The following is a 57,671-nucleotide window of genomic DNA, read 5'->3' on the forward strand; positions in this document are numbered from 1 at the left end:
CGCTGCGCACCATGTCCGGGTATCAACGCGTCGGGCTGCACGGCGACTTCGGCCCCGACGAGATCCACGCCTCGCTCGACCCGCGGCACCTGCGCGAGCTGCGCCTGCGCAACACCCTCCAGCTGGAGGATCTCGGGCTGCTCTCCGCCTATCCCGAGCTGGAGACACTCGCCCTCCAGGGCTGCCGGAACGTCAAGGACCCGGCGCCGCTGACCCGGCTGCCGCGGCTGCGGCGGCTGGAGCTGCGGGACCTCCCCCAGCTGGAGACCCTGCTGAAGCTCGCGGACTGCCCCCGTCTCGAGGGCCTCCTCGTCGGACCGGAGGTGCCCTGGCGCGGCCTGTCCGACCTCCCGCGCGCCGCCGAGCTGCGGGTGCTGGCGCTGCCGTCGGCGGCGGCCCAGCTCGCGGGCATCGTCGCGTGCCGGGGGCTTGAGGAGCTGCGTCTGCAGGACGCGAGCGAGCGGCTGACGCCGGACGAGTGGGGCTCCCTGCTCGCCGAGTTGCCTCAGCTGCGCAAGCTGACGCTCTCCCCGCAGCAGCTGAGCATGCTGCTGTTCGCCCCCCGCACCGAAATCCCCCAGGTCACCCATCTGGAGGTGTGGGCCAGGGCAGGCGCCGCGGTTCCGCTGCGGCGGATCGCCCGGCGGCTTCCGGGGCTCGAGGAGATCCATCTGTCGCAGGTCGCGGAGCTCGACCTCGCCTCCCTCGCCGGACTGCGCCGGCTGCGCCGGGTACGGCTCGTCTACCCCGGCGATATCCGCGGGGCGGACTCCCTCCCCGAAAACGTCGAACTGGATGTCTATCCCCACCCCTGATACCCGGCATCGACCCGCACCCGTGTTCGACACCGGGGCCCCGCTGGTCACTACCTCGTACCGATCCCGCCTTCACCTGGTGTGACGCCCTTGTGTCCGGGTAAATTCTCTGCTTACAGGCGTAGTTGGTACGGATGTCAGCGGCTGATGTCTCGGGGGAGCGGTGCCGCCCGCCTCCAGAGTCGTGGCCGCGGGCAGCGTTGAGCGACGGAGGCGGGACGCAGCCAGATGCGCGTATCGGAAGGGTCACCGCTCTACGGACGGGACCCCCTGCTGCGCTCGCTCGTCCCCCGGCTCACGGGCCTGGCCCTCGACGAGCGGTCCCGTACGGCCCGGGAACACCAGGGTGACCTGCCCGTCGTGCTGGTGACGGGCTACCACGGCATCGGGCGCAGCGCCGTCCTCGCCGAGCTGGCCGCGCGCTACCGGGAGCGGCTGCCGCTCGCCCACGTCCGGGTGGTCGCCGCCGAAGCCGCCGCGTTCCCGGCCGCCCCGGCCGACGGCGGGATTCCGGTCGCCTCCACCCTGGTCGAGATCCTGGCGGAGCTGGTGCGCGGGCTGGCCCCCGGGCTGCGCCGCCACTTCCCCGTTCTGGTGCCGGGGCTGTTCGCCGTGTCCGGCTGGCACCACGGCAACGCCGAGCAGCGGGACGCGGCGTGCCTCCGGTTCGCGCGGCTGCTGCTCGCCTGCCGCCTCACCGGCGGGGACGAGAACACGCTGCGGCACGCCTGGGCCACCGCCGTCGAAGGCCGTCTGGAGGCCCGCGACGCGGAGCGCGCGGAGCGGGGACGGTCGCACCAGTCGGGCCGGGACGCGGTCATCGCCGCCGTGGTGGCCGAGTACGCCGAACTCCACCAGCCGACCGCCGCCCAGGAGTGGTACCGGCGGCGCTTTCCCCGGGGCGCGGAGGGCCAGAATCCGCTGGTGCTGCTGGGGCAGTGGTTCCAGCAGGGCGGCGACTACCGGCACGCTGCCGAGCAGACCCTGATGGCCGCCTTCCTGCACGACGTGGCGGCCTCGTACGGCAGGCTGCGGCGGTGGAACCGGGAGCCGTGGCCGCTCATCCTGCTCGACGACACCCACCACCCGCCGGGGCAGGGCTTCCTCGGCCTGCTGCTGGAGCACCGGGCGATGCCCGAACGCCCCGACCACGAGGAGCTGGTCGTGGTGGCCACCCGGCTCGGCGGCCTGCCGGAGGACGCGTCCGACGCGGTCCGCCGCGGTCTCCCCGACCTGGTGACGTCCTCCGGTTGGGAACGCAAGGGCCTCAGCCCCTCCGCCGGGCTGCTCGCCGTGCCCCTCACCCCGCTGAGCCGGGACGACATCCTGCCCCTCCTGGTGCCGGACCGGCCCGCCCGGCCGCTCCACCCCTTCCTGGCCTCCGCCGTGCACTCCCTCACCGGCGGGCACCCCGCGGTGACCACCGTGCTGTGCGCGGCGGTGCTGGACGCCACCGGGAAGGGCGACAGCGTGGGCCCGCGGGACCTTCTCCAGCTGCACGCCGAGGACGGACGCCCGGTCACCGAGGCTCTCCTCGAACAGCTCCTCCCGGACCGGCGCCAGCGCGACCGGCTGACCCTCCTCTCGCTCGCCCGCGACAGCACCGCGGCCGAGGCGCTGGCCGAGCATCTGCGGCTCCAGGGGCCCGATCAGCTGCCCGCCAACTCCGCCACCGACTACCTCGAAGAGCAGCAGTGGCAGCAGCTCACCCCGCCGGACGAGCCGCTGGTCACCGACCCCCTGCTGCGGACGCTGCTCCTGCACGAGGCGCGCCGCACCTCGCGGGCGGCCGACGACGGCCGTAGCTGGCAGGACATCCACCGCTTTCTGCGGATGCACCACGCCCAGCGCGGCGAGAGCGGCGAGGCGGACGCCCTGCGGCACACCCTCGCCGCCGGGAACGCCGAGGCCGTGGTGGCCATGCTGGCGGAGGAGTTCCAGTCGGAGCAGGACGAACAGGCCGCCGCACACTGGCTGCTGTGCCTGCGGTACGCCGCCACCGCGCCCACCCCGCCCGCCGGGGAGTGGACCGACGACCGCATGCAGGTCGCCCTCGGCGAGCACGACGGCCGGCACGCGGGACTGCACGAGATCGAGCGCTGCGTCAACCGGCTGCTGCACGCCCTGTGGCATGTGTCCGAACCGCATGCCCAGCCGGACCCCGACATGTGCAAGGCCGTCGGCGATGAGCTGGCCTACCTCTCCCCGCGGCACCCGTCCTGGCACGCCGTCCTGGGCCAGGCCGCCCGCAGCTGGCCTGCGGCGGCGCGGAAGAAGCGCCCCTTCCCCATCACCGGTCAGTGAGGAAGCATGCTGCTGCGACTGTTCCGTCGTCATCCCCGCGAGTGGGGTCCGGTCGAATGGCTGGCCGTCCTCGGACTCAGCGCGCTGGCCGCCGCCGCGATCGTCCTCCTCGTCAGCATGGCGCGGGGCCCCGGCAAGTGCGGTGACGATCTGCGGGACATCGACGGAGACTGCGTGGGCGTCACCGCGAACGCCTTCGACGCCGACCCCGGCATCCAGAGCCTCATCGAGGCGGTGGCGGACGAGAACGCCCGGGTGCGGCAGAACGCGGACTCCCCGTCGAGCGGGCCCAAGATCCCGTACGTGCGCATCGCGCTGATGATGCCCTTCACCGCGGACGAACACAGCGCCATGACCACGGACATGATCCGCCGCGGACTCGCCGGTGCCCTCGCCGCGCAGCAGCAGGCCAACCGTTTCGGCGGCCCGCACTACCAGCTGCTGCTCGCCCCCGACGGCCGCAACCTCGACCAGTGGGAGCCCGTCGTCGCGCGCCTCGCCGAACTGGCCAAGGACACCCGCGCGCCACTGGTCGGCGTGACCGGCATCCCCAGCAGCACACCGGAGACACGCAGGGCCATCGCCGCGCTCAGCGGGCACAAGATCCCCACGGTCGGCCCCGTCATCACCGCGGCCACCATGAACGCCCCGTACTTCTTCAAGACCTCGGCCAACAACGACCAGTTCGCCCGCGCCCTGGCGGGCTACCTGGCCGAGCGGCCGGGGAAGCACCGGGGCTTCCTGGTCTGGGACAACCGCGGCGAGGACGTCTACTCGAAGAACCTGCGCAGCGTCTTCGACACCCACTTCGGCGACGCGTACGGCCTGACCCGCCACAACTCGAACTTCATCGGCACCTCCGGAACCGACATGGGCATCCCCCAGCGGTTCACCGACGCCGTGCAGAAGATCTGCAACGAGAAGTCCGACACCGTCTTCTTCGCCGGCCGCGACCAGGACCTGCCCGCGTTCGTCGAGCGCCTGGCCCAGGAGGGCGACTGCGGCCGCACCACGAAGCTGCGCATCCTCAAGGTGGGCATAGGGATGGAGCCCACCCTCACCACCGACGCGCTCACCCAGCGGCTGGACGACGCCCGGGCGACGATAGTGGACGCGTCCTGCGTCGACCCCGCCTGGTGGAGCGGGAAGAACAAGCCCGAGAAGGCGCTCGGCAGCTTCCTCGACCAGTTCGACCAGCTGGAGAAGCGGCACAAGCTCGGCCCCAAGCCGCTCGACGACGGCTACGCCGTGATGTACCACGACGCCTTCACACTCCTCGCCAACGCCGTGGACCGCACCTACACGGAGATCAACGAGGGCGGCGGGCAGGCCCCGAAGGCGCCGAGAATCCCCATGAAGGACGACGTCTACAACACCCTTATCTTCCCCAGCATCTCGGGCGACATCTGCGACTCCTGTCTGATCGGCGCGGGCGGAACCTACGGCTTCGAGGGCCCGGGCAAGAACGACCAATGGGCCGTCTGCAAGCCCGTCCCCGTCGTGGAGTACCCGCCCGCCACCGGCTCCGGCAAACAGCGCGCCACCAGCCTCTACCGCACCTACCGCGGCACCTCCAAGACCTGCCCCTCCTGACATCACTCCTGACACCACCGCACCAGCAGCCGGAGGCGCCTCTCCCTCACCGTCGATTTTCGGCCATGATTGCCCGATGAGGCGGAAGACCGGTTAGGGAAAGGCGTCCGCAAGGGGCCTGACTTACCCGAAGAGAACGGGCCGGGAGAGGGCTCTCCATTCACCGCTCAAATCCTCTGAGACATTTGACAGAAGTGACGAGAGAGCCGTACGGTCTAACACGAACCACAGCATCAGCGCCGCAGCAACCTCTCTCGACGTCACCTTGTCCAGATGTGCCTCATCAGGCCGACACACCTGCCCGCGCGAGTGAATTCAATATGCCACGGACTCCCGCTGAACGTGCGCGCTATCCCTTGCCAGTTATGGAGATTCTGAACGTATGAAGGGCATAGTCCTGGCCGGGGGCAGTGGCACCCGCCTTCATCCGCTGACGCATGCGGTATCGAAGCAGATGCTTCCCGTTTACAACAAGCCCATGATTTATTACCCGCTCTCCGCGCTCATGCTGGGCGGTATTCGTGACATCCTGGTCATCTCATCGCCCTCGCATGTGAGCATGTTCCAGGACCTCCTGGGAGACGGCAGTCGGCTCGGCCTGAACATCGAGTACGCCGAGCAGCCGCTTGCGAATGGTATCGCGGAAGCCTTCCTCATCGGAGCCGAATACATCGGGAACGATTCGGTGGCGCTGGTATTGGGCGACAACATCTTCCATGGGCCGGGATTCGGCAGGCTCCTGAACAAGGAGATGAGCGAAGTCGACGGCTGCGTGCTGTTCGGCTATCCGGTGAGCGACCCCGAGCGCTACGGCATCGGCGAAGTCGACGAGCAGGGGAATCTGGTCTCCCTGGAGGAGAAACCGGTCGCGCCCCGGTCCAACCTGGCTCTGACCGGTCTCTATCTGTATGACAACGCCGTGGTGGACATCGCGAAGAACATCCGCCCGTCCGCCCGCGGCGAACTGGAGATCACGGACGTCAACCAGGTCTACCTGGAGCGCGGCCAGGCCAAGCTGATCAACCTGGGCCGCGGCTTCGCCTGGCTGGACACGGGCACCTACGACTCGCTGCTCCAGGCCTCGCAGTATGTGCAGGTACTCGAACAGCGCCAGGGGGTGCGGATCGCCTGCCTGGAGGAGATCGCCTTCCGTATGGGCTTCATCGACGCCGAAGCCTGCTACGCACTCGGCAGCCAATTACAGCGTACGGATTACGGCAAGTATCTGATGGAGATTGCCGGAAGGGACTGAGGAAGTCAGTGCGGATAGTAGTCACCGGAGGCGCGGGTTTCATCGGCTCGCACTTTGTCCGACAGGCGATAAAGGGGAACTACTCGGCATTCGCGGATGCCGAGCTGGTGGTGCTCGACAAGCTCACCTACGCGGGCAATAAGCAGAACCTCGCCGAGGTCGCGGACAGCTCCCGACTGCGGTTCGTCGAGGGTGACATCTGTGACGGACGGCTGGTGGGCGAAACCCTGCGGGGGGCCGACGCCGTGGTGCATTTCGCCGCCGAGTCCCATGTCGACCGGTCGATCGCCGGGGCCGATGAGTTCGTACGGACCAATGTCCTGGGCACGCAGACGCTCCTCAACGCCGCGACAGAGCACGGCGTGGGTAAATTCGTGCATGTCTCCACTGACGAGGTCTATGGATCGCTGGAAAGCGACGACGCCCCCTGGACGGAGGAGGAGGCGTTGAAGCCGAACTCCCCCTATTCCGCTTCCAAGGCGTCGTCCGACCTTCTGGCACTGGCCGCGCACCGCACTCATGGGCTGCCGGTCTGTGTTACCCGGGGCTCCAACACCTATGGCCATCACCAATACCCCGAAAAGATCATTCCGCTTTTCGTCACCAATCTGCTGGACGGCCTGAAGATTCCGCTGTACGGCGACGGCGAGAATGTGCGGGACTGGCTCCATGTGGACGACCACTGCCAGGGCATAGCGCTGGTGGCCGCGGACGGAAAGCCCGGCGAGGTGTACAACGTCGGCGGCGGAATCGAATTGACCAACCGACAGGTCACCGGGCGCCTGCTCACCTTGCTGAACATGGATGAGTCGATGGTGCGGTACGTAGCCGACCGCAAGGGTCACGACCGCCGGTACGCGATGGACATCTCGAAGATCTCCGGCCAGCTGGGCTACCAGCCCACCGTGACCTGGGAAAAGGGCCTCGCCGAGACCATCGACTGGTACACCGCGCACCGCGATTGGTGGGAGCCCCTCAAGGGGTGACCGCGAGGAGTGAGGGGACCGGCCTGGCCGGATTCCTGCCTCGCGGAGCGAGAGCACGCCGAGCCGGAGGCCATGGTGGCCTCCGGCTCGGCGCGTGTCCGCCATCGGTGGCGTCAGCTCATCTCGGCTGTGCGGACGGTGACGCGGGCGCCGTCGAGTACCAACTCCCCCTCGCAGAGCGGCAGGGGGAACCCGGCTCCCGGGATCACCCAGCAGGTGCGGTCCCGGACGAGCGCGGAGACCAGCTCGGCCAGGTCCGGGTCGGTGGCGAACACCTCCGCGCCCGCGGTCGCGTCGACGACCACCAGCGCGGGGTCCGCCGCCATCGCCCGGACCAGGGCCAGCCGCCACCGGTCGCCCTCGGCAAGCGCCGTTCCCTCGGAGGAATCGGAGGAACCGGCGGCCACCGCCTCGCGCAGCCGGTCCACGGCGGCCCGGACAGCGGGCCGTTCGCCGAAGAACTCCGCACCGGCCGGATCGGTGGACTCCAGGAACCGGGCCGCCTCCTCCCGGGTGAGATCCGGCTCGGCCGACGAGATCCGGCTCACCCGGCGGTCGATGTCACCGACCGCGAGGTCGGAGACGTCCACCCCGCCGATCCGGACCCGCCCCGAGGTGGGCACGATGTCGCCCGTCAGCAGATCGCCCAGTTCGAGCCGGGCGCCGTCCGGCGCGCCGAGGAGCGCCGTGGTGCTGCCCGCCGGGATGCGGAAGGACACCCCGTCGAGCACCGTCGCCCCCTCGACCGCCAGGCTCACGTCCTCGAACTCGATGTCGCAGCGCTCGGGCCAACCGGCGCCGGGCGACTGGGGGTCACCGGCGTCGATGAGCTTGCCGATCGTGATCATTGTCGTGCGCGAGTTCAGGACGGTGCTGATCAGCAGAGCCGCCTCCATGATCGGCTGGAAGGTCAGCACCGAGAGCACGACGAGGGCCACGCTCTTCACGGAGGACACGTCCCCGGTCGACAGCGAGGCGCACACCGCCACGCAGGCGTACAGGACGAGTTCGATGGCCCGCCACGGCAGCGTCTCTCCCACGGCGGGGAGGAACACCGACGGGGTCCGGCCGCCCGAGGCGGAGGCGGGCCGCTCGTAGGTCCGCCTCAGCCACTCGGCACTGTCGGGCTCCTCGGTCCGGGTGAGCAGCCGGGACGCGGCGAAGGCGACCGCCGCCAGTACCAGCAGTCCGCCCGCCAGTGTCGCGGCGAGCAACGGCGACACGAACGCGGTGATCACGATCACCGTCAGCGGGGTGACGACGGCGGCCACGAGCGGCCGCAGCACATGCGCGGGCAGCCCCATCAGCACCACGACCGCGAAGCCGTTCAGGGCTGCGAGCCGGTCCGCGTGGGCCGGGCCGAGCGACCGGGCGGGCAGCCCGTCCGTGCGCTCGGCGACGGTCTTGTTCAGGTTGATGACCAGGTCGGCCCCCAGCCGGTTGCCCATCGGAACGCTGCGGTAGTGCAGGACGGAGTGGACCAGGAAGACCGCGGCCAGAACGGCGATCCACGTCCAGGGAACGGGCGTGTCCGGGGAGAACAGGTCATCGGCGATCGGGACCACGAGGGCGAAGGCGATGCCCTGAGTGACCGCGCCGAGCACCAGGAACAGCAGCAGCGATACCAGCGCTCCTCTCCCCGACGCCTTCAGGAAGCGGGCGAGAACGGCCCTCATCAGTGGATCTCCTCGGATGTCGCGGATCGGACAGCGGGCACGGCGGCCCGCTCGGTGCCCGGGGGCACCGCGCTCAGGGCCGCGTACCGGCCGCCCGCGCGGATCAGCTCCTCATGGGTGCCGGACTCGGCCACCTCGCCCGCGTCCATCACCACCACCTTTCCGTCGGTGACCACCGGCGGGCCGCAGCTCACGATCACCACGGCGGCCCGCTCCCGCAGGTCGGCCACCGCGGCCACCAGCACGTCGGGGTCGCCGCTGAACGCCCGCTGGTCCAGGAGCACGACCCCGCGGTCCTCCCCCGCCACCACCCTGGCCAGCGCGATCCGCTGGATCTCCGGGTAGGACAGGGACAGTTCCGCCCCCACGACGGAGGCGTAGCCACGGGGGAACGCCGCGATGGTGTCGTGAACGCCCACGAGCCGCGCGGCACGTTCGGCCGCTTCGGGCGTGCCCTCGGCACGGTCGGCGGTGATGTACGCGCCGACGGCGCCGGTGACGACGGCCGGTTCGGCACCCACCGAGGTGAACTGCTCCGCGGGGACGGCGGCCGTGATCAGGTCGGCCACCCGGTCCGCGCCCTCGGGGGCGGGCTCGATGACCGTCAGCAGCTCCCCGCGCCCGGGCGGTTCGAGGCCGGGAACAGGGCCGGAAGTGGTGCTGTCACCGGATTGCCCCGCGGGCCCGCCGGCGGCGAACCCGGTGAGCCGTGCCACCGCCTTCTTGCCCTCCCCGATTTCTTCCATGAAGTAGCTGCTGGCCAGCAGGGGTGCCGCCAGGCCCGCGCCGACGAGCAGGAACGGCACGAGGTCCGCGGGCGCCAGCGAGCCGGACCGGATCATGAGCGAGCCGCCGCACAGCACGAAGACGAGGACGCTCAGCGGCGAGAAGGCGATCTCGGCCATTGCCCTGCCTCCGAGCAGGGTGCCGATACGGGCCAGGAAGAAGTCACTGAAACCGTCGGTGGCCTCCGTGAGGCGGCGGGCCGCGATCCGGGTCGTCATGGCCGTACGGGCCCGGGACCCGGCCCGGTTGATCCGCGCGTCCAGGCCGATGGTGGGGCGTACCTCGTCGATGCCGGAGATGGCGGACACGTAGTCGTCCTTCATCTCCTTGAAGAAGCGCGCCGAGACCACGCCGAAGGCGACGAAGCCGAGCAGGATGGGAAGGATGGTCACCAGCGCCATCCGCCAGTCGACCCAGAAGAGATAGCCGATCGAGAGGAGGAACACCAGGACGGTCGAGACGAGTTCCGCCCCGGCCCGGCCCACCATCCTCCCGGCCGTGGCGATGTCACCGCCCATGCTGGCGCCGTCGGCCCGCCAGGCCGCGTGGACCTGCCGGGCGGCGGGGTGGACGCGCAGCCTGTTCGCCACCCCGGCGCGGAGGAGCTCCTGGCTGCGCGCGGCCGCCCGCCTGCTCAGCGCCCGCCCCAGAATCTGCGCGGCGAGCCCGGCCACCACGATGGCGACGGCGGTCAGGACGAGTTCCCTGATCCATCCTGTGTCGGAGTCGGCGGCCAGCATCTCCCGGCAGATCTCCACGATGATGATCATCGCTCCGAAGGTGGCGACCGCTCCGGCCGTCTCCAGGAGGCGCGCCGTGCGGGTGCCCCCCTGGATCGCCGTCGTCGGCGTACCTTGTGCGCTCATCGCTTGGAGACCAGGAAGTCGCCGATGACCAGGTGGTCGATGTCGGTGCCGAGGAAGCATTCGACGGCGTCCTTCGGGGAGCAGACGATCGGCTCTCCGGCGACGTTGAAAGAGGTGTTGACCAGGCAGGGCACACCGGTGCGCGAGGTGAACTCGCGGAGCAGCTCGGCCAGCAGCGGGTTGCCCTCCTCGGTGACCGTCTGGACGCGGGAGGTCGCGTCCACGTGGGTGGCGGCCGCGATCTTCTCCGTGTACTCCGGCCGCACCGGGAAGACGAAGGTCATGTAGGGCGAGCTGGTCTTCTTGCCCATGTCGAAGACGCGCGGGGCGTCCTCCTCCAGCACGATGGGCGCGAAGGGGCGGAAGGGCTCGCGGTGCTTGACCCGGTTGTTGATGATGTCCTTCATGTCGGCGAAGGACGGGTTGGCGAGGATGCTGCGGTTGCCCAGTGCCCGGGGGCCGTATTCGGTCCGGCCCTGGAACCAGCCGACCACGGTCTTCTCCGACAGCAGCTCGGCGGTCTTCTTCGCCACCTCACCGGCGGGCAGCTCCTCCCAGGTGACCGAGGAGGCGTAGGCGTCGAGGGTCTCGCGGATCTCCGCCTCGCCGAACTCCGGGCCGAGGTAGGGCGAGGTGGTCGGCGTGACGGGGGTTGCCTTCTCCGCCGCGACGTGGGCGGCGGCGCCGATGGAGATGCCCGGGTCGCTCGCGCCGAAGCTGACCTCGACCCGCTCGAAGTCCAGTTCCTCCAGGAGCTTGGTGTTGTTGACGCAGTTCAGCGCCAGACCGCCCTCGAAGATCAGGTCCCGCAGGTCGGTCGCCCCGGCCAGCGCGCGCAGCTGGTGCGCGGTGACCTCCTCGATCATCTGCTGGGCCGCGCAGGCCATCCGGACCTGGAAGTCGAACTCGCCGCGGTTGTCGTCATTTCCGCCGAACAGCTCGTCGAAGAGGGTGTCGTACGCCCGCGGGCCACGCGGGTCGTAGGCCAGGGCCAGCGAGAACCGGCCACCCTCCTGGAGGGTGACGATGTCGGTCAGGAAGGGGTTGCTCTCCTTGTCGGGTGCCTTGCCGAATCCGCCCAGGCCCATGACCTTGTACTCGTCGTTGTTCGGCACGAAGCCCAGGTAGCGGGTGACGGAGCTGAAGAGTTGGGCGATCGAGTTCTGCGCGTCGACGGTGAACCGGTCGAAGACCTCGACCTTTCCGTTCCGCACCTCCCCCATGATCGTGCTGTCCGACTCGGCCTGGCCGTCGTTGATCAGGAAGGCGGCGTCGCCGAAGCTGGAGAAGGTGCGGCCGCAGGCCAGGTGGGCCCGGTGGTGCGGGACCGTGATCAGCTTGTCGTCGGGGAGCGCGTAGCCGGTGTGCCGGGTGAAGTCCTCGATCAGCGCGTTCCGGCCCAGCGCTCCGGTGTACAGCTCGCCGAAGGAGGCGATCGCCGGGAACTTGAACTCGGGGGGCATCGGCGCCGCGGCGATGCCCGTGAGGGCGGTGTTGGCGAAGTTCGCGTCGAAGTTCCAGCCGAAGGCGTAGTAGTCGACGTCCTCGTAGCTCACTCCGGCCTGCTCCAGGCACCAGCGCATGGCGTTGGCCGGGAAGGCGGTGGTCTTCTTCTGGCGGTTCATCCGCTCTTCCTCGACGGCGGCCACCAGCTCACCGTCGACGAACAGGGCGGCGGCCGCGTCGTGGCCGAGGAAGCTGTGCCGGTCGACGGTGTCCTGGGTGTAGCCGTACAGCTGCCCGAAGAGCTCCGCGATGCGCGAGAAGCCGTTGTATCCAAGAATGATCATTGATGTTCCTTCGCAGGCCGCGACCGTCGTTGGCCGCGGGTGGTGACATGGGTGCGGGAGATACCGCGGTACGGACGGGTCACAGACCCTGTTCGGCGAGCCAGCGCACGATCGTCTCGGCGGTCAGGTCAAGGTGGTCCTCCATGATCGTGAAATGGTCGCCGGTGGTGGTGGCGAGGGTGTGCGGGTGGGGCCAGGTCAGCCGCCAGCTGTCGTCCTCGTAGCCGGTGTCCTGGTAGGGCAGCGGCGACTCGGCGCGCAGGAACAGCACCGGGCTCTCGATCGGTGCTGCCTCGTAGGCGCCCATCAGGACGTGGTAGCGACCCATGGCGGTGAGCCGTATGCCGCTGAACGCGCCGGCCCCGAAGAGGGGTTCGCGCTCGAACAGGCCGTCCATCATCACCCTGGTCATGTCCTCCGAGAACTGGCTGTCGGCCTGGAAGGCGTCGATGAGGACGACCGCGGCCGGGCCGAGGCCCAGCTGTTCGGCCCGCATCGCCAGGGCGTAGGCGATCAGACCGCCCGCCGAGTGGCCGAGCAGTACGTACGGCCCCGAGCCGACGGCCGAGCGCAGTGCGGCGATCTGCAGCTCGATGAAGGTCTCGAACGAGTCGGGGACCAGCTCCCCTTCGGCGAACCCGGGGTTGTAGAGCCCGAACACCTCCCGCTCGCCCTGGAACCGCCGCGACAGCCGGGCGTATTGCATCGGTCCGGCCGTGGCGGTGATGGCGGGCAGGCAGACCACCGCGGATCGTCCGGCGAGGCCCGTGGCGAGTCGTACCGGCGTCGGGACGTGGTCGGCCAGGGTCTCGGCGGTGAAGGACGGCCGGAGCCGCCCGGCGGACTGGATGAGGGCCATACCGGACGTCCCGGCCTGCCCCAGTGCGTGGGACTCGCGGTAGAGCGCCTCGATGCTGTCGAAGGGGGACGAGGCCGGGGCCTCGGCACCCTCGGCGGCGGCGCGGGCGGTTTCGGTGCCGACCAGGTCGGCGAGGTGATCGGCGAGCCGGGCCGTGGTGGAGTGCTGGAACATCGCCGTCGTGGGGAGCTTGAGGCCCAGCAGCGCGTCGAGGCGGTCGCGCAGGGAGATGCCCGTCAGCGAGTCCACGCCCAGATCGAGGAACTCCACGTCCACGTCGATGTCCCCGGCCTCCCCGAGGGCGAGGACGGCGGTCAGTTCACCCCAGATGACCTCTTCCAGCAGTTGGCGGCGCCGGTCGGGCGCGGCGGCCAGGACGCGGGCGAGGATGTCCTCTTGCCGGGTGTCCCGGAGCGGCCGTTCGCGCCGGGCGGGCGCGGTCGTCCCGGGCGCGGGCCGGAACTCGGCCGTGGGTACGGCGCGCAGCGTCAGCCGGTCGACGCTCGCGACCGGCCGCCCCTCGGGGTCGGCGAGGCGGACGCCGACCGCGTCCGGTCCGGCGCTCGTGAGCCGTACCCGTACGGAGCGGGGGGCCGTGGTGTGCAGCGACACCCCGGACCAGGCGAGCGGCATCCGCAGACGCGCCTCGCCCGGGTCGAAGAACTCGCCCGGTTCCACGGCGTGCAGGGCCGCGTCGAGGAGCGCGGGGTGGAGTGCGAAGCCGCCGGTGCCGGTGGCCGCCTCGGTCAGGGTCACGTCCGCGAAGAGGGCGTCGGCGCTTCTCCAGGCGGCGCGCAGCCCCTGGAACGCCGGGCCGTAGGCGTAGCCGTCTCCGGCCGGGGCGTCGTAGAGCCCGGCCACGTCGACCGGCGCGGCACCGGGCGGCGGCCACGCGCCCGAGAGCTCCTCGAAGCCGTCGGCGGCGCCGGTGTCCTCCGGCTCCGGGGCCAGCACTCCCCGGGCGTGGCAGGTCCACTTCGCCTCCTCGCCCGGGGTTTCGGGGCGCGAGTGGACGGTGACGGTGCGTCGGTGGCCGTCGTCGGGCGGGCCCACCTGCACCTGGATGTGCTCGGCGGTGTCGGTGCCGAGCACCAGCGGCGCTTCCTGGGTGAGTTCGGCCAGCCGCGGGCAGCCGAGCGCGCGTCCCGCGTACAGCGCCCAGTCGACGAGCACTCCGGCGGGCAGCAGAACGGTGGACTGGACGGCGTGGTCGGCGAGCCAGGGGTGGGCGGCCTGCGAGAGCCGGCCGGTGAACAGGGCCGTCTCGCCCTCGGCGGGCAGCACCGCACCGGCCAGCAGGGGGTGGTCGGCGGTGTCGATGCCGATGCCGCTCGCGTCGCCGGACTGGGCCGGTGCGTCCAGCCAGTACCGCTCGCGCTGGAAGGCGTACGTCGGCAGGTCCACCGCGGTGTCCGCGCCGGGGAGCAGCGCAGTCCAGTCCACGGAAACGCCCCGGGTCCACAGCGTGGCGGCCGAGCGCAGCAGTGCGGCGCGCTCGTCGGCCTCGCGGCGCAGCGAACCGACCACCACCACCTCGCGCCCCTCGGCGCGCAGCGCGGTGTCCTCGATCGCGGAAGTGACCACCGTATGCGGGCTGACCTCGATGAAGGTGTCGACGCCCTCGTCGATCAGCGTGGCCACCACATCGGCGAAGCGCACCTGCTCGCGCAGATTGCGGTACCAGTAGTCGGCGTCGGCCGCCGAGCCGTCCATCGGCTCACCGGTCACGGTGGAGTGCCAGCGGATGTCCGTAGGACCGCAAGTGACCTCGCCGAGTTCCGCGAGCAGCGAGTCCTTGATCAGCTCGACCTGCGGGGAGTGCGAGGGGTAGTCCACCGGAATGCGACGGGCCCGGATGCCATCCGCCTCACAGCCGTCGAGCACGCCGTCCAGCGGCGCCTCGTCCCCGGCGAGGACGACCGCGCCAGGACCGTTGACGGCGGCGACCGAGATCGCGTCGGCGTCATCGGCGTCATCGGTGTAGGTCTCCACGAGCGCGCGTGCCTGGTCGGCGGGGACCGCCACCGAGGCCATGCCGCCGCGACCGGCCAGCTGACCGGCGATCACGGCGCTGCGACGTACGACGATCCGGGCCGCCTCCGGCAGCGGCAGGGCACCCGCGACACACGCGGCGGCCAACTCACCCTGCGAATGACCCACGACCACCGAAGGAGAGACACCGAGGCCGCGCCACAGCTGGGCGAGCGAAACCATGACGGCCCACAGCGCGGGCTGCACCACATCGACCCGGTCCAGCGACGGCGCACCCTCCTCGCCCCGCAGCACGGCGAGGAGATCCCAGTCGGTGTGGACGGCGAGCGCCTCCCCACAACGCCCCAGCCACTCGGCGAAGACCGGCGAGGAATCCAGCAGCCCGAGCGCCATGCCCGACCACTGGGCGCCCTGCCCGGGGAAGACGAACGCGACCTTCGTACGGTTGCGGGCCACTCCGTGGATGACGTCCGCTTCCCGGGTGTCCCGGGCCGCCAGGGCGTCGAGGCCCTCGGCGAATCCGGCCCGGCCGGTGGCGAGGACGACCGCACGGTGGCCGAAGACGGTCCGGTTCTCCATCAGGGCCCCGGCGATCTCGGCCGTCGGCACCTCGGCGCCCGCCGGGCCGGTGGTGAACTCCCGCAGCCGCTCGGCCTGGCCTCGCAGGGCGTCGGCCGAGGTGGCCGACAGCATCCACGGCACGGCCGCGGCCGGGTGGGACTCGATCACGGTCGAGCGCCGCTCGGTGGTCTCCTCGACGACCGTGCCGACTAGGGCTTCCGGGGCCTGTTCGAGGATGATGTGGGCGTTGGTGCCGCTGATGCCGAACGAGGACACCGCGGCCCGGCGCGGCCGCCCGGCCTCGGGCCACGGCACCGCCTCGGTCACCAGCTCCACCGCGCCCGCGGACCAGTCCACGTGCGGCGACGGCTCCTGGGCGTGGAGGGTGGGCGGCACCACTCCGTGCCGCATGGCCATCACCATTTTGATGATCCCGGCCACCCCGGCCGCCGCCTGGGTGTGGCCGATGTTGGACTTGACCGACCCCAGCAGCACGGGCCGGTCCACCGAACGCTCCTGGCCGTAGGTGGCCAGCAGTGCCTGCGCCTCGATCGGGTCGCCCAGCGGCGTCCCGGTGCCGTGCGCCTCGATGACGTCCACCTCGGCCGCGGTGACCCCGGCGCCCGCGAGCGCGTCACCGATCACCCGCTGCTGGGAGGGGCCGTTCGGCGCCGTCATTCCGTTGCTGGCACCGTCCTGGTTGACGGCGCCGCCCCGCACCACGCCGAGCACCCGGTGCCCGTTGCGGCGCGCGTCCGACAGCCGCTCGACCAGCAGGATGCCGACGCCCTCGCCCCACGCGGTGCCGTCCGCCGACGCGCCGAACGCCTTGCACCGGCCGTCCGCCGCGAGCCCGCGCTGCTTGCCGAACTCGGTGAAGGCGGCGGGGGTGGAGACGACCGCGACGCCTCCGGCGAGGGCGAGGTCGCACGCTCCGCGGCGCAGCGCGGTGACCGCCATGTCCAGCGCCACCAGCGACGAGGAGCACGCGGTGTCCACCGTCACCGCCGGGCCCTCGAAGCCGAAGGTGTAGGCGACCCGGCCCGAGGCCACGCTGCCCGCGTTGCCGTTGCTCAGATAGCCCGCGATCTCCTCGGGCACCGCGTGCAGCCGTGCCACGTAGTCGTGGTGCATCAGTCCGGTGTAGACCCCGGTCCGGCTGCCGCGCAGCCGTGTGGGGTCGATACCGGCCCGCTCGACGGCCTCCCAGGACAGTTCCAGCAGGAGGCGGTGCTGCGGGTCCATCGCCACGGCCTCGCGCGAGGAGATGCCGAAGAACCCGGCGTCGAACTCGGCGGCGTCGTAGAGGAAACCGCTCTCCCGCACGTAGGTGGTGTTGGCGCCGATCCCCTCCGGGTCGTAGAGCCGGTCCAGGTCCCAGCCCCGGTCGTCGGGGAAGCCGCCGATGCCCTCGCGGCCGTGCAGGACCATGTCCCACAGGTCCTCGGGCGAGCGCACATCGCCCGGATACCGGCAGCTCATGCCGACGATCGCGATCGGCTCGTCGTCCGGTACGGGCGTCAGCCGCGTCCGGTCGCCGCCGTCCACCGTGCCGGTCAGCGCCGAGCCGAGGAACGCGGCCAGCGACTCGGGGCTCGGGTAGTCGAAGACGAGCGTCGTGGGCAGCCGGACGCCGGTGACGTCGGCCAGCCGGTTGCGGAGTTCGACGGCGGTCAGCGAGTCGAAGCCCAGGTTGGCGAACGACTCGGCGGGCGCGATGTCGTGGGGCGCCGTGTGCCCCAGCACGGTGGCGACGTGTTCGCGCACCAGCTCGACCAGGTGGACCCGCCGGTCCTCCTCCGGCAGGCCGCGCAGCCGGTCCCCCAGGCCCGCCTCCCCGGCGCCGGAGGCCCGGGCGGGGCGCCGCCGGGGCGTGGTGGCCAGTGCGCGCAGCAGCGCGGGCGGGTCGCCCTGGCCGCGCAGGTCCAGATGTACGGGGACGAGTACGGGCTCGGGCAGCCGGGTGGCGGCGTCGAACAGCGCCACGCCCTCGTCCTCGGAGAGCGCCCGCAGGCCACCGCGGTTCAGCCTGCCGAGGTCGGTGTCGCTCAGGGACCCGGTCATGGCGCTGGCCTCGGCCCACAGCCCCCAGCTCAGCGACTGCGCGGGCAGTCCCTCGCGGTGGCGTCGGCGCGCCAGGGCGTCGAGGAAGGCGTTGGCCGCGGCGTAGTTGGACTGCCCCGGGGAGCCGAAGATCCCGGCCGCGGAGGAGAACAGTACGAACATCTCCAGGTCCCGGTCCCGGGTCAGCTCGTGCAGCTGCCAGGCGGCGTCCACCTTGGGGCGGAAGACCGCGGCGAGGCGCTCCGGGGTCTGGGACGCGATCATCCCGTCGTCGAGGACACCGGCCGCGTGGACCACGCCGCGCAGGTCGGGGAGGGAGTCCAGGAGGGCGGCGAGGGCGTCCCGGTCGGCGACGTCACAGGCCGCCAGCCGGACGGTGGCGCCGAACGCGCCGAGCTGTTCGGCCAGTTCGGTGGCGCCGGGCGCGTCCGGGCCGCTCCGGCCGACCAGCACCAGGTCGGTGACCTGGTGGGCGGTGACCAGGTGACGGGCGACGGCCGCGCCGATGATGCCGGTCCCTCCCGTGATCAGCACGGTGCCGGTGCCGGACCAGGGAGCGGGGACGTCGGCGGCGGGGGCCGGGTGGCGTACCAGGCGGGGGACGAACAGGGCGGTACCGCGGACGGCGAGCTCGGTCTCGCCCGCGTCGATCGCCGCCCGGACGAGGTCCAGGGGGACATCGGCCGCGTCGGTGTCCGTGTCCAGCAGCGCGAACCGGTCGGGGTGCTCCGAGCGCGCGGAGCGCACCAGGCCGTGGATCGCGGCCTGGGCGAGGTCGATGCCGTCGGCGCCGTCGTCACCCTTGTCGGGGTTATCGGAGTTGGCGGGGTTCGCCTCGACGCCGCCCCGGGCCAGCACCACCAGCCGGGCGCCGCCGAGTCCGTCGTGGGCGAGCCACTCCCGCAGCCGCTCCAGGACGCGTGCCACCGAGGCCCGTACCCGCTCCGGCTCCGTGGCGCCGGAGCCGCCCGGGTCGGCGCAGTCGAGGAGCACGGTGTCGGCGCCGCCGGCCACCGCGGCGGCGAGGTCGGCGGCGGGTGTCCCGTCGGCCCACACCAGCGGGCGCGTGCCGGTGGCGGCCACGTCGGGCCGCTCCCACCGCTCCCATCGGTGGGCGTACAGGGACTGGGCCACCGCCGACCGCGCCGGGGTCTCCGACACCGGGCGCAGCACCAGTTCGTCGATGCCCACGACGGGCACGCCCTGGGGGTCGGCGATGCGGACCCGTACGGCCGCGGTGCCCGCGGTGGACAGCCATACCCGGACCGACCGGGCGCCGCTCGCCCACAGCCGTACGCCCGACCAGGCGAACGGCAGCCGGGCCGCGCCCTCGGCGTCGTCCACGACGCCACCGAGGCCGATGCCGTGCAGCGCGGCGTCCAGCAGCGCGGGGTGGATGCCGAAGGCCTCGGCCTCCTCCGTCGCGTCGTCGGGCAGGACCACCTCGGCGAAGAAGTCGTCGCCGCGCCGCCAGGCCGCGCGCAGCCCCTGGAAGGTGGGCCCGTAGGCGTAGCCCTGCCGGGCCAGCGCCGGGTAGAAGTCCTCGATGTCGACGGGGGTGGCGGCGCGGGGCGGCCAGTGGCCGCCGGTCACCGCGCCGAAGTCGGCGGTGTCCGGTCCCTGGGCGAGCGGCGCCAGCACGGCCTGCGCGTGGCAGGTCCACTCCGCCAGGTCTTCGGTGTGCTCCTCGGGGCGCGAGTGGACGCTCACCGACCGCCTGCCGTCGGCGTCGGTCTGTCCCACGACGACCTGGATCTGCACCGCCCCGGCGGCGTCGAGCACGAGCGGGGTCTGAAGGGTCAGGTCCCGGACCTCGCCGCAGCCCATGTCCTGGCCCGCGCGCAGGGCGAGTTCGACGAAGGCCGTCCCCGGCAGCAGGACCGCGCCCAGCACCGCGTGGTCGGCCAGCCAGGGGTGGGTGGCCAGGGACAGGCGGCCGGAGAGCACGGCGGTGTCGCCGTCCGCCACGCTGACCGCCGCGCCGAGCAGCGGGTGGTCGACGCCGGTCAGGCCCGCCGAGGCGACGTCCGCCGCGGCCCCCCGCGCGGAGATCCGGGGCCAGAAGCGGCGGCGTTCGAAGGCGTAGGTCGGCAGGTCGGCGCGGACCGCCGTGGTGGGCAGCACCGCACGCCAGTCGACGTCGATGCCCCGGGTCCACAAGGTGCCCACGGCCCGCAGCAGTCCGGCGAGGTGCGGCCGTTCACGGTGGGCGACCGAGGTCACGGTCGCCTGTCCGTCGCGCAGGCTGTCCTCGATCGGCCGGGTCAGCACCGCGTGCGGCCCGATCTCCAGGAAGACGTCGGCCCGGCCCTCGGCGGTGCGTACGGCGTCCTGGAAGCGGACCGCGTGGCGGGCGTGCCGAATCCAGTAGTCCGGGGAGGTGATGTCCTCGGCGGTGGCCGTCGTACCGGTGACGGCGGACACCAGGGGGATCTCCGGCGGGGACCAGGTGAGCCGGGTGAGGACGGTGCGGAACTCCGCGAGCATGGGTTCCATCAGCGGCGAGTGGAAGGCGTGGCTGACCCGCAGCCGCCGGGTGCGCCGCCCGGCGGCGTCCGCGGTGTCGGCGACGCGCTGGACCGCGTCGGCCGCGCCGGAGACGACGACGGCCGAGGGGCCGTTGACCGCCGCGATCGCCACCTGGTCCGCGGGCATCTCGCGCAGCCACCGCTCGACCTCGGCCTCCGGGGCGTCGACGGCCAGCATGGCGCCGCCGTCGGGGAGCGCCTGCATGAGGCGGCCACGGGCCACGGCCAGCGTGACGGCGTCGGCCAGCGAGAGCACCCCGGCCACATGGGCTGCCGCGATCTCGCCGATCGAGTGCCCGAGTACGACATCGGGGGTCACGCCCCAGGCCTGGAGGGTGCGGAACAGCGCCACTTCGACCGCGAACATGGCGATCTGGGTGTAGGCGGTCCGGTGGACCAGCTCCGGGTCGGCGGGCTCGGGGGCGAAGACGATATCGGCCAGGGAGGCGCCGAGTTGCCCGTCGGCCTCCGCGCGGACGGCGTCGAACGCGGCGGCGAAGGCCGGAATCCGCTCGTACCACTCGCGGCCCATGCCCGCCCACTGCGCGCCCTGCCCGGCGAAGACGAAGGCCGTCCTGGCGCCGGGGCGCACCGCGCCGCGCACATGGTGCCGTCCGGTGGCGGCCTTGCCCGCCAGTGCGTCGAGGGCCTCGGCGAATCCGGCGGGGTCCTCGGCCAGGACGACGGCGCGGTGTTCGAAGGCGGTGCGGGTGGCCAGTGCGACGGCCACCCCGGCCACCTCGGGGCCGTCGGCGGTGAGCTCGCGCAGCCGCCCGGCCTGGCCGCCGAGGGCGGATTCCGAGGTGGCCGAGAGAATCCAGGGCAGTACGCCGTGGTCCGCGGCCGGGTCGGCGGCGGGTTCCTCGGGGGCCTGTTCGAGGATGATGTGGGCGTTGGTGCCGCTGATGCCGAACGAGGACACCGCGGCCCGGCGCGGCCGCTCGGCCTCGGGCCACGGCACCGCCTCGGTCGCCAGCTCCACCGCACCGGCAGACCAGTCGACGTGCGGGGTCGGCTCGTCCACGTGGAGCGTGGGCGGCACCACTCCGTGCCGCATGGCCATCACCATCTTGATGACCCCGGCCACCCCGGCCGCCGCCTGGGTGTGGCCGATGTTGGACTTCACCGACCCCAGCAGCACCGGCCGCCCGGCCGCGCGCCCCTGGCCGTAGGTGGCCAGCAGTGCCTGCGCCTCGATCGGGTCGCCCAGCGACGTGCCGGTGCCGTGTGCCTCGACGACGTCCACCTCGGCCGCGGCGACGCCCGCACCCGCGAGCGCGTCACCGATCACCCGCTGCTGGGAGGGGCCGTTCGGCGCGGTCAGACCGTTGGACGCGCCGTCCTGGTTCACCGCGGAACCGCGCATCACGGCGAGCACCTGGTGGCCGTTGCGGCGCGCGTCCGACAGCCGCTCGACCAGCAGGACACCGGCGCCCTCGCCCCACGCGGTGCCGTCCGCCGACGCCGCGAACGCCTTGCACCGGCCGTCCGCCGCGAGCCCGCGCTGCTTGCCGAACTCCGCGAACACCCCCGGGGTGGACATCACGGTGACCCCGCCGACGAGCGCGAGCGGGCAGTCGCCGGAGCGCAGCGCCTGGGCCGCCAGGTGCAGGGCGACCAGCGAGGCGGAGCAGGCCGTGTCGACGGTGACGGCCGGGCCCTCGAAGCCGTAGGTGAAGGCGATACGGCCGGAGACGACGCTCGCCGCGGTACCGGTGAGCAGATAGCCGAGCGACTCGTGACCGGCGTGGCCCAGCAGGTTCGGGTAGTCCGCGCCGTTCACCCCGATGAACACCCCGGTCCGGCTGGTGTGCAGGGTCGCGGGGTCGATCCCGGCGCGCTCGAACGCCTCCCAGGACGTCTCCAGCAGCACCCGCTGCTGGGGGTCCATCTCCAGTGCCTCGCGCGGGGAGATGCCGAAGAAGGCCGAGTCGAAGTCGGTGGCCGCGTCGATGAATCCGCCGCGGCCGGGCGGCCCTTCGGGGTCGGTGTCCGCGGGGCCGGTCCGCCAGCCGCGGTCTTCCGGGTAGCCGCCCATGGCGTCGCCGCCGTCCCGCACGAACTCCCAGAAGGCTTCCGGGGTGTTCGCATGGCCGGGGAAGCGGCAGCTCATGCCGACGATGGCGATCGGCTCGCGCTGCGCGTCCTCCAGGTCACGAACCCGCTGCCGGGTGCGCTTGAGATCCGCCGTCACCCGCTTCAGGTACTCGACGACCTGCTCTTTCTCAGCCATGTTCCCAACCCCTCGTTGAACCGCGGTCGTGCGTGGGCTTCGCGTGCATCAGCTCAGCCCCAACTCGTCGTCGATGTAGCGCAGCAGGTCGTCCTCGGACGCCGAGCCGAGTTCGTCGTCCCCGGCGTCCTCCGCCCCGGACGCCTGGTGTCCGCCCGACCGCTCCCGCCAGCGGACGAGCAGCGTCTCCAGCCGGGCCGTCACCTTCCTGACCTCGGCCTCGTCCCGTTCTTCGGCGAGCATCGCCTCCAGGCGGCCGAAGGGCTCCGTGCCCCATTCGCCGCCGTCCTCCTGTGGCACCAGGAGCCCCAGCAGATAGCCGCCGAGCAGTTCGGGGGTGGGGTAGTCGAAGACGAGAGTGGTGGGCAGCCGGGTGTCGGCGACCCGGGCCAGCCGGTTACGCAGTTCCACCGCGGTGAGCGAGTCGAACCCGAGGGTGGTGAAGGACTGCTGGGCCGCGATGTCCTCCGGCGCCGCGTACCGCAGCACCGCGGCCACCTGTTCGCGGACCAGCCCCAGCAGGGTCTCCCGCCGCTCGGCCTCGTCCAGGGCTGCCAGCCGGTGGCGCAGCGCCTGCCCGTCCAGTGTGGTGGCGCGGCGCGGGGCGTTGCGGACCAGGCCGCGCAGCAGCGCCGGTACGGGTCCGTCCCCGCCCCGCAGGAGCGCGGGATCGAAGCGGACCGGCGCGGTGTGGGCGTGGTCGGCGGCGAGGGCGTGGTCGAAGAGCGCGAGCCCTTCCTCGGTGCTCATCGGCAGCAGTCCGCCGCCGCTCACCCGCCGCAGCTCGGTCTCGTCGAGTGTCCCGGTCAGCCCGCTCGTCTCGGCCCACAGGCCCCAGGACATCGAGGCGGCGGGCAGGCCCTGGGCGCGGCGCCGCTGGGCGAGGGCGTCCAGGAAGACGTTGGCCGCCGCGTAGTTCGCCTGGCCCGGGGCGCCGAGCACTCCGGCGGCGGACGAGAACACCACGAACATGTCCAGGTCGTCACCGGCCAGTTCGTGCAGATGCCAGGCGGCGTCGGCCTTCGGGCGCAGCACGGCCTCCAGCCGCTCCGGGGTCAGCGCCGTCACCACGCCGTCGTCCAGGGCACCGGCCGCGTGCACCACGCCCCGCAGTTCCGGCATGGACGCGAGCAGTTCGGCGGCGGCGGACCGGTCCGCGACATCGGCTGCCGCGATGCGTACGCGCGCGCCCAGCTCCCCCAGCTCGTCGGCGAGTTCGGCCGCGCCGGGCGCGTCCATCCCCCGCCTGCTGGCCAGTACCAGGTCGCTGACGCCGTGGGCGGAGACCAGGTGACGGGCGACCGCCGCGCCGATGAGCCCGGTTCCTCCGGTGACCAGCACGGTTCCCCGGGCGGCGGGCCGCTCGGCGTCGTGGTCGGTGGTCTTGGCGAGGGCCAGCCGGGGGACGTACAGCCCGCCGTCCCGGACGGCGATCTGTGTCTCGTCGGCGGCCAGTGCCGCGCTCAGCGCCGCCGTCGGGAGCGTGTCGGCCGGGGTGTCGCTGTCGACCAGCAGGAAGCGGCCGGGGTGTTCGGACTGTGCCGACCGCAGCAGTCCGTGGACGGAGGCCCGGGGCAGGTCGGGGGTGTCCGTGTCGAGGACCTGGACGCCGCCGTGGACCACCACGGCCAGCGGGGTGTCGGCGAACCTGTCGTCGGCCAGCCAGCCGCGGATGCGCTCCAGCGCCGTGGTGAGCGCCTCGCGGACCCGGCCGGGGACGTCGGTGCCGGGGACGCCGGTGCCGGACGCGCCGGGCGCCGGGCACTCCCAGAGCACCAGGTCGGCGCCCTCGGTCACGGCCACCGCGAGCTCCTCGGCCGAAACGCCGTCCGCCCAGAGGCGGGTGTGCGGCGCGGGCAGCGGTTCCGCCGGTCCGGCGGGCTCCCAGCGCTCCCAGTTCACCGCGTACAGCGAGCGCGCCGCGGCCGCCCCGGTGGAGCGCAGCTGGGCGGGGGTCACCGGGCGCAGCGTCACCTCGTCCACGCCCAGGACGGGGGCGCCGATGTCGTCGACGGCCCGGACACGTACGCCGCCCTCACCGGCGGGCGTCAGGCCCACCCGCAGCGAGCGGGCGCCCTGCGCCCACAGCCGCACACCGGACCAGGCGGCGGGCAGCAGTGGCTCCCCGGCCCCGGCGACGTCCTTGAGCAGCCAGGCGTGGCACACGGCGTCGAGGAGCGCGGCGCCGTCCGCCGCATCCTCGGGAAGGGCCACCTCGGCGAACACCTCGTCGCCGCGCCGCCAGGCGGCGCGCAGCCCCTGCGAGGCCGGGCCGTAGCTCTGGCCGCGCTGGAACAGCTCGTCGTAGAGGAGGGCCGCGTCCAGGGGTGTGGCGTCCGAGGGGGGCCACACACCGGTCAGTTCGGCGAATCCGCCGTCCGGGGCGGTGTCGGCCGGGTCGAGCACGGCACTCGCATGCCGGGTCCAGGGGGCTTCGTCGAGCCCTTCCGGCTGGGAGTGGACGGTCAGCTCGCGGCGGCCCGTCTCGTCCGGCGCGGTGGCCATCAGCTGCACCCGTACGGCGCCCGCGGCGTCCAGGACCAGCGGCTGCTCCTGGTCCAGCCGCGCGATGCCCGGCTCCCCGAGGTGCTGGGCCGCGTGCAGCGCCCAGTCGAGCAGCGCCCCGCCGGGCAGCACCGCCGTGTCCCATACGGTGTGGTCGGCGAGCCAGGGCTGACCGGCGGCCGAGAGCCGCCCGGTGAACAGGGCGGTATCGGTGCCCGCGGGGGTGACCGCGGCCGTCAGTACGGGGTGGCCGGTCGGCTGGAGGCCGACGCCGCTGGCGTCACCGGCCTCCAGCGGCGCGTCCAGCCAGTACCGCTCGCGCTGGAAAGCGTACGTCGGCAGGTCCACGGCGGTGTCCGTGCCGGGGAGCAGCGCGGTCCAGTCCACGGAAACGCCCCGGGTCCACAACGTGGCGGCCGAGCGCAGCAGTTCGGCGCGCTCGTCGGCCTCGCGGCGCAGTGAACCGACCACGACCACGTCGTGCCGGTCGAGGCGCAGCGCGGTGTCCTCGATCGCGGAGGTGACCACCGTGTGCGGGCTGACCTCGATGAAGGTGTCGACGCCCTCGTCGACCAGCGCGGCCACCACATCGGCGAACCGCACCTGCTCCCGCAGATTGCGGTACCAGTAGTCGGCGTCGGCCGCCGAACCGTCCATCGGCTCACCGGTCACGGTGGAGTGCCAACGGATGTCGGCCGGACCAGAGGTGACCTCGCCCAGCTCCGCGAGCAGCGAGTCCTTGATCAGCTCGACCTGCGGGGAGTGCGAGGGGTAGTCCACCGGAATGCGACGGGCCCGGATGCCATCCGCCTCACAGCCGTCGAGCACCCGGCGCAGCGGTGCCTCATCCCCGGCGAGGACGACCGCGCCGGGGCCGTTGACGGCGGCGACCGAGATCGCGTCGGCGTCATCGGCATCGTTGGTATAGGTCTCGATCAGCGCCCGTGCCTGGTCGGCGGAGACTCCCACCGAGGCCATGCCGCCGCGACCGGCCAGCTGACCGGCGATCACGGCACTGCGCCGCACGACGATCCGGGCCGCCTCCGGCAGCGGCAGGGCCCCCGCGACACACGCGGCGGCCAGCTCACCCTGCGAATGACCCACGACCACCGAAGGAGAAATGCCAAGGCCACGCCAGAGTTGAGCGAGCGAGACCATGACCGCCCACAGCGCGGGCTGCACCACATCGACCCGGTCCAGCGACGGAGCACCCTCCTCGCCCCGCAGCACGGCGAGAAGATCCCAGTCGGTATGAGCGGCGAGCGCCTCCCCGCAGCGCCCCAGCCACTCGGCGAACAGCGGCGAGGAATCCAGCAGCCCGAGCGCCATACCCGACCACTGGGCGCCCTGCCCGGGGAAGACGAACGCCACGGTGGCGCCGGGGCGTACGGTCCCGCTCACCACCTCCTCGGCGAGGGATTCGCGCCGGGCCAGGGCGGTGAGCCCGTTCGTGAATCCGGGGCCGTCGGCTGCGAGGACGACCGCACGGTGGTCGAACGCCGCCCGGGTTCCGATGAGCGCCCCGGCGGCCGCCGTGAGGTCGGTGCCCCGGGCCGCCATGTCGCGCAGCCGCTCGGCCTGACCGCGCAGCGCGGCGGCCGACTTGGCGGAGAGCGTCCACGGCAGCACGGCGCCGGGCGGGGCGTCCACGACGGCGGTCCGCCGCTCGGTCACCGGCTCGGCGTCGGGGGCCTGTTCGAGGACGACGTGGGCGTTGGTGCCGCTGATACCGAACGAGGAGACCGCGGCGCGGCGCGGGCCGCCCGTCTGCGGCCAGGGCGCCGTCCCGGTGGCCAGCGCGACGGCACCGGCCGACCAGTCGACGTGCTCGCTGGCCTTGCCGACGTGCAGGGTCGGGGGCACGGTGCCGTGCTCCATCGCCAGCACCATCTTCATGACCCCGGCGATTCCGGCGGCGGCCTGGGTGTGGCCGATGTTCGACTTCACCGAGCCCAGCAGCGCGGGCCGGTCGGCGGGCCGGTCCTGGCCGTAGGTGGCCAGCAGTGCCTGTGCCTCGATCGGGTCGCCCAGCGACGTGCCCGTGCCGTGGGCCTCGATCACGTCCACGTCGGCGGTGGTCAGGTCCGCCTTGGCGAGCGCCTGGCGGATGACCCGCTGCTGCGAGGGGCCGTTCGGCGCGCTCAGACCGTTGGACGCGCCGTCCTGGTTGACCGCGGAGCCCCGTACGACGGCGAGGACGCGGTGGCCGTTGCGGCGGGCGTCGGACAGCCGCTCCACCAGGACCAGACCCGCGCCCTCGGCGACGCCCATGCCATCGGCGGCGGACGAGAACGCCTTGCAGCGGCCGTCCCGGGCCAGCCCGCGCTGGCGGGTGAACTCGGCGAAGACCACCGGGGTGGACAGGGCGGTCACGCCGCCCGCGAGGGCGAGGTCGCACTCCCCGCGCTGGAGCGCGCTGATGGCCATGTCGAGGGCGACCAGGGAGGAGGAGCATGCCGTGTCCACCGTCACCGCCGGGCCCTCGAAGCCGAAGGTGTAGGCGACCCGGCCGGTGGCCACGCTGCCCGCGTTGCCGTTGGTGAGGAATCCGGCGATGTCGTCGGGGACGGACCGCAGCCGCGCCGCGTAGTCGTGGTACATCAGGCCGGAGAAGACTCCGGTACGGCTGCCGCGCAGCCGCGTCGGGTCGATACCGGCCCGCTCGACGGCCTCCCAGGACAGTTCGAGCAGCAGGCGGTGCTGCGGGTCCATCGCCACGGCCTCGCGCGGCGCCACGCCGAAGAACGCGGCGTCGAAGTCGGCGATGCCGTCGAGGAAGCCGCCCTGGTTCACCAGGGAGCTGCCGGGGCGCTCACCGGCCGGGTCGTACAGCGCGTCCAGGTCCCAGCCGCGGTCGGCGGGGAAGCCGCCGATGCCCTCTCGGCCCGCGACGAGCATGTCCCACAGCTCCTCGGGCGAGCCCACGCCGCCGGGGAAGCGGCAGCTCATGCCGACGATCGCGATGGGCTCGTCGGGCTCGACCACCCGCCCCACGACGGCGGTCACGTTCGTCGTACCGGACAGGACGGTGTGCAGATAGGCGCCGAGCGCGCCCGGGTTGGGGTAGTCGAACACCAGCGTGGCGGGCAGCCGGACGCCGGTGATCTCGCCCAGGCGGTTGCGCAGCTCCACGGCGGTCAGCGAGTCGAAGCCGAGGTCCTTGAACCCCCGGTCGACGGCGACCGCGTCGCCGTCCGCGTGGCCGAGCACGGTGGCGGACTGCGCCCGGACCAGGCCGACCAGCAGCTTCTCGCGCTCGTCGGCCGGGGTCGCCTCGTACCGCTCCCGCCAGCCGCCGCCCTGGGCGGTGGCGTCGGCCCGGCGGGCCGGGGCACGGACCAGGGCGCGCAGCAGGCGGGGCGGCTCCTGGCCGCCGCCGCGCGGCAGGTCCAGCCGGACCGGCAGGCTGTGCGCGTGGTCCAGGGCGAGGGCGTGGTCCAGGAGGGCCAGCCCCTCCTGGGTGGTGAGGGGGCGCAGTCCGGCCCGGCCCAGCCGCCGCCGGTCCGCCTCGTCGAGACTCGCCGTCAGCTCACTGGTCTCCTCCCACAGGCCCCAGGCCAGGGAGTGGGCGGGCAGACCGGAGGCCCGGCGGTTCGAGGCGAGCGCGTCCAGGAAGGCGTTGGCGGCGGCGTAGTTCGCCTGGCCGGGAGTGCCGAACACACCGGCGGCCGAGGAGAACAGCACGAACAGCTCCAGGCCGTCGGTGAGTTCATGCAGATGCCAGGCCGCGTCCGCCTTGGGGCGCAGGACGGTGTCGAGCCGGTCCGGCGTCAGGTCGGTGACCACGCCGTCGTCCAGGGCACCCGCGGCGTGCACCACGCCCCGCAGCTCCGGGATGGACGCGAGCAGGGTGGCGAGAGCGTCACGGTCCGCCACGTCGCACGCCGCGACCCGGACCCGGGCGCCCTTCTCGGTGAGTTCGGCGGCGAGTTCCGCCGCGCCGGGCGCGTCGGTCCCCCGGCGGCTGGTCAGTACCAGGTCGATGACGCCATGGGTGGTGACCAGGTGCCGGGCCACCGCCGAGCCGACGACACCGAGCCCGCCGGTGATCAGCACGGCGCCTTCACCGGCCCACGCGGGCGGGTTCGGGGGCGTGGCGGTGGCCGCGCCGGGACGGTCGAGCAGCGGTACGAGGAACCGCTCGCCGCGGATCGCGAGCTCCGGCTCGCCCGCCGCCGCCATGGCGCCGAGCGCCTCGGCGAGGGCCGGGGCGGCGGCTGTATGTGTATCTGTGCCTGCGTCGGTGTCGAGGAGCAGGAAGCGGTCCGGGTGCTCGGACTGCGCGGACCGCACCAGGCCGTGCACCGCGGCGTGCACCGGATCGGCGCTGTCCCCAGGGTCCGCCGGGACCGCGTGCCGGGTCAGCACGGCCAGCCGGGCGGCCGTGCCGCCGTCGTGGGCCAGCCACTGGTGAATCCGCGCGAGCACGGTGTGCGTCAGCCGCCGTACGGCGGAGGGGGCGTCCTCACCGGACGGGACCGCGGCGGCGCAGTCGAGCAGGACCACGTCCGGGTCCCCGTCGAGGACGTCTTCGACGGGAACGCCGTCGTCCCAGACCGTCACCCGCGCGGCCTTCGTGGGGGTTTCCGGCTGCCACCGGTCCCACCGGGGCAGATACAGCGACCGGGCCGGGGCCTGCGGCCCGGGGGTCGCGGCCAGGGGACGCAGCACCAGCTCGTCCACGGCCGCGACGGGGGCGCCCGTCGCGTCGGCCATCCGTACCCGGACGGCGTCCTCGCCGGCGGCGGTCAGCCACACGCGCGCCGTCCGCGCGTCGTTCGCCCACGCCCGGACCCCGGACCAGGCGAACGGCAGCCGTACCGCGCCCTCCTCGCCGAAGAGGCCGCCGAGGCCGGTCGCGTGCAGCGCCGCGTCCAGGAGGGCCGGATGGACGAGAAAGCCCTCCGTCGCCGTCTCGTCCGCGAGTTCCACCTCGGCGAAGACGTCGTCGCCGCGCCGCCACACCGCGCTCAGCCCCTGGAAGGCCGGACCGTACTCGTAGCCGCGCTCGAACAGCGTGTCGTAGAAGTCGCCCACCTCGATCGCCGAGGCGCCCGGCGGCGGCCACGCCCCGCCCAGCGGGCCGGATTCGGCCGGGGCCGGTGGCACGTCGGGGGCGACGGTCGCCATGGCGTGCCGGGTCCACTCAGCGGGTCCGTCCTCGCCGGAGGCGGCGGCGAGGGAGTGCACGGTGACGGTCCGGACACCGGAGTCGTCGGCATCGGTGATCTGCACCTGGACGGTGGTGTCGCCGCTGCCGTCGAGGGTGAGCGGGGTCTGCAGGGTCAGCTCGCGGAGCCGGTCGCAGCCGAACTCCCGGCCCGCGGTCAGGGCCAGTTCCACGAACGCGGTGCCGGGCAGCAGCGTGGCGCCCATCACGGCGTGGTCGGCCAGCCACGGCTGGGCGGACATCGAGAGGCGGCCGGTGAACACGGCCGAGTCGGCCCCGGCGGGGCGGGTCGCGGCGGCCAGCAGGGGGTGGTCGACCGGGTCGAGCCCGAAGCCGGAGGCGTCACCGGTGAAGGCCGGGGGCTCCACCCAGAACCGCTGCCGCTGGAAGGCATAGGTCGGCAGCTCGACGGGTACCGTTCCGGACGGCAGGAAGGCCGCCCAGTCCACCTCGACGCCACGGGTCCACAGCGTGGCCACCGAGCGGATGAGCGCCGCGCGTTCGTCCTGGTCCCGGCGGAGCGAGCCGGTGACCACGGTCTCGCGCGGGCCCTCGGCCGCCGCCGCCAGGTCCGCGATCGCGGCGGTCAGCACCGGGTGCGGGCTGACCTCGATGAAGGTGTCCACGCCCTGCTCCAGCAGCGAGGTCACGGTCTCGGCGAACCGTACGGGCTGCCGCAGGTTCTGGTACCAGTAGCGGGCGCCGCAGGCCGTGGGGTCCACGGGCCCGGCCGTCACCGAGGAGTGCATCGGGATGGTCCCGGTCCGCGGGGTGATCGGCGCGGTCAGCTCCAGCAGCCGTTCACGTACCGCTTCGACGTGCGGGGTGTGGGAGGCGTAGTTCACGGGGATGGTGCGGGCCCGTACGTCCTCGTGCTCGGCGGCGGCGACCACCTCGGCGAGCGCGCCCGGCTCACCGGCGATCACAGTGGCGGCGGAGCCGTTGACGGCGGCCACCCAGACACCCTCGCGGCCGCCGATGAGTTCGGTGGTGCGCTCCACGGACGCGGCGATCGAGACCATTCCGCCCTGACCCGCGAGGTCCTCGGCGATGACCCGGCTGCGCAGGGCGACCAGCCGCGCCCCGTCGGCCAGGGACAGCACCCCGGCGGCGCACGCGGCGGCGATCTCGCCCTGGGAGTGGCCGATGACGGCGGCCGGGGTGATGCCCGCCGCCTGCCACAGGCGGGCCAGCGAGACCATCACGGCCCAGAGCGCGGGCTGCACCACGTCGACGCGCTGGAGTGCCCGCTCGTCGCGCACCGCCTCCAGCAGGTCCCAGTCGACGTGCGGGGAGAGCGCGGCGGCGCACTCCCGGAAGGACTTGGCGAACAGCGGGGAGGCGTCCAGCAGTCCGGTGGCCATCCCCGTCCACTGCGATCCCTGGCCGGGGAAGACGAGCGCCACCTTGGCGCCGCGCCGGGCCACGCCGCGCACCGTGTGCGCGGCGTCGTCCATGCCGTGGGCGAGCGCGTCCAGTTCCGGGAGGCACCCGGCGCGGTCGGCGGCGAGGACGACGGCGCGGTGGCCGAAGGCGGCGCGCGTACCGGCCAGCGCGGCGGCCACGGCCGTATCGGGGTGGGTGGCGGTGTCGCCGCCGTTCAGGAAGGTGCGCAGGCCCGTGGCCTGGCCGCGCAGTCCGGCCGGGCTCTTCGCGGAGAGCGCCCAGGGCAGCGGGCCGCCGCGGACCAGGGCCGCAGGGGCGGGTTCTGCTTCCACTCGCTCCTCGGGTTCCGGGGCCTGTTCGAGGATGACGTGGGCGTTGGTGCCGCTGATCCCGAAGGAGGACACCGCCGATCGCCGGGGACGTCCCGTCTCGGGCCAGGGGACGCGGGCGGTGGCGAGTTCGACGGCGCCGGGAATCCAGTCGACGTGCGGGGTGGGCTCGTCCACGTGCAGGGTGGGCGGTACGACGCCGTGGTACATGGCCAGGACCATCTTGATGACCCCGGCGACCCCGGCGGCGGACTGGGTGTGACCGATGTTGGACTTCACCGAGCCGAGCAGCAGCGGCCGTTGCCCGGCCCGCTCCTGCCCGTAGGTGGCGATCAGGGCCTGGGCCTCGATGGGGTCGCCCAGGGTGGTGCCGGTGCCGTGCGCTTCCACGACGTCGACCTCGGACGCCGAGACCCCCGCCTCGGCGAGCGCCTGCCGGATCACCCGCTGCTGGGCGGGGCCGCTGGGCACGGTGAGCCCGTGCGAGGCGCCGTCCTGGTTGAGCGCGGAGCCCCGGATGACGGACAGAATCCGGCGGCCCTCGCGCTGTGCGTCGGACAGCCGCTGGAGCACGAGCAGTCCGACGCCCTCGCCCCAGGCGGTGCCGTCCGCCGCCGCCGCGAACGCCTTGCAGTTGCCGTCCTTGGCCAGCCCGCGCTGCTTGCTGAACTCGGTGAAGGCGTCCGGGGTGGCCATCACCATCACCCCGCCGGCCAGGGCCAGGGAGCTCTCCCCCGCCCGCAGCGAACGCACCGCCAGGTGGAGGGCGGACAGCGAGGACGAGCACGCGGTGTCGACCGTGACCGCGGGCCCTTCGAAGCCGTAGGTGAAGGAGATCCGGCCGGAAAGGATGCTGGTGGCACTGCCGGTCAGCAGATACCCCTCGCTGTCCTGCGAGCCGCCCGGGCCACCGGCGCCGTAGCCGGAGAGGACACCGCCGACGAAGACACCCGCGTTCGTGCCGCGCAGCGCGTCGGGGTCCATCCCGGCGCGCTCGAACGCCTCCCAGGACGCTTCGAGGAGCACCCGCTGCTGCGGGTCCATCGCCAGCGCCTCACGGGGCGAGATCTCGAAGAAGTCGGCGTCGAACTCGGCGGCGCCGTCGATGAACCCGCCCTTGCTGATGTAGGAGCTGCGCGGGCGCAGACCCTCCGGGTCGATGAGGGCACCCAGGTCCCAGCCGCGGTCCGCGGGGAAGTCCGCGATCCCCGCGCGCCCGTCGGCCACCAGCTCCCACAGTTCCTCCGGCGAGCTCACCCCGCCGGGGAAGCGGCAGCTCATCCCCACGATGGCGATGGGCTCCCGGGCTGCGTCCTCCACCGCCCGGAGCCGCTGATGGGCGCTTCGGGCGTCCGCGATCGCCTGCTTGAGGTACTCGCGGAGCTTCTGCTCGTTCGACATCCAGGGCCTCTTTAAACGATCAACGGGTGAAGTCGCGTGTGTCGGCGGTTCGGTCCGCCCGCCGGTTCAGCTGGACCACGGCTTGTTCTCCATGAGGTCGAACAGCTCCGCGTCGGTGGCCGAGTCCAGATCGGGGCCGTCGTCCGCCCCCTCGGTGTCGGTCCACTTCGTCAGCAGGGCACGCAGTCGCGTGGTGAGCCCCCCGCGACCGGGGTCGTCGCCGGTGACTTCGGCGAGGATGGCCTCCAACCGGTCGATCTCGATCGCCGCCAGCTGGACGGCGTCGATCTCGGGAAGCAGCTGGTACCGCAGATGGGCGGCGAGCGCGGCGGGCGTCGCGTGGTCGAAGACGACCGTGACCGGCAGGCTCAGCCCGGTCGCCGAGTTGAGCCGGTTGCGCAGTTCGACGGTGGTCAGCGAGTCGAAGCCCATCGTCTTGAACGGCCGCTCGGCGTCCACGGCCGCGAGATCGTCGTGGCCCAGCACCACGGCGGCCTGGGCACAGACCAGTTCGGTCAGCACCCGCTCGGACTCCATGGGTGTCAGCCCCGCCAGGCGCTCGGTCAGCCCGCCGCCCGCGATGGCGGACGCCGCCGGGGCGTTGGTGGCGGAGCGCTTGGGGTTACGGACCAGCCCCTGCAGCAGGGGCGGGACCTCTCCGGTGAACCGGGTGACGTCGAGGCGTACCGGCACGGTGTGGGCCTGGTTGCTCGCGACCACGGTGTCGAAGAGGGCGAGGCCCTGGTCGGTGGAGAGCGGCTGTACGCCGGTACGGCCCATCCGCTCCAGGTCGGCCTGGTCCAGGTCCCCGGTGATCGTGCTGCGGTCGGCCCACAGGCCCCACGCGAGGGACTGGCCCGGCAGACCGGCCCGGCGGCGATGCTGCGCCAGCGCGTCCAGGAACGCGTTCGCCGCCGCGTAATTGCCCTGCCCCGGCGCCCCGAACACCCCCGCCGCCGACGAGAACAACACGAACAGCGACAGATCCCGCCCGGCCGTCAGCTCATGCAGATTCCACGCCGCGTCCACCTTCGGACGCAACACCGTCTCCAACCGCTCCGGAGACAACGCCGACACCACACCATCATCGATCACACCCGCCGCATGAACGACACCCCGAAGATCCGGCAGCTCCTCCAGCAGCCCCGCCAGCGCGTCGCGGTCGGCGGCATCACAGGCCACCACGCGTGCCGTGGCGCCGAGTTCGTCCAGCTCGGCCACCAGATCCCCGGCGCCCGGAGCGTCCTCGCCGCGTCGGCTGGTCAGCACCAGGTCGGTGACGCCGTGACGGGCCACCAGATGACGCGCCACCGCCGAACCGACCACGCCCGTACCACCCGTGACCAACACCGTGCCCCGGATACCCGACGACGGCGTGGTCAGCACCACCTTGCCCACATGCCGGGCCTGACTCACATACCGGAACGCTTCCGACGCCTGCCGCGTATCCCACGCCGTCACCGGCAACGGAGACAACACACCCCGCTCGAACAACTCCACCAAATGCGCCAGCATCTCCCCGACCCGGTCGGGACCGGCCTCGTTCAGGTCGAAGGCGCGGTAGAGCTGGACCTCCGGCCAGGCCGTGGTGATGGCGGCGGGCTCCCGGAGATCGGTCTTGCCCAGCTCGATGAACCGGCCACCGGGCGCCAGCAGATCCAGTGAGGTGTCGATGAACTCCCGGGCCAGGCAGTTCAGTACGACGTCGACACCACGGCCCCGCGTCCCGGCGCGGAACCGGTCGCCGAAGTCCAGCGTGCGCGAGGAGGCGATCCGCTCGTCGGGAATGCCCGTACCGCGCACCACCGGCCACTTCGGCTCACTCGCGGTCGCGTAGACCTCGATGCCCCAGTGGCGGGCGAGCTGGACGGCGGCCATGCCCACGCCGCCCGCCGCCGCGTGCACCAGCAGCGATTCGCCCTCGCGCATCCCGGCCAGGTCCTTCAGCCCGTAGTAGGCGGTCATGAACACCGTGGGCACGGCAGCCGCCTGCGCGAACGACCAGCCGCGCGGCATCGGTGCGATGGTCCGGCTGTCGGTCACCGCCCGCGGGCCGCCGTACGAGCCGGAAAGCAGCCCCATGACGCGGTCGCCGACGGCGACACCGGTGACGCCGGGGCCGACCTCGACGACCACACCGGCGCCTTCGCAGCCGTATGCCACGTCCGTGAACGAGTCGGCCATGGCCACCACGCCCAGGGCGAGCAGCACATCCCGGAAGTTCACGCCGGTGGCGCGCACGTCGAGGCGCACCTGTCCCTCGGCGAGCGGCGCCTCGGCCGACGCGCAGGGCACCAGGCGCAGCCCCTCCAGGGAGCCGCTGCCGTCGACGTCCAGGCTCCACGCCCCGCCGTCGGGTACGGCCGTCGCCGCGTCCCGGGCTACCCGGCCGAGCCGGGGCACCAGGGCCTCGCCCGACCGCACCACGGCCTCCGGCTCACCCGCCGCCATTGCCGCGGCCACCACACCCGGCAGCGCCGCCACCGACGCCGCACCACCGTCAAGGTCCACCTGAACGATCCGGCCAGGGTGCTCGGACGCCGCGGAGCGCACCAGGCCCCGCACCGCCGCCTGCGCCACGTCGACCGTGTCGCCCGGTGCGGCGGCCACGCCGCCACGGGTCACCACGGCCAGGCGGGCGGAGGTGGTCTCCTCGGCGGTGAGCCACTCCTGAACGGCCGTCAGCACCGGGCGCAGGGCGCTCCGGGCCGCCTCGCGTGCCGCCGCGTCGGCGGCCGGGGCGGCCAGGATCACCACGTCCGGGACCGGGCGGCCCGCGCCTGCCGCGGCCCGCAGCGCGGCCAGGTCGGCGAAGGCCTCGGCGCCCTCGGGCACCGGGCCGTCACCGAGCACCGCCAGGCTCGGCGCCTCGACGCCGTCCAGGGGCAGCCCGGTCCAGTCGAGCTGGAAAAGCGCGTCCACGCGGGGCGCGGCCTCGATGGCGGAGGCCGTCACGGGCCGGGTGGTCAGGCTGTCGATCTCCAGGATGGGCAGCCCGGCGGTGTCGGTCATGGTCACCGACACCGAGTCGGTGCCGCTCGGCACCAGCCGGACCCGCGCGGTGGTGGCACCGGTGGCGTGGAGGCGGACGCCGCCGAAGGAGAACGGCAGCCGGGGCTCCATCTCGGTGCCGTGTTCGAGCGCCGAGGCGACCTGCGCGTGCAGCGCGGCGTCGGCCAGTGCCGGGTGCACCGCGAACCGGGCGGCGTCGGCCGCTCCCGGCTCGCCCAGCGCGACCTCCGCGAACAGTTCCTCGCCGCGCCGCCACAGGGCGCGCAGGCCCTGGAAGACCGGGCCGTAGCGGTAACCCCAGTCGGCGAGGCGCTCGTACAGGCCGTCGACGCCGACCGGTTCGGCGTCGGCGGGCGGCCATGCCGCGTCCTCGGCGGCGGGGGCGCCTGCGGGGTCGGCGTCCGCGGGGTCGGGGGCCAGGGTGCCCGTGGCGTGGCCCACCCACTCGGCGGGGGCGCCGTCGTCCCCGCCCGCGGCGCGGGAGAAGATGCGCACCGCGCGCCGCGCGTGCTCGTCGGGCTCGCCGACGGTCACCTGTACGTCCACCGCTGCCCCCTCGGGGGGCAGCGCCAGGGGGGCGCGCAGCACGAGTTCGGTGAGCTGCTCACAGCCCACGTACTGGCCTGCCCGCAGGGCGAGTTCCACCAGGGCGGTGCCCGGCACCAGCACCCGGTCGAGCACGGTGTGGTCGGTCAGCCAGGGGTGGGTCTCGCGTGATAGGCGGCCGGTGAGGACGAAGCGGTCGTCCTCGGCCACCTCCACTCCGGCGGTCAGCAGCGGGTGTCCCACCAGGGACAGCCCGGCCCCCGACACATCCGCGGCGCCGTCGGCGGCTCCGGCCAGCCAGTACCGGCGGCGTTCGAAGGCGTAGGTCGGCAGGTCCACCGGGGCGCCGTCGCCGAACACCGCGTGCCAGTCGGGCTCGGCGCCGTGGACCCACAGCTGCGCCAGCGAGGTCAGCAGCCTGCGCGTCCCGCCGTCGTCGCGGCGCAGGGTCCCGGTGACCGCCGCCTCGCGCCCGGCGGCCTGTGCCGTGTCCTGTACGGCGGGCAGCAGCACCGGGTGCGGGCTGACCTCCAGGAAGACGGTGTTGCCCTCGTCGAGCAGGGCCAGGATGGTGTCCTGGAAGCGGATGGGTTCGCGCAGGTTGCGGTACCAGTAGTCGGCGTCGAGCGCCCGGCCGTCGATCGGCCCGGCGGTGACGGTCGAGTACATCGGCACCTCGCCGGACCGGGGGGCGACGGGCGCGGCCAGCTCCAGGTGCAGATCGCGCACCCGCTCGGCGTGCGGGGTGTGCGAGGCGTACTCGATGCCGACCTTCCGCGGCCGCATCCCGGCGGCCTCGGCCTCGGCTCGCACCTCGGCCAGCGCGTCGAGGTCGCCCGCGACGACGGTGGACTCCGGCCCGTTGACGGCCGCGATCCAGACGCCCTCCCGGTCCTTGATCAGCTCATCGGCCCGGTCGGCGGTCGCGGTGAGGGACACCATGCCGCCCTTGCCGGACAGGTGCTCCACGAACACCCGGCTGCGCAGCGCCACCAGCCGGGCACCGTCCTCCAGCGAGAGCGCACCGGACGCGCAGGCGGCGGCGATCTCGCCCTGGGAGTGGCCCACCATCGCGGACGCCACGACGCCCAGGGAGCGCCACAGCCCGGCGAGGGAGACCATCACCGCCCAGAGCACGGGCTGTACGACGTCGTCCCGCTCCAGCGTGTCGCCGTCCCGCAGCACATCGAGCGGGTTCCACTCCAGGTGCGGTGCCAGCGCCCGGGCGCACTTCTCCATCCACTGCGCGAACACCGGGGAGGAGTCGAGCAGTTCCGTGGCCATCCCGGCCCACTGGGAGCCCTGGCCCGGGAAGACGAACACCACGCCGGAGACCTCACCGGCGCTCGCGCCGGTCACCACATGGGGGCTGGGCGTGTCGGCGGCCACGGCGTCCAGTCCGTCGAGGAAGCCGTCCCGGTCCCCGGCGAGCACCACGGCCCGGTGCCGCAGCCCGGCCCGGGTCAGCGCCAGCGAGCGGCCGGTACCGGCCTGGTCCGGGTTGCCCGCGGCGGCGGTCTCGCGCAGTTTCGCCGCCTGGCCGCGCAGCGCGCCCGGGGTGTGCCCGGACAGCACCCAGGGCAGGGTTCCGCCCGCCGCCACGAGCGGTACGGGCCGCCCCTCGCGCGGGGCGGGTTCCTCGGCGGCCGGGGCCTGTTCGAGGATGATGTGGGCGTTCGTACCGCTGACGCCGAACGAGGAGACTCCGGCCCGGCGGGGCTGTCCGGTCTCGGGCCACGCGGTGGGCTCGGTGACGAGCTTGACCGCGCCCGCGCTCCAGTCGACGTGCGGCGTCGGCTCGTCCACGTGCAGCGTGGGCGGCACGGTGCCGTGCCGCATGGCCAGCACCGTCTTGATGATGCTCACCACGCCCGCCGCGGCGGCGGTGTGGCCGATGTTGGACTTCACCGAGCCCAGCAGCAGCGGCCGCTCCTTCGGACGGTCCTGGCCGTAGGTGGCCAGCAGCGCCTGCGCCTCGATCGGGTCGCCCAGCGAGGTACCGGTGCCGTGCGCCTCCACCACGTCCACGTCCGCCGACGACAGCCGGGCGTTGGCCAGCGCCTGCCGGATCACCCGCTGCTGCGACGGACCGTTCGGCGCCGTCAGACCATTGGACGCACCGTCCTGGTTGACCGCCGAGCCGCGCACCACCGCCAGCACCTGGTGCCCGTTGCGTACCGCGTCCGACAGCCGCTCGACCAGCAGGACCCCGACGCCTTCGCCCCAGGCCGTACCGTCGGCCCCCGCGGCGAACGCCTTGCAGCGGCCGTCCGGGGCCAGGCCCTGCTGCTTGGTGAACTCGGTGAACATGCTGGGGGTCGACATCACCGTCACGCCGCCGACCAGGGCCATCGTGCACTCGCGAGTGCGCAGCGAATGCGCGGCCAGGTGCAGAGCCACCAGCGACGAGGAGCACGCGGTGTCCACGGTGAGCGCCGGGCCCTCCAGGCCGAAGGTGTAGGCGAGACGGCCGGAGGCGACGCTCGCCGCGTTGCCGATGCCGACGTAACCGGCGACCTCCTGCTGGGCCTTGCCGAACAGCAGGGTCGCGTAGTCCTGCCCGTTGGTGCCCACGAAGACGCCGGTCCGGCTGGAGCGCAGCGACTTGGGGTCGATACGGGCCCGCTCGATCGCCTCCCAGGTGGTCTCCAGCAGCAGCCGCTGCTGGGGGTCCATCGCGAGGGCCTCGCGCGGCGAGATCCCGAAGAGCTCCGCGTCGAACTCGGCGGCGTCGTAGAGGAATCCGCCCGCCCGGGCGGCCGAGGTGCCCCACTGGTCCTGGTCGGTGTCGAAGAGCCGTCCCAGGTCCCAGCCGCGGTCGCCGGGGAACTCCGAGACCGCGTCGGTGCCCTCGGCCAGCAGCCGCCACAGGGCCTGCGGGGAGTCGGCGTCGCCGGGGTAGCGGCAGCTCATCCCCACGATGGCGATCGGCTCCCGGTCCGCCTCCTCGACCTCGCGCAGCCGGCCGCGGACCTTGTGCAGGTCGGCGGTGACCCGCTTGAGGTACTCCAGTGTCTTGTCTTCGTCACCCATCGTGGTTCCCATTCGTGTACTCCGCCTTAGCTGCTCGCCGCTCACGCTCAGATACCGAGCTCGTTGTCGATGAAGTCGAAGACCTCGTCCCGCGTCGCGGAGCGGATGTGGTCGGCCGCCGACTCTTCGGCCGTCTCGCCCTTCTCGCCGCGCAAGCGCTCCAACAGGGCCTCCAGCCGGGCCTCGATGTCCGGGTGGGAGTGCGGACCGGCCGCGACCGCCGCGAGCTTGCCGTCCAGCCGGTCGATCTCGGCAAGCACCGAGGTCTCGGTGACCTCGTCCTCGCCCAGGGCCGCCCGCAGATACCCGGCCAGCTCGCGGGGGGTCGGATAGTCGAAGATCGAGGTGGCGGGCAGTTTCAGCCCGGTGGCCTCGCTCAGCCGGTTACGGAACTCCACCGCCGCCAGGGAGTCGAAGCCCAGGTCGCGGAAGGGCCTGCCCGGCTCGATCCCCTCGGTGGTGGCGTGTCCGAGCACCTCGGCCGCCTGACCGCGGATGACCTCGACCAGTGCCTGTTGCCGCTCGGGGCCGGAGAGCCCCGCGAGCCGCTGTTCCAGCCGCGCCGAGGTGTCGGGCGCGGGCTCGGCGGCCGCCCGGGCCGTCACGGCCTCGGGGATCTCGTCGAGCAGGGTGCTCTGCCGGGTCGCGGTGAAGGACAGCGCGAAGCGGTCCCAGTCGACGTCGGCCACGGTGAGCAGCGGCTCGTCGTGGTCGAGCGCCTGCCGGAGCACGGCGAGCGCCGATTCCGGCGTGAGCGGGCTGACACCGCGGCGGCGCAGATGCGCCTCGGCGTCGTCGCGCGCGGCCATGCCGCCACCGCCCCAGGGACCCCACGCGAGGGAGGTGGCGGTGCGGCCGCGGGCCCGGCGCCGCTGGGCGAGGGCGTCGAGAGAGGCGTTGGCGGCGCCGTAGGCGGCCTGGCCCGCGCCGCCCCAGACTCCGGCGGTCGAGGCGAACAGGACGAAGGCGTCCAGCTCCGCGTCGGCGAACACCTCGTCGAGGTTGCGGGCGCCGTCGACCTTGCCGCCGAGGACGGCCGCCACCTCCTCCGGGCCGGTGTCCTGGATGGCGGCGGGGTGGGCGATGCCCGCGGTGTGCAGCACCGCGCCGATCCTGATGCCGTCCTCGGCGAGCTGTGCGACCAGAGCGTCCAGCGCCGCACGGTCGGCGACGTCGCAGGCGGCCACCGTCACCCGGGCTCCCAGTTCGGTGAGTTCGGCCTCCAGCGCGGCGGCCTCCGGTGCCGCCGGGCCCCGGCGGCTGGTCAGGACGAGGTGTTCGGCTCCGGCGCGGGCCAGCCAGCGGGCCACGTGCGCGCCCAGCGCCCCGGTGCCGCCGGTGACCAGCACGGCGCCGCGCGGCGTCCATCCGGTGCCGGGGGCCGGGGTGGTCAGCGGCGCCCGGACCAGCCGCCGGGCGAGCACGCCGCCGGCCCGTACGGCCACCTGGTCCTCGCCCGTGGTGCCCGCCAGTACGGCGCACAGCCGTCCCGTGGCGCGGGTGCCGGCCTCGGTCGGCAGGTCGACCAGTCCGCCCCAGCGGTCGGGGTGTTCGAGCGCGGCCACCCGGCCCAGCCCCCAGAGCTGGGCCTGATCCGGGTCGGCGTCCTCGTCGGCCGAGACCGCGACGGCTCCGCGCGTGACGTACCACAGGGGGGCCGTGTCGCCGAATTCGCCCAGTGCGCGGACGACGGCGAGGGCCGAGCCCAGGGTCGCGCCGGGCACCGGGGTGTCGGCGAGCGCCGTCAGCGAGAGAACACCGCCCAGCGGGGTGCCCGGATGAGCGGCGCGCAGCCGGTCGGCGATGTCGTCGGGGGCGCAGCCGGTGAGGTCGGCGGTGACGATTTCGACGCCCTGCCGGGCCAGCGCTTCGAGGCAGGCGTCGGCCGCGGTACCGCCCGCGGTGATGGCCAGCCAGGTGCCGGTGAGGGTGGCGGCCGGTTCGGTGACCGGGCGCCAGGTCACCGCGTAGCGCAGGTCCTGGAGCGCGGAGGTCTCCCGGGAGCGGCGGCGCCAGTCCGCCAGCATCGGCAGCATCTCCCGCAGCGGGGACCGCCGTTCGTCCCCGGCGACGCCCAGGGTGCGCGCCAGCGCGTCCGCGTCCTCTCCCTCCACGGCGGCCCAGAAGGCCTGGTCCGCCGCGAGGCCCCGGTCGTCGCCGGTGGCCGCGGGCGCGTCCAGCCAGTAGCGGCGCCGCTGGAAGGCGTAGCCGGGCAGGTCCAGACGGTGGTCCGGGGCGAGCGTCGGCCACTCCACCCGGGTGCCCCGGGTGTGCAGCCGGGCCAGTGCGTGCGAGACCGTGACGGTCTCGTCCTGGTCCGGCCGCGTCGTCGGCACCACGATCGCGGAGCCGAGCGAGTCCAGCTGGTCGGCCACCAGTCCGCTGAGGGTGGCGTCCGGGCCGACCTCGACGAAGTCGGTGACTCCCTGCTTGCCGAGCCAGGCCACTCCGTCGGCGAACCGCACGGCTTCGCGGGCGTGGCGCAGCCAGTGGTCGGCGCTGCCGATTTCCTGGGCTTCGACGACCTCGCCGGTCAGGTTGGACACGATCGGAATCCGCGGTGTGCCCCAGGAGACTCCGGCCAGGACCTCGGCGAACTCGTTCAGCATCGGCTCCACCAGGGGCGAGTGGAAGGCCTGCGCCACCCGCAGCCGGCGCGTGCGGCGCCCCTGGGAGCGGGCGGTCTCCACCACGGCGTCGACCGCGTCCGCCAGGCCGGAGACCACCACCGAACGGGGTGAGTTCACGGCGGCGATGGCCACCCGGTCGGCGTCCCGCGCCACCCACGCGGCGGCCTCCGCCTCGTCGGCCTCCACGGCGGCCATCACACCGCCGGGCGCGAGGCCCTGCATCAGCCGCCCGCGGGCGGCCACCACCCGCGCGGCGTCCGCGAGGGACCACAGACCCGACACATGGGCCGCCGCCAGTTCGCCCACGGAATGGCCCATGACGTAGTCGGCGCTCACCCCGCTCCTCTCCAGCAGCCGGAACAGCGCCACCTCGAAGGCGAACAGCCCGGCCTGGGTGTACTCCGTACGGTGCACCGACTCCGCGTCCGGGGACCCTTCCTCGGCGAGCAGCACCTGCCGCAGGGGCAGGTCGAGCAGTCCGTCGAAGGCCGCGCACGCCTCGTCGAAGGCGGTGCGGAAGGCGGGCCAGCCCATCAGGTCGCGGCCCATTCCCGCGTGTTGCGAGCCCTGGCCCGAGAACAGCAGCGCGACGCGCCGACCGCTCTCCACGACTCCGCTCACCACCTGGCCCGCGGGCTCACCGGCCACCACGGCGTCCAGCCCGGCGAGGAAGTCCGCCCGGTCGTCCGCGAGCACCACCGCACGGTGTTCCAGCGCCGCCCGCGAGGAGGCCAGCGACCATCCCACCCGGCCCACGGCGGCCTCGGCGCCGACACCGGTGACGAACTCACGCAGCCGCGCCGCCTGGCCCCGGAGGCCCTCCGCGGTCCGGCCCGACACCAGCCATGGCACCGGGCCGGTGGCTCCGGCGTCCGGTACGGGGGCGCCTTGGACCGTTTCCTGGTCCTCCGGCGCCTGCTCGATGATCACATGCGCGTTGGTTCCGCTGATGCCGAAGGAGGACACCGCGGCGCGCCGGGGCCGGGTGGCCATCGGCCATGCCCGGTCCTCGGTCACCAGCTCCACGGCGCCCGCCGACCAGTCCACATGCGGGGTCGGCTCGTCCACGTGCAGGGTCCGTGGCACCACGCCGTGGCGCATGGCCATCACCATCTTGATGACACCGGCCACACCGGCGGCGGACTGTGCGTGGCCGATGTTCGACTTCAGGGAGCCGAGCAGCAGCGGACGGTCGTCCGTGCGCTCCCGGCCGTAGGTCGCGATCACCGCCTGTGCCTCGATCGGGTCGCCGAGCGGCGTCCCGGTGCCGTGCGCCTCCACCACGTCCACCTCGGCGGCGGACACTCCGGCCCCGGCCAGCGCCTGCCGGATCACCCGCTGCTGGGCGGGGCCGTTGGGCGCGGTGAGGCCGTTGGAGGCGCCGTCCTGGTTCACCGCCGTGCCGCGCACCACACCGAGAATCCGGTGTCCGTTGCGGCGGGCGTCCGAGAGCCGCTCGACCAGCAGCAGGCCCACGCCCTCGGACCAGGTGGTGCCGTCCGCCGAGGCGGCGAAGGACTTGCACCGGCCGTCGGGCGCCAGGCCCTGCTGCTTCGCGAACTCGACGAAGGCGGCGGGGGTCGACATCACCGCGACGCCACCGGCGAGGGCGAGCGAGCACTCGCCCTGGCGCAGCGCCTGCGCCGCGAGGTGCAGGGCGACCAGCGAGGAGGAGCAGGCGGTGTCCACGGTGACGGCCGGGCCCTCGAAGCCGAAGGTGTAGGAGAGCCGGCCGGTGGCGATGGAGCCGGTGTTGCCGTTGCCGAGGAAGCCCGCGACCTCCTCGGGGACGGCGCGCAGCCGGGTCGCGTAGTCATGGTGCATCAGCCCGGCGAACACGCCGACGCTGCTGCCGCGGACGGCGGTGGGGTCGATGCCCGCGTCCTCGAAGGCTTCCCAGGAGGTCTCCAGCAGCAGCCGCTGCTGGGGATCCATCGCGAGGGCCTCGCGGGGCGAGATGCCGAAGAACGCGGGGTCGAACTCGGCGGCGTTGTGCAGGAATCCGCCCGCACCCAGCTGTCCGCCGTCCGGGCCGCGCAGTTCCGCCATGTCCCATCCCCGGTCGTCGGGGAAGCGGGTGATGGCGTCCTGGCCCTGGAGGACCAGGTCCCACAGGTCCTCGGGCGACGCGACGCCACCGGGGTAGCGGCAGCTCATCCCGACGATCGCGATCGGTTCGTCGGTCGCGGCCGCCCTTGTCACGGGCGCGGCGGTGATTTCGGCGTCCACGAGTTCGGCGCGCAGATGGTCGGCGAGCGCCCTCGGTGTCGGGTAGTCGAAGACCAGGGTGGCCGGGAGCCGTACCCCGGCCGCGGCGGCGAGCTGGTTGCGCAGGTCCACGGCGGTCAGCGAGTCGAAGCCGAGGTCGGAGAAGGCCCGGTCGGCGTCGACGGCGCTGCCGGGCGCGTGGCCCAGCACGGCGCCGACGTGCCGCAGCACGACGTCGAGCACGGCCTTGTCCCGCTCGGCCGGGGACAGCGTACGGAGCCGCTCGCGCAGCCCCGTGGGCGCGGTGTCCCGGGAGGCGCGCCCGGCCGGGGTCCGTACCAGCCCGCGCAGGACCGCGGGCACGGCCGCGGCGGCGCCGCGGAGGGCGGCCGGGTCGAGCGTCATCGGCACCAGGACCGGCTCGTCGGTGGCGAGCGCCGCGTCGAACAGGGCGAGCCCCGTCTCGACCGACAGCGCGGACATCCCGCCTCGGGACACCCGGGCCAGGTCGCGTCCGGTCAGCGCGCCGGACATCTCACCGCCCTGCTCCCACAGGCCCCAGGCCAGTGACCGCGCGGGCCTGCCGTGAGCGTGCCGGTGGCGGGCGAGTGCGTCGAGGAAGGCGTTGGCCGCGGCGTAGTTGGCCTGGCCCGCGGCTCCGAGTACGCCCGCCGCCGAGGAGAACAGCACGAAGGCCGTCAGGTCCGCCGACGCGGTGAGTTCGTGCAGGTTCCAGGCCGCGTCCGCCTTGGGGCGCAGCACGGTGCGGAGCCGCTCGGGGGTCAGCGAGGAGACGATGCCGTCGTCGACGACTCCGGCGGTGTGCACCACACCGCGCAGTGGCCGGTCGGCCGGGATGGCGGCCAGTGTGGCGGCGAGGCTGTCGCGGTCCGCGACGTCGCAGGCCGCCACGGTGGCCTCGGTGCCCAGCGCGGCCAGTTCGGCCACGAGTTCCTCGGCACCGGCGGCCCGCGCGCCCCGCCTGCCCACGAGCAGCAGGTGGCGCACGCCGTGGGCGGCGGCCAGGTGCCGGGCCACGGCGCCGCCCAGCGCTCCGGTGCCGCCGGTGATCAGCACGGTGCCCCGCGGGTCCCACGCGGGCGCGTCGCGGTCGGTGTCGGCGTCGGTATCGGCGGCCGGGGCGGTACGGCTCAGCCGGGGCGCCCACAGCAGGCCGTCGCGGACCGCGAGTTCGGGCTCGTCGGCGCCGCGCGCGGTCAGTACGGCGGCGGTCAGCGAGGCGGCGTCGTCGTCGGTACCGGCATCGGCGGCGTCGGTATCGGCGGCGCCGCCGAGGTCGATCTGCACGATGCGGTCCGGGTGCTCGGACTGGGCCGAGCGCACCAGGCCCTGGACTGCGGCGTGCGGCAGGCCGGGCTCCCGCCCGTCGACGGCCGCGGCGTTCCGGGTGACCAGCACCAGCCGGGCGCCGGAGAACCGGTCGTCGCCGAGCCAGCCGCGCACCGTCTCCAGCGCCCAGCCGGTGGCCGCGCCGACCGCGTCCGGCGTCTCGCCGGGGAAGGCGGGGCATACGACGACCACCGCGTCGGGCACGGGAGTGTCCGCGGTCAGCGCCGCGCCCAGCGCCGCCAGATCCTCGTACGGGTCGGCGGCCACACCCGCCGTGCGCACCAGGGCGGTCGCCTCGGCGCCGATCGCGGCCCAGCGCGGCGTGTCCTCGGCGTCCGGCGCCGCGACGCGGGGCACCTCGGGCACCTCGATCCAGCCCTGCTGGAACAGGGAGTCGCCGTGGCCGCGGGCGGCCCGGAGCTGGTCGCCGGTGACCGGCCGCAGCGCCAGCGCGTCGATCGAGGCGACGGGCAGCCCCGCGTCGTCGGTCAGCGTCACCGCGATCCCGGCCGTGCTGGTCGGGGAGAGCCGGACGCGCAGCGCACCGGCCCCGGCGGCGTACAGCCGTACGCCCTGCCAGGAGAAGGGCAGACCGCGCGGGGCCTCGGCGCCGTCGACCGCGTGCATCAGGGAGATGCCGTGCAGTGCCGCGTCGAGCACCGCCGGGTGGAGGCAGAACCGCTCGGCGTCGGCGACGGCCGCGTCGTCCTCGTCCGGCAGACGGATTTCGGCGAAGACCTCGGCCCCGCGCCGCCAGGCGGCGGTGAGGCCCTGGAACACCGGCCCGTAGCCGAATCCGCCCTCGTTCAGCTGGTCGTAGAGGCCGTCCACGCTGACGGGTTCGGCGCCCTCGGGCGGCCAGACGGCGCGTTCGGTGGCGGCCGCCGGGGTTGCCGGGGCCAGCAGGCCCGTGGCGTGGGTGGTCCACTCCGCGGCGTCCTCCCGGCGCGCGTACACGGCGACGGGTCGGCGGCCGTTCTCGTCCGGGGCGCCCACGGTCAGCTGTATCCGCACGGCGGCGTCGCCGGGCAGGACCAGGGGGGCGTGCAGGGTGAGTTCCTCCACGGCGGGGCAGTCCACTTCCTCGCCCGCGCGCAGCGCCAGGTCGACGAAGCCGGTGCCGGGGAACAGGACCGTGTCCAGCACCGCGTGGTCGGCCAGCCACGGCTGTTCGGCCAGCGACAGCCGCCCGGTGAGCAGCACGCCGTCGCCGTCGGCGAGGCCGACACGCGCGCCGAGCAGCGGGTGGCCGGTGGCCTCCAGCCCGACGGAGCCGACGGCGGCGTCGACGCCCACCGGGGCGGACCGGCGCGGCCAGTAGCGCTGCCGCTGGAAGGCGTAGGTCGGCAGGTCCAGACGGCGGTCCGGCCGCAGCATCGGCCACCGCACGGCCGTGCCCCGGGTGTGCAGGCGGGCCAGCGCGTGGGTCAGGGTGACGATCTCGTCCTGGTCCCGCCGCGCGGTGGGCACCGCGACCGCCGTGTCCAGCTGGTCGGCGACCAGGCCGCTCAGCGTCGCGTCCGGGCCGACCTCGACGACATCGGTCACCCCGTGCTGCCCGAGCCATTCCACGCCGTCGGCGAAACGCACCGCCTCGCGGACATGCCGCACCCAGTAGTCGGCGCTCCCGATCTCCGCGGCTTCCGCCACCGCGCCCGTCAGGTTCGACACCAGGGGAATGCGCGGCGCGCCCCAGGAAACCTGGCCCAGGATCTCGGCGAATTCGCCGAGCATGGGCTCCACCAGGCCCGAGTGGAACGCCTGCTCGACCCGGAGCCGACGGGTACGGCGGCCCTGCGACGACGCCCGCTCCGCCACCGCGTCCACGGCGCTCGCCACTCCGGACACCACCACGGACCGCTCCGCGTTCACCGCCGCGATCCACACGCCGTCACCAGCACCGGCCACCCACTCGGCAACCTCCTCGGCGCCGGCCTCCAGCGCCGTCATCACCCCGCCGGGGGGCAGTTCGCGCATCAGCCGACCGCGCGCGGCCACCACCCGCGCCGCGTCGGCGAGCGACCACACGCCCGACACATGGGCCGCCGCCAGTTCGCCCACCGAGTGGCCCATCACGTAATCGGGGGCCACCCCGCAGTGCTCCAGCAGCCGGAACATCGCCACCTCGAAGGCGAACAGGCCCGCCTGGGTCACATCCGTGCGGTCCACCAGGTCCGCGCCCGGGGTGCCCGGCTCGCCGAGCAGCACCTCGCGCAGGGGGACGTCCAGCAGCCCGTCGAAGGCCGCGCACACCTCGTCGAAGGCCTCGGCGAACGGGGGCAGCGCCATCAGCTCACGGCCCATACCGGCCCGCTGCGAGCCCTGGCCCGAGAACACCAGCGCGATCCGCCGGTCGCTCGCCACCGCACCGCTCACCACGTTCCCCGCGGACTCGCCCGCCGCCAGGGCGTCCAGCCCCGACAGGAACGCCTCGCGGTCCTCGGCGACCACCACCGCGCGGTGTTCCAGCGCCGCCCGTGCCGACGCCAGCGACCAGCCGATCTCCGCCGCCTGCGCCTCGGCGCCGGTGTCCGCCACGAATTCCCGCAGCCGCGCCGCCTGGGCCCGCAGCCCGTCGGCCGTCCGGCCGGAGACCACCCACGGCAGCGCGGTGTCCGGCCGCTCCGCCTCGGGCCGGGCACCGGCCACCGGGCCCTGCTCCAGCACGACGTGTGCGTTGGTGCCGCTGATCCCGAACGAGGACACGCCCGCGCGGCGCGGCCACGCGGCCTCCGGCCACGCCCGGCCCTCGGTCACCAGCTCCACCGCACCCGCCGACCAGTCCACATGCGGGGTCGGCTCGTCCACGTGCAGCGTCCGGGGCACGACGCCGTGGCGCATGGCCATCACCATCTTGATGACACCCGCGACACCGGCCGCGGCCTGCGCGTGCCCGATGTTCGACTTCACCGAGCCCAGCAGCAGCGGCCGGTCTCCGGGCCGGTCCTGGCCGTAGGTGGCCAGCAGGGCCTGCGCCTCGATCGGGTCGCCGAGCGAGGTGCCGGTGCCATGCGCCTCCACGACGTCCACCTCGGCGGCGGCCACCTTGGAGTTGGCCAGTGCCTGCCGGATCACCCGCTGCTGCGCGGGGCCGTTGGGCGCGGTGAGCCCGTTGGACGCGCCGTCCTGGTTCACCGCCGTGCCGCGTACGAGCGCCAGGACCTCGTGTCCGTTGCGGACGGCGTCGGACAGCCGCTCCACCAGCAGGACACCGACGCCCTCGGCGAAGCCCGTTCCGTCCGCACCGGCCGCGAACGCCTTGCAGCGGCCGTCGGCGGCCAGCCCGCGCTGCCTGCTGAACGACACCATGAGCGCCGGGCTCGGCATCACCGTGACACCGCCGGCGACCGCGAGGGTGCACTCGCCCTGGCGGAGGGCCTGGGCGGCCAGGTGCAGGGCCACCAGCGAGGACGAGCAGGCCGTGTCCACCGTGATGGCGGGGCCTTCGAGGCCGAAGGTGTAGGCCACCCGGCCCGACGCCACGCTGCTCGCGTTGCCGGTCAGCAGATGGCCGTCGAGGCCGTCGGAGGACGTGAAGAGGTTCATCCCGTAGCCGGACACGGAGCCGCCGAGGAAGACGCCGGTCGGCGAGCCGTGCAGGCTGCCCGGGTCCACACCGGCGCGCTCGAACGTCTCCCAGGTGGTCTCCAGCAGCAGCCGCTGCTGGGGGTCCATGGCCATCGCCTCGCGCGGCGAGATGCCGAAGAACTCGGCGTCGAAGTCGGCCATGTCGTCGAGGAACCCGCCGACCCGGGTGTACGACGTGCCGGGCCGCTCCGGGTCCGGGTCGAACAGCGCGTCGAGGTCCCAGCCACGGTCGGTGGGGAACGGCGACATGGCGTCCCCGTCCTCCGCGAGCAGCCGCCACAGGTCCTCGGGCGAGCTGACACCACCGGGGAAACGGCAGCTCATCCCCACGATCGCGATCGGATCGTCATCCCCGGCCACCACGGTCCCCACCGGCTTGTTCGGAACGGCAGTCCGCACCGGCCCGCCACTCTCGACACCCAGCCGGTCACCCAGTTCCGCCGCCAGGGCTGCCGGGGTCGGGTAGTCGAAGACCGCCGTGACCGGAAGCCGCAACCCGGTCGCCGTACCCAGCCGGTTGCGCAGCTCCACCGCCGTCAGCGAATCGAACCCCACATCCTTGAACGCACGGTCCGCCGACACCGACTGGGCACCCTCATGCCCCAGCACCACCGCCGCCTGAGCACGCACCAACTCCGTCAACTCACGGCCACGCTCCACCGCGGACAACGCCGCCAAACGCTCCGCCAGCCCACCCCCAACGGGCGCGTTCGCCGCCGCACGCCGCCCGGAGACCCGCACCAGAGAACGGAACAACGGAGCAGGATCACCCTGCTTGCGCAGCGCGGCCACATCGAGCCGAATCGGCACCACCAACGCACGCGGACCCCGCACCGCCGCATCAAAGAGAGCCAAACCCTCCTCCGCCGACAACGCCCGAACCCCACTACGACCCATCCGCTCCAGATCAGCCCGGCCCAGATCCCCCGTCATCGCACTGCGATCCGCCCACAGACCCCACGCAAGGGACTGACCCGGCAGACCGGCCCGACGGCGATGCTGCGCCAGCGCGTCCAGGAACGCGTTCGCCGCCGCGTAATTCCCCTGCCCCGGCGCCCCGAACACCCCCGCCGCCGACGAGAACAACACAAACAACGACAGATCCCGCCCCGCCGTCAACTCATGCAGATTCCACGCAGCATCCACCTTCGGACGCAACACCGTCTCCAACCGCTCCGGAGACAACCCCGACACCAGACCGTCATCGATCACGCCCGCCGCATGAACCACACCCCGCAGCTCCGGCAACCCATCCAGCAGCTCGGCAAGCGCATCACGGTCGGCAGCGTCACACGCCACCACGCGTGCCGTGGCTCCGAGTTCGCCCAGCTCCGTCACCAGATCCCCGGCGCCCGGAGCGTCCTCGCCACGACGACTGGTCAGCACCAGGTCGGTGACGCCGTGACGGGCCACCAGATGGCGCGCCACCGCCGAACCCACCACACCCGTACCACCCGTGACCAACACCGTGCCCCGGATACCCGACGACGGCGTGGTCAGCACCACCTTGCCCACATGCCGCGCCTGACTCACATACCGGAACGCCTCCGACGCCTGCCGGGTATCCCACGCCGTCACCGGCAACGGAGACAACACACCCCGCTCGAACAACTCCACCAAATGCGCCAGCATCTCCCCGACCCGGTCGGGACCGGCCTCGTTCAGGTCGAAGGCGCGGTAGGTGACGCCGGGACGGGCCGAAGCCACCTCCTCCGCGTCACGGATATCGGTCTTGCCCATCTCCAGGAACCGGCCGCCGCGCGGCAGCAGTTCCAACGAGGCGTCGACGAACTCCCGCGCCAGCGAGTTCAGCACCACATCCACACCACGGCCACCGGACACCTCCCGGAACCGCTCCACGAACTCCACCGTCCGCGACGAGGCGATCCGCTCCGCCGCGACCCCGGCGCCACGCACCACCGGCCACTTCGGCTCACTCGCCGTCGCGTACACCTCCACACCCAAATGGCGCGCGAGCTGCACAGCGGCCATCCCCACACCACCGGCCGCCGCGTGCACCAGCAACGACTCGCCCTCACGCACACCCGCCAGGTCCACCAGCGCGTAGTAGGCGGTCAGGAACACCGCGGGCACCGACGCCGCCTCGGCGAACGACCAGCCACCGGGCACCCGCACCACCATGCGGCTGTCGGCCACCGCCAGCGGACCAGCGTAGGAGCCCGACAGCAGGCCCATCACCCGGTCCCCCACCGCCACACCGGACACCCCGGAACCGACCTCGACCACCACACCCGCGCCCTCACAGCCGAAGGCCGCGCCGGACAGCGGGACCACACCGAGGGCCACCAGCACATCACGGAAGTTGACGCCCGTGGCACGGACCTCCACCCGCACCTGGCCCGCCTCCAACGGCGCCTCGGCCGCAGGGCAGGCGGCCAGGCTCAGCCCCTCCAGCGTCCCCGCCGTGTCCAGGTCCAGGCTCCACGCCCGTGTCCCATCGGGGACGGCGAGCAGCTCCGCGTCGGACGGGGTGGCCCGGCCGAGCCGGGGCACCAGGGCCTCGCCCGACCGCACCACGGCCTCCGGCTCACCCGCCGCCACCGCCGCGGCCACCACACCCGGCAGCGCCACCACCGACGCCACACCACCATCAAGATCCACCTGAACGATCCGGCCAGGGTGCTCCGACACCGCGGAGCGCACCAGACCCCGCACCGCCGCCTGCGCCACGTCGACCCGCTCGGCCAGTTCCACCGTGGCCGCGCCCTGTGTCACCACGGCCAGCCGGACGGCTTCCAGCTCCTCGTGGCCCAGCCACTCCTGAACCACGGCGAGCACGGTGGCCAGCGACTCCCGGCTCACGGCGGGGAGATCGGCGCCGTCCGCCCTCGGGCAGGGCAGCACCACGGTCCCCGGTACGGGCTCCCCCGCCCGTACGGCCGCGAGTACCGAGGCGACATCCGGGTACGAGAGAGCCGCCGACCCCGGCAGGCCCTCCCCCAGCACCGCGACCGGGTCCACCCCGGCCCCGGCGGTGGGCAGGGGTGCCCAGACGATCTCGTACATCGAGTCCACCGGCGCGCCGGCCACCGCGTCGAGGGCGAGGGGGCGCGAGATGAGCTGGTCGATGGTGAGGACCGGCAGCCCGGTGTGGTCCGTCATCAGCACCGAGATGGCGTCGGCGCCGACGGGGGTCACCCGGACCCGCGCGGTGGTGGCCCCCGTGGCGTGCAGGCTCACGCCATCGAAGGAGAACGGGAGTTTCCGCTCGCCACCGTCCTCCAGGAGCACCGCGAGGCTGCTCTGCAGCGCCGCGTCCACCAGGGCCGGGTGGACCCCGAACCGGGTGGCGTCACTCGCGCCGGACTCGTCGAGGCCGACCTCGGCGAACACCTCGCCGCCGCGCCGCCACACCGCGCGTACGCCCTGGAACACCGGCCCGTAGGCGTATCCGGCGCCCGCGAGACGCTCGTAGAAGTCCGCCACATCCACCGGCTGTGCGTCGGCGGGCGGCCACACCGTCTCCGGTGCGGGGGTCGCGGACGCGCCCGGGGCCTCGGCGGTCACGGTGCCCGTCGCGTGGCAGACCCACTGCTCCCCGTCCTCGTCCGGCCCGGGGCGGTACGGCCGGGAGTGCAGGCGGACGGCGCGACGGCCCAGCTCGTCCGGGGCGTCGACGCCGACCTGCAGCTCCACGGCGGCGCCGTCGGCGGGCACGATCAGCGGGGCGCTCAGGACCAGCTCGTCCAGCCGGTCGCAGCCGGTGTACTCACCGGCCCGCAGCACCAGTTCGACCATGGCCGCGCCCGGCACCAGGGTCCGGCCCTCGACCGCGTGATCGGCCAGCCAGGGGTGCGAGGTCGTGGACAGCCGCCCGGTGAAGACGTAACCGCCGCCCTCGGCCACCCCGATCCCGGCCACCAGCAGCGGATGCCCCAGCGGTGACAGACCGGTCCCGGCGAGGTCGCCCACGCCGGTGGCGCTCCCGGAGAGCCAGTAGCGGCGCCGCTCGAAGGCGTACGTCGGCAGGTCCACCCGCGCGACGTCGCCGCCGAAGACCGCCGCCCAGTCTGGGCCGATCCCGCACGTCCACAGCCCGGCCACCGACGTCAGGACGCGCCGGAGCCCGCCCTCGCCGCGCCGCAGCGTCTCCACCGCGTGGACGTCGGTGTCGGCGGCGTGCCCGGCCTCCTGGATCGCGCCCGCCAGCACCGGGTGCGGGCTGACCTCGACGAAGACGGCGCAGCCGTCGCCGACGAGGGTGCGTACGGTGTCGTCGAAGCGGACCTGTCCGCGCAGGTTGCGGTACCAGTACTCCGCGTCGAGCGACTCGCCCGCGATGGGCGCAGCGGTGACCGTGGAGTACAGCGGGACGTCCCCGGCCCGGGGGGTGATCGGGGCGGCCAGCTCCAGCAGCGCGTCGCGGACCTGCTCGACGTGGGGTGTGTGCGAGGCGTAGTCCACGGCGATCGTCCTGGCCCGCAGCCCGGCTTCCTCCGCCGCCGCGACCACCTCGGCCAGCACGTCCGGTTCGCCCGCGAGGACGGTGGCGGCCGGGCCGTTCACCGCCGCCACCCACACGCCGTCCCGGCCCGCGAGCAGTTCCGCGACCCGGTCGGCCGAGGCGGCGACGGACACCATGCCGCCCTGCCCGGCCAGGTCCCGGGCGATGACCCGGCTGCGCAGCGCCACCAGCCGTGCGCCGTCCTCCAGCGACAGGACACCCGCCGCGCACGCGGCCGCGATCTCGCCCTGCGAGTGGCCCACCACCGCCGACGGCACCACGCCGACCGAGCGCCACAGCGCGGCCAGCGACACCATCACGGCCCACAGCACGGGCTGTACGACGTCCACCCGGTCCAGCGCGTCGCCGTTGCGGAGTACTTCGAGGAGGTCCCAGTCGGTGTGCGGCGCCAGCGCCCGCGCGCAACCGCCGATCGACTCGGCGAACACCGGTGAGGTGTCGAGCAGTTCGGTGGCCATGCCCACCCACTGGGAGCCCTGGCCCGGGAAGACGAACACCACGCCGCCGTCCGCCGCGTCGCCCGCGACGCCGTCGACGACGTGGGCGGCGGGCTCTCCCGCCGCGAGGGCGTCCAGCCCGGCGAGCAGCCCCTCCCGGTCCTCGGCGACGACCACCGCGCGGTGCTCCAGCGCGGCGCGCGAGGAGGCCAGCGACCAGCCGACGTCGGCGGGGCTCGCGTCCAGGGCGGCGGCGGACCCGCGCAGCCGCGCGGCCTGCGCCCGCAGTCCCTCGGCGGTACGGGAGGACACCACCCACGGCAGCGTGCCGCCTGCGAGCGGCTGCCCGGCGGACGGCTGCTCGGCGGACGGCTGCTCGGCGGACGGCTGCTCGGCGGGGGTCGCCTCGGTGGCCGGAGCCGTGGTGGCCGGAGCCTGCTCGATGATCACATGTGCGTTGGTGCCGCTCACTCCGAACGACGACACACCGGCGCGGCGCGGCTGACCGGTCTGCGGCCACGGGGCACTGGCGGTCACCAGCTCCACCGCGCCGGACTCCCAGTCCACGTGCGGGGTCGGCTCGTCCACGTGCAGCGTGGCGGGCACGGAGCCGTGCCGCATCGCCATCACCATTTTGATGATTCCGCCGACCCCGGCCGCGGCCTGTGTGTGGCCGAGGTTGGACTTCAGGGACCCGAGCAGCAGCGGCCGTCCGGCGGGCCGGTCCTGGCCGTACGTCGCCAGCAGCGCGTCCGCCTCGATGGGGTCGCCCAGCGTGGTGCCCGTGCCATGCGCCTCCACGACGTCCACCTGGACGGGCGACAGCTCGGCGTCGGCCAGGGCGTGCCGGATCACCCGCTGCTGCGACGGACCGTTGGGCGCGGTGAGACCGTTGGACGCGCCGTCCTGGTTCACGGCCGAGCCGCGCACCACGGCGAGCACTTGGTGGCCGTTGCGCACCGCGTCCGACAGCCGCTCCACCAGGAGGATGCCGACGCCCTCGGAGAGGCCGGTGCCGTCGGCGCTCCCGGCGAACGCCCGGCACCGGCCGTCGCGGGACAGCCCCTGCTGGCGGCTGAACTCGACGAACACCTCGGGGGTGGACATGACCATCACACCGCCCGCGAGGGCGAGGGAGCAGTCGCCGCGCTGCAGCGCGTTCACCGCCAGGTGCAGTGCCACGAGCGAGGACGAGCAGGCGGTGTCCACGGTCATCGCGGGGCCTTCCAGACCCAGCGTGTAGGCGATGCGGCCGGAGATCACGCTGTCCGCGCGGCCGGTGAGCAGATAGCCCTGGACCTCTTCGGGCGCGGCGGCCAGGTCACCGCCGTAGCCGTGGAAGCTGGAGCCCATGAAGACGCCGGTGCGGCTGCCGCCCAGCGACGCCGGGTCGATCCCGGCCCGCTCGAACAGCTCCCAGGAGGTCTCCAGCAGCAGCCGCTGCTGGGGGTCCATCGCGAGGGCCTCACGGGGCGAGATGCCGAAGAATCCGGCGTCGAAGTCGGCGGCGTCGTAGAGGAAGCCGCCCCGGTTGACGTACGAGGTGCCCGCCGCCCCGTCCGCGTCGAACAGGCCCGCCAGGTCCCAGCCGCGGTCGTCCGGGACCTCCGAGATCGCGTCCTCACCGCTGGAGACCAGGCGCCACAGGTCGTCCGGCGAGGTCACCCCGCCGGGGTATCGGCAGCTCATGCCGACGATCGCCACGGGCTCACCGGCCGTCGCCTCCGCGTCCCGCAACCGCGCCCGCGTCTCCTTGAGTTCGGCGGTGACGCGCTTGAGGTACTCGAAGAGCTTCTCTTCATTGGCCATGGGTGACGGGTCCATCCTTGGTTGTCCCTAGCGGTCTGGCGGGCGGGGCGGGGAGCCGGGTTACGACTCGCCCAGCTCTTCGTCGATGAGGGCGAACACCTCGTCCTGGGAGGCCGTGTCCAGCCCCCAGTCCGTCGCGGGCTCGCGTGTCACGACCGATGCCGGGCTCACCCGGCGCAGCAGCTTCTCCAGCCACTCCGCGACGTCGTTGCGGGCCGGGTCGTCGTCGGCGAGCGTGGCCAGGGTGACGTCCAGCCGGTTCAGGTCGGACATCACGGCACTGGTCTCGGTCGCGTCCCCGCACAGCTCGCCGTGGAGGTAGGCGACCAGGTCACCGGCGGTCGGGTAGTCGTAGATCAGACCGGCCGGGAGTTTGCGGCCGACCGCCCCGCCCAGCCGGTTGCGGATCTCCACGGCGGTGACCGAGTCCAGGCCGAGTTCCCAGAAGGGGCGGTTCAGCGGGACGGATTCGGGGGTGTCGTGGCCCAGGACCGCGGCCGCGTTCGTACGGACCACCTCGCGCAGCAGTCGCTCCTGCTCCGCGCGGCCGAGCCCGGCCAGGCGCTCGGTCAGCTCCGGCCCGGCCTCGCCGGACCCGGCGGTGGCCGTGGCCGACTCCCGGATGCGGCGGACCTCGGCGAGGTCGTGCAGCAGCGGGCTGGGCCGGGCGGCGGTGTAGGCGAGGTAGAAGCGGTCCCAGTCGATGTCCGCGACGACCACGAAGGTGTCATCGCCGTCAAGGGCCTGACGCAGCGCCAGCAGCGCGCGCTCGGGGGACATGACCGGGACGCCGTGCCTGCGGCGCAGGTCGGCGACGGCCTCCTTCTCCGCCATGCCGCCCTGGGCCCAGGCGCCCCACCCGATGGAGGTGGCCACCTGGCCGTGGGCCCGGCGGTGCCAGGCCAGCGCGTCGAGGTAGGCGTTGCCGGGCGCGTAGTTCGCCTGTCCCGCGGCCCCGAAGGTGCCCGCGGTGGAGGAGAACAGCACGAACGCCGACAGGTCCAGTGCGGCGGTCAGCTCGTGCAGGTTCCAGGCGGCCCCGGCCTTCGACCGCAGTGCGGCGTCCGCGCGCTCCACGGTCAGCGAGTCCAGGGGCCCGTCGTCCAGCGCCGCGGCGGTGTGGAAGACGGCGGTGAGCGGCAGTTCGTCCGGGATGGTGGCCATCGCGGCCTCCAGCGCGGTCCGGTCTCCGGCGTCGCAGGCGAGGAGGGTGGCGCGCGCACCGGCCTGCTCCAGGTCGGCCAGCAGTTCCCCGGCTCCTTCGGCGTCCGGTCCGCTCCGGCTCAGCAGCAGCAGATGCGGGGCGCCCCGGGAGGCCAGCCAGCGGGCGACATGGCCGCCGATGGCGCCGGTGCCGCCGGTTATCAGGGTGGTGCCGGTGGGGGTCCACTCCCGCCCGGGCGCGGTGGGCGCGGGGGTGCGGGCCAGCCTCCGGGCCAGCACGCCGGAGGCCCGTACGGCGAGCTGGTCCTCGCC

The 57,671-nt window shown here is 73.7% G+C and carries 13 protein-coding genes (2 of these 13 cut by a window edge); 5 read left to right on the top strand and 8 right to left on the bottom strand.

Annotated elements, in window-relative coordinates; translation table 11 throughout:
• The 5 genes from ABZ370_RS09185 to rfbB all read left to right on the top strand — a co-directional run.
• Positions 1-815, top strand: the final stretch of a protein-coding gene (locus ABZ370_RS09185) for an NACHT domain-containing protein (RefSeq protein ID WP_358618487.1). It extends 2,404 nt beyond the left edge of the window; only the last 815 of its 3,219 coding nucleotides appear in the window; its start codon lies beyond the left edge, outside the window; it ends in the stop codon at positions 813-815.
• Positions 816-1,043: 228 nt separating this feature from the next.
• Positions 1,044-3,119, top strand: a complete 2,076-nt coding sequence (locus tag ABZ370_RS09190; protein WP_358618488.1) for an ATP-binding protein — start codon at positions 1,044-1,046, stop codon at positions 3,117-3,119.
• A gap of 6 nt (positions 3,120-3,125) precedes the next feature.
• Positions 3,126-4,712: an ABC transporter substrate-binding protein gene (locus ABZ370_RS09195; protein WP_358618490.1), complete on the top strand. Its 1,587-nt coding sequence runs from the start codon at positions 3,126-3,128 to the stop codon at positions 4,710-4,712.
• Positions 4,713-5,094: 382 nt separating this feature from the next.
• Complete coding sequence (gene rfbA / locus ABZ370_RS09200; protein ID WP_358618491.1) at positions 5,095-5,964, top strand: glucose-1-phosphate thymidylyltransferase RfbA; 870 nt, start codon at positions 5,095-5,097, stop codon at positions 5,962-5,964.
• Between the two features lie 8 nt (positions 5,965-5,972).
• Positions 5,973-6,950, top strand: coding sequence for a dTDP-glucose 4,6-dehydratase (gene rfbB / locus ABZ370_RS09205; RefSeq protein ID WP_358618493.1), 978 nt, complete (start codon positions 5,973-5,975; stop codon positions 6,948-6,950).
• 113 nt (positions 6,951-7,063) lie between these two features.
• Here rfbB and ABZ370_RS09210 read toward each other — a convergent pair whose 3' ends face one another.
• The 8 genes from ABZ370_RS09210 to ABZ370_RS09245 form a co-directional block, all read right to left on the bottom strand.
• Positions 7,064-8,626: an ATP-binding cassette domain-containing protein gene (locus tag ABZ370_RS09210; RefSeq protein WP_358618494.1), complete on the bottom strand. Its 1,563-nt coding sequence runs from the start codon at positions 8,624-8,626 to the stop codon at positions 7,064-7,066.
• Positions 8,626-10,278: an ABC transporter ATP-binding protein gene (locus ABZ370_RS09215; RefSeq protein WP_358618495.1), complete on the bottom strand. Its 1,653-nt coding sequence runs from the start codon at positions 10,276-10,278 to the stop codon at positions 8,626-8,628. The genes ABZ370_RS09210 and ABZ370_RS09215 overlap by 1 nt, the downstream gene beginning before the upstream one ends.
• Positions 10,275-12,068, bottom strand: coding sequence for a carbamoyltransferase C-terminal domain-containing protein (locus ABZ370_RS09220; protein ID WP_358618496.1), 1,794 nt, complete (start codon positions 12,066-12,068; stop codon positions 10,275-10,277). The genes ABZ370_RS09215 and ABZ370_RS09220 overlap by 4 nt, the downstream gene beginning before the upstream one ends.
• Before the next feature lie 79 nt (positions 12,069-12,147).
• Positions 12,148-22,305 (bottom strand): SDR family NAD(P)-dependent oxidoreductase, encoded by a 10,158-nt coding sequence (locus ABZ370_RS09225; RefSeq protein ID WP_358618497.1) that lies wholly within the window; start codon positions 22,303-22,305, stop codon positions 12,148-12,150.
• A 48-nt stretch (positions 22,306-22,353) separates the two neighbouring features.
• Positions 22,354-33,096, bottom strand: a complete 10,743-nt coding sequence (locus tag ABZ370_RS09230; protein WP_358618499.1) for an SDR family NAD(P)-dependent oxidoreductase — start codon at positions 33,094-33,096, stop codon at positions 22,354-22,356.
• A 66-nt stretch (positions 33,097-33,162) separates the two neighbouring features.
• Complete coding sequence (locus tag ABZ370_RS09235; protein ID WP_358618500.1) at positions 33,163-39,687, bottom strand: SDR family NAD(P)-dependent oxidoreductase; 6,525 nt, start codon at positions 39,685-39,687, stop codon at positions 33,163-33,165.
• A 47-nt stretch (positions 39,688-39,734) separates the two neighbouring features.
• Positions 39,735-56,195 (bottom strand): type I polyketide synthase, encoded by a 16,461-nt coding sequence (locus ABZ370_RS09240; protein WP_358618501.1) that lies wholly within the window; start codon positions 56,193-56,195, stop codon positions 39,735-39,737.
• Between the two features lie 60 nt (positions 56,196-56,255).
• Positions 56,256-57,671: the 3' portion of a type I polyketide synthase gene (locus ABZ370_RS09245; RefSeq protein ID WP_358618503.1), read on the bottom strand. It continues 9,756 nt past the right edge of the window; the window shows 1,416 of its 11,172 coding nt (coding positions 9,757-11,172); its start codon lies off the right edge, out of view — the gene reads right to left on this strand; it ends in the stop codon at positions 56,256-56,258.

The sequence above is a fragment of the Streptomyces sp. NPDC005962 genome, assembly GCF_040629205.1.
Lineage (GTDB): Bacteria > Actinomycetota > Actinomycetes > Streptomycetales > Streptomycetaceae > Streptomyces.

Bases quoted from the DNA above. Each gene is read 5' to 3' on its own strand.
- ABZ370_RS09225 (WP_358618497.1), bottom strand. From the start codon at position 22,305: ATGGCTGAGAAAGAGCAGGTCGTCGAGTACCTGAAGCGGGTGACGGCG.
- ABZ370_RS09235 (WP_358618500.1), bottom strand. From the start codon at position 39,687: ATGGGTGACGAAGACAAGACACTGGAGTACCTCAAGCGGGTCACCGCC.
- ABZ370_RS09195 (WP_358618490.1), top strand. From the start codon at position 3,126: ATGCTGCTGCGACTGTTCCGTCGTCATCCCCGCGAGTGGGGTCCGGTC.
- ABZ370_RS09215 (WP_358618495.1), bottom strand. From the start codon at position 10,278: ATGAGCGCACAAGGTACGCCGACGACGGCGATCCAGGGGGGCACCCGC.
- ABZ370_RS09210 (WP_358618494.1), bottom strand. From the start codon at position 8,626: ATGAGGGCCGTTCTCGCCCGCTTCCTGAAGGCGTCGGGGAGAGGAGCG.
- ABZ370_RS09240 (WP_358618501.1), bottom strand. From the start codon at position 56,195: ATGGCCAATGAAGAGAAGCTCTTCGAGTACCTCAAGCGCGTCACCGCC.
- ABZ370_RS09230 (WP_358618499.1), bottom strand. From the start codon at position 33,096: ATGTCGAACGAGCAGAAGCTCCGCGAGTACCTCAAGCAGGCGATCGCG.
- ABZ370_RS09220 (WP_358618496.1), bottom strand. From the start codon at position 12,068: ATGATCATTCTTGGATACAACGGCTTCTCGCGCATCGCGGAGCTCTTC.
- ABZ370_RS09190 (WP_358618488.1), top strand. From the start codon at position 1,044: ATGCGCGTATCGGAAGGGTCACCGCTCTACGGACGGGACCCCCTGCTG.
- rfbA (WP_358618491.1), top strand. From the start codon at position 5,095: ATGAAGGGCATAGTCCTGGCCGGGGGCAGTGGCACCCGCCTTCATCCG.